This is a genomic window from Aneurinibacillus aneurinilyticus ATCC 12856, assembly GCF_000466385.1.
Classification (GTDB): domain Bacteria; phylum Bacillota; class Bacilli; order Aneurinibacillales; family Aneurinibacillaceae; genus Aneurinibacillus; species Aneurinibacillus aneurinilyticus.
In genome coordinates, this window is sequence record NZ_KE952679.1 from 7,922 (window position 1) to 49,588 (window position 41,667).

Genomic DNA, 41,667 nt, shown 5'->3' on the forward strand with positions numbered 1-41,667 from the left:
CAAAAGTTTGTCGATTTATCAAACCGGATGTATACAGGCGTACCTTTTCTTCGCAGAAGGTACGCTTTTTTCATTTGATGGAAATCCATGTATACGATAGAAAAAACAGAAAATACTATAGAAGGATAGCTGGAAAGTAATGAGAGGGAGGTACAAGAGAGTGAATCAACTTACGATTAGGGAACTGATGATGATGGAAGATGAGCTGCGTGCAGAGCAGATTACGGGGAAGACATTAAACTGGTGTGCGTCCCAATGTCAAGATGCGTTTACCCGCGAACTGCTTGAGCGGATGGCGGAGCAGCACCAGTTGCGGATCGCTGAACTCTCCCAGTATTTTAACCGTACGGATCACGTACAGTAATCTGAACCAGAAAGGAGAAGGACGATGCCTAACAATATTGATGGACGTGGGCTAACAAATCGCGAAATGATGCAGCTGTGCCTGGAGCTTGAAAAAGGACGATGCCGAAGCATCGCAAACACGATGCTTGAGACAAGTCATGATGAACTGCGAGCCATTTACCAGCGCTGTTTGGAAACAGCTGTATCAAACCAGCAGCGTATCTTTATAACTATGCAGGAGAGCGGTTATTATGTCGTACCGCAGGCTACAGCAGATCAAATTGCCGAGGTGCAAGGGTTGCTGCAAAATAACCTGAATCCTGGAAGTCCTGCATCCTAATATTGAAAATAAAGAAAGGACCGTATACCATTAAATTTTACGGTTCTTTTTAATTTTTTCCAAACAGGAAAATCTAAGTGGGAATGTAAAAAACTTGGCAGATAAGGTTAGAATGGAGACAATGGAGTGATTTTAGCAGAGGGCGGTGAACGATTTGTATCCAAAAGGGCCTTTACGCTTAATGTATCGTTTGTACCGGTATATTTTTCCTGCCGTTCGTATGGAAGTGGAACGCTGGCGTGAGCGGGCAGAACGAATTCCTGATGCGGAGCTACGCAAGCAGGCTTTAGATAGTATTCATAACAAGCTGTTTCATTGTGAAGGTGGAGCGGTGTATGCCTCCGCCCATATGGAACATAAAGATTCGCTTATTCGGCTTATTGTAGCCTACCAGACGATAAGCGATTATTTGGATAATCTGTGTGATCGCTCCACTTCACTTGGGGCGGAGAATTTCGAGCGACTGCACCAGGCGATGCTGGATGCGGTGTCTGGCACATTCTCTCAGACGGATTACTATGAATTCAATAAAGAAAAGAATGACGGAGGCTATTTAAAATCGCTTGTTTTTACCTGTCATGAGGAAATAAAAAAACTTCCCGGTTACTCGATTGTACGGAATGATGTCTATGAATTAGCTTCGCTGTATTGCAATCTGCAAGTACATAAGCATGTAATTAAAGAACAAAGGGAGAAACGACTGCTGGCATGGTGGAAGGAGCACAGACAGAAAGCGCCGGAGTTAGCCTGGAACGAATTTGCCGCTGCCGCTGGCTCCACTCTTGGGGTGTTCCATTTGTTTCAATTGGCATCATCTCCGAATGTTTCGCGAGAACGGATTCAACTTATGAGAAAAGCCTATTTTCCATGGATATGCTCCCTTCACATTTTGTTGGACTATTTAATCGATTTAGAAGAAGATGAGGTCGGCGGAGATTTGAATTTTATTGCCTACTATGATAGTGAGCAAGCAATTTACGAACGTATTCACTACATTGTGCAGGAAGCAAAGGAACATATCAGGTCGCTTCCAGACCGCAAGTTTCACAGCATGATTGTAGACGGGCTTCTCGGGCTGTATTTGTCTGACGGCAAGGTGCAGCGCCAGCCGATGGTTAAGCGTGTTGCTGGCTTGATTATCCGCTCTTCATCGTTTCCTACCCGGTTCTTCTTTTTCAATAGTCGTGGCTATCGCGGAAGCAAAGCGGTCCTGCAAGCGCCCCCAACTGGTGAATAAGCCGGTTTTCTTTACGGGAAAAATAAGGTATGATGAGATTTGTTACCAGATAAGATATAGACAAGGGAACGAGTGAGAAAGAAATATGATAGTGACTACACGGCACGAAGCACCGCCCGAGGTACAGGAACAAGCCCGAACATTTGCCTGTAAATTCGGCGTGCGGTTCGTAGAACGAAAAAAAATGTCTATTGCCCGGCTGCATGAGATGAGTGATTACATCCTCGTCGTGACTGATAATGGTCTTCGAGCATACAGCAAAGGTACGTCGGAGCCATTTTTCTTTCATCCGGGTATGGCGATGCTTCGTATAAAAAGGCTGCTGAACGGCGATACTGACGTAATGGTTCAGGCATGCGGATTGCGTAAAGGCGATTCATTTCTTGATTGTACGCTTGGTCTTGCGGCTGATTCCATAGTCGCATCTTTTGTTGTGGGTGCGGAAGGGCGTATCGTAGGGCTTGAATCGGAGCGTATTCCGGGCATTATTGTTGAAGAAGGGTTGAAGAGGTATGAAAGTCCTTTGCAGGAAGCACAGGAAGCGATGCGGCGCATTGAAGTAGTACCCATGCATCATTTGACTTTTTTGCGGCAATGTGAAAATAATAGTTTTGATATCGTCTATTTTGATCCGATGTTTTTTCAGGCGATTGTGACATCGGAGAGCATTGCTCCGCTTCGTCCGTTTGCCAATTATGAATCGCTCTCGCTTGCGGCTATAGAAGAAGCAAAGCGGGTGGCCCGCCGGCGTATCGTGATGAAAAATCATCGGGAGAGCCCGGATTTTGAGAACTTTGGATTCATGCGTTTCAAAAAGATGGAACGGGCCTTTACATATGGTATTATTGAGGTCGGAGGCGAAGCGGAATGAGTGGGCAAAAGGAAAAGGTACTTGCGATCGTCGGCCCGACCTCAGTAGGAAAGACCGCGCTTAGTCTGGAATTGGGACGGCGGTTTGCGGGAGAGATTATCTCCGGAGATTCCATGCAATTCTACCGTGGTATGGACATAGGTACAGCAAAAGCAACAGAGAGCGAACGATTGCTTGTTCCGCATCATTTGATCGATATACGTGATCCTGATGAAGAAATAACAGTCGCCGAGTTTCAGCAATTGTGCACTGAATGTATCGCTACTATTAATGGTCGCGGCAAGCTTCCCATGCTTGTGGGAGGGACCGGATTGTACGTGCAATCCGTGCTGTACGATTATAAATTCTCTACCGCGGGTGAAGATGAGGCGTATCGCGAAGAGTTGACTGTTTTTGCTGAGATACATGGAAGAGAAGCGCTGCATGCAAAGCTTTTGGACATTGATCCGGAAACAGCGGGGCGTCTGCATCCGAATGATGTAAAGCGGATTATCAGGGCGTTGGAAATTTATCATGTTACCGGGACACCAATGTCACAGTATCAGTCGCGGAGCGAAGAGTCACCATATGATTTGCTGCTTGTTGGGCTGAATATGGACCGAGCCCTTCTGTATGAGCGTATTAATCAGCGCGTGGATATCATGATCGCAGAAGGATTGATTGAAGAAGTAAAAAAGCTGATGGCACAAGGCTATGATGCATCGCTGCGTTCAATGCAGGCACTTGGTTATAAGGAAATAATCGCATACATTAATGGTGCTCTAGCATATGAGGAAGCTATTGAGCTTTTAAAGAAGCGAACCCGAAATTTTGCAAAGCGTCAGCTTACCTGGTTCCGCGCCATGAAAGACATCGTCTGGTTTGATGTAACCCCTGCGGCTGAAGGGGTACCTGTATCTACATATGAAGCAATTTATGAGACGGTGGCAGGAAAGTTCAGTTAAGCGACGAATATAATAAAAAAATTATAAAGATAAATATAGGAGGTATTACCATGGCAAATACCATTAACATTCAAGATACGTTTTTGAACCACCTGCGTAAGGAAAACGTACCTGTAACCATTTACCTTGTGAATGGATTCCAGTTGCGCGGACTTGTAAAAGCATTCGACAACTTCACTGTTGTGATTGATACGGAAGGAAAGCAGCAGCTGGTATACAAGCATGCCATTTCTACCTTCTTGCCACAACGACCGGTTTCTTTAATGCCTGACAGCGAGTGATCGCTTGAAATAAGGCAGCCTGCCGGACAGCATATTTGCTGTCCGGCTTTTTTGTTTTTTCTACACAAAAAAATTTTTATGAGCAGTTAATAATGTTGTTTTAGCCGCTATAATTAAGGGTGTATGGGGGAGTGATATATGCCTATTTAACGAGGTGAAGATGCTGTTTTTGTCGTAATGTAGTAGTAGGGGGAGATGCATATGCGGGTTAGGTTTTTGGATGAAGACGGGGATGAGTATGTAATTGAATTAGCCGACGTGGAGGAGTTCTTGTCCACGTTGCGTAACTCTCGCAGCATCGCATTTAAGCATAGTTGGTATCATGTCGGGGATATTATGCAGGTGGAACAAGAGATTATCGTATCACTTATCGATAAGGCAGTAATGGGGAGATAGAGAATATTTTTCTATGGTTAACCCGGCGGATTGCCGGGTATTTTTTATTTGACTTTACTTGCACAAATGCATTACATTATTTATTGTTGCGTTCAGCCACAGTATCCCTTCCTGTATATAGAGAGTTGGCCATAATGCATGTGTTTGATAGATAAGAGAGAATGGATTCTCCTCTTTTGTCTGCGCAAAAGAGGTTTTTTTGTATGAAGATAAGCACAATCGTTTGCAAGGAGGGAAAGCGTTGATCTCAGTCCGCAATCTGGAGAAAGTGTACGGCAGCGGAACGAATGCAGTGCACGCGATTAAAAACGCAAATTTTGAAATCGAAAAAGGCGAAATTTTCGGGGTCATCGGATTTAGCGGTGCCGGTAAAAGTTCACTGATTCGTTGCATCAATTTGCTTGAACGTCCATCATCGGGCGAAGTAGTCATAAACGGCACGGATTTGACCAAGCTCTCCTCAGGAGAGCTGCGCAAGGCCCGCCGCAAAATCGGCATGATTTTCCAACATTTTAACCTGCTTTCATCTGCCACGGTATTCGACAATGTGGCTGCGCCGCTTAAGCTGAATAAAGCGCCTAAAGAAGTTATTCAAAGGAAAGTGAATGAACTGCTTGAAGTGGTTGGTTTATCCAAGCGGGCGCAGGCTTACCCATCGCAATTATCCGGCGGTCAAAAGCAGCGGGTGGCGATTGCACGAGCCCTTGCGAATGATCCAGAGATTCTGCTATGCGATGAAGCGACATCCGCTCTTGATCCACAGACTACGGAGTCGATTCTTGATTTGCTGCTCGATATTAATCGAAAATACAATCTTACCATTATGCTTATTACCCATGAAATGCATGTGGTGAAAAAGATTTGTGATCGGGTAGCTGTAATGGAAGAAGGGAATATTGTCGAGATGGGATCTGTGCTAGAGATTTTTTCTAGCCCAAGAACAGCAACAACCAAAAACTTTATTCGTAATATTTTTGACGATCAATTGCCGCCGGGATTTCTTGAGCGTGTCCAACATGCACCAGGTAGTCGGATTGTGCGCCTTACATTTATTGGTGAAAGTACAGGGCATCCGGTATTGGCGGAGTTGACAGAGAAATTCCACCTGAGGCCGAATATTTTAATCGGTAATATTACACAAATAAAGGAAACGACATTCGGCTATCTTGTTATTTCGCTGAGTGGAGAGGCCACAGTGCTTGATGAAGCGTTGGAGCATGTGGCAGAGAGGGGAATACGTGCGGAGGTGATTCATCATGTTTAACGGTATGGATCCGCATTGGGATTTATATTTGCCTGCACTGCAGGAAACGTTGTATATGGTCGGATGGTCGATTTTCTTAGGCACCATTATTGGAATTCCGCTTGGTGTTCTACTCGTGATTACACGGCCGGGTCATATTTTTGAACAGCCGGTTTTTTACCAGATTACGAGTACAATTATTAATATTATCCGCTCAGTACCGTTTATCATTCTGCTGTTCGCCCTGATTCCGTTTACTAAACTGCTTATCGGCACCTTCATTGGTGTAGAGGGTGCTATCGTGCCGCTGGTTGTGTATGTAGCGCCTTATATCGCACGCTTAATGGAATCAGCTTTGCTGGAAGTAGACCCTGGACTTATTGAAGCGTTCCAGGCGATGGGCGCTACTCGCCGTCAGATTATTTTTAATGTGATGCTTAAAGAATCACGTCCTGCCCTTGTACTGTCGCTTACCATTGCGGTTATCGGCTTGATTGATGCTACTGCCATGGCCGGTATTATTGGTGCAGGCGGTCTGGGGAACCTGGCATACCGGTACGGTTTCCAGCGCTGGGAAACGCTCGTCATGATTATAACGGTTATTGTTTTAATCGTATTGGTACAGTTGCTGCAAACAGCGGGTAACCGGATTGCACGTTCGCTGCGTAAAGACTAGAAGCTTATTATGAAGAAATAGAGAGCCGAGAATAGGGGAGAGACAGCAGAATGAAAGCATTGAGATTTCAGCCTTCAGAGGCGATGAATCGCCTACCGGCCCAATTTTTTTCTGGACTGACAGAAAAAGTGCAAAAACAGGTAGAAGCGGGATACGATGTAATCAATCTGGGACAGGGGAATCCGGATAAACCTACCCCTTCCCATATTGTCACTGCACTTCAGCGGGAGGCGGAAAATCCGCTGAATCATAAATACCCGCCGTTCCAGGGACGTCAGGAGCTAAAGGAGGCCATCGCACATTGGTATGAACAGGAGCGCGGTGTACGGCTGAATCCAGACACAGAAGTTGCCATTTTGTTCGGTGGTAAAGCAGGCCTGGTTGAGCTAAGTAACATTTTTCTTAATCCAGGCGATGTTTGCCTTGTGCCAGACCCTGGCTATCCAGATTACTGGTCCGGTGTTGCTATGGCAGGCGGTGTAATGGAAATGATGCCGCTGCGTGAAGAAAACGATTTTCTTCCGGACTTTACGCAAATTGCCCCAGATGTGGCACGGCGGGCGAAAATGATGTTCCTTAACTATCCGAACAATCCAACAGGTGCAGTGGCTACGCATGCATTCATTGAAGAAGCGGTAAAATTTTGCCGTAACAATGAAATTTTGCTGATTCATGATTATGCCTACGGCGCGATTGGATTTGACGGCGTAATCCCCCCTAGTTTTCTGTCTCATCCGGATGCGAAAAATGTTGGTATTGAGGTCTATACACTGTCCAAGTCATACAATATGGCGGGATGGCGTGTTGGTTTTGTCCTTGGGAACACTGAGGTTGTACGGTTGGTTAATCTGTATCAGGATCATTATTTTGTAAGCTTGTTCGGTGCTGTTCAGATGGCCTCTGTTGAGGCATTGACCGCATCGCAGCAATGCGTTTATGATTTATGTGCGATGTATGAATCACGCCGTAATACGTTATATAATGCTTTGCATAGGATCGGATGGCAAGCGCAGCCGACTCCGGGTTCTTTTTTTGCCTGGCTTCCGATACCTGCCGGTTATACCTCCTCTTCATTTGCGGATGTTTTGCTGAATAAAGCGCAGGTAGCAGTGGCACCGGGCATCGGCTTTGGCGAACAAGGCGAGGGCTACGTACGCGTCGGCCTGCTTGTTGAGGAAGCGCGTCTTGAAGAGGCGGTAGAACGGATTCATCAATTACATTTTTTCGGATAAAGTAAAACCTCAATCAATGGACGGACTTACTGCACCTCAGATGTGGGATAAAAGAAAAGAGCCTCGGTATGGAGGCTCTTTTGTCATAATTAGTTAGTGTACATTTCCCGTGTCTTTTGTCTGCTGTTTCTGTATCTCTGCTGCCTCGTCTACCTTACAATCCCCACAAATCCAATGCTTGCCCACTTCCTGACCCTGATTTGTCTTTCCGCATGTTTCGCACGTAATCATTGTCATTCCTCCTGAGGGTGATTTTGAGGTACTTATATTTTACAATAGTTTGGTTAAAATTGAAACGCAGACTATTTTTCTGCGTATAAAATAATATGAAAAAAGCAGAAAGCCAAGGGGGATATCCTTATGAATGCGAAACCGGCTTGCATTATTATCCATGGGAGTACATTTTTTGCACCCATTCTTGTACCATTGCTGTTTTATTTTTTATCTGATCAGGCATATATAAAAGAAAAAGCGATGGAGGCGCTGTTATTCCATATTTTAATGGGGGTAGCGATTGCGATTTCCTCATTCTTGATGATTGTCCTGATTGGTTTTGTTCTGGTACCGATTTTTTCGATTATTGCCATCTACTATCCAATTAAAGGAATTATTCGGGCATTGCAGGAAAAACCGTTCCAATATCCGATTGTACACAGTTGGGTTCGGTAAGGTAAACAGTGAAAATGAATAAAAGACGCGGGCTTTGCTCTTACGCATCCCGCGTCTTTTATTTATTAAAAGAGACCAACATGAAATCTAACAAAAAGTTATGTTATAGCTCTAGGAGCACAAAATACTCCTGTGTTATTGTTATAGAAGTACATTTAAAAATCAATCCGCAATTTTACACGGAAGGATATCTTTTCTAATGGTAAGCGAATTTTTTATCAATTTGGTTATTATGCTCTTTTTCCTATTTATAGGGCAACAATGCGTTAAAAATGATGATATAAACGCTGCTTCACCCATTCGGAAACGAACGGTTCTTGGCGTGGTATATGGGGTGATAGGGACGGTATTGGTCGGTTTCTATGCGTGGAAGATCGGACCGTTTTACATTGATTTAAGACATATCCCTGTAATGCTGGCAGCCCTATATGGTGGCTGGATGCCTGCTTTGCTTGCAGCTTTCGTCATCGGAATAGTAGAACATCTATTTACCGGATTTGGCAGCGGAGAGTTTCTTGTTTTTTTACAGTTAATTGTAACTGCTCTGATTTGCGGACTCTTCTCGAAGCTGCGCCAGCCTGATAGGATAAAATATGGCATGATGATAGTGTATGTTTATATACAAAATGTAATCATATTTGCTATTCTGACTAATGAAACATCTATTTTAAAACAAATTATTTTAGTATACGGATTTATTTTTACGATTGGCTCCATTGTTGCATTCCAATTTGTGCAGTATTTGCTGCAATCGGACAGAAGGTTTCGGCTTCTCCAAGCATCAAGGCGGGAGCTACTGGATACGATACAGGAGCATCAGGGATATATCTTTAAGTTTAGAAAGAAAAACAAAAAGTATAATCATATTCTTTATGGAGGACAATTGCCTAATCGTATTGGAATTGCTCCAGAAGAGGTGATAAACCAAAACGCTGTAGCAGTTGTCAACGAAGGAGGCAGCCAGAAGACGATTGTCTGCTATGAGGAGGCATGGAAAGGAAATGAGGTTACGTACGAGCTGGCGTATCCAGATAGAGAAAAAACATGTCTGGTCATGTTGAGACCGATTCAAAAACAAGGAAGGGTAGTGGAAGTTGTGGGTTCGGTTGTTGATATTACGGACAAAAAAGCTGCTCAAAAGGAATTGAAAGCAAGTGAAGCAAAGTACAGGTTGATTATGGAAAATACATTGGACTTAATTGCGCTATGGGATAAGAATGGAAGAATAACCTATGTTTCTCCTTCACATAACGTTTGTCTCGGATACGATAGCGAATATTTGCAAGGGCAGCTAAAGACGGAGATTTTCCATCCGGACGATGTGAAAAGCATAGTGGAACAAGTAAAAAAACTTCTTATCACAAGGGAGCCTTTTACTCTGGAATACCGGGTCCGCCATGCGGAAGGATACTGGCTGACGCTTGAGGCGACGACGATGCCTGTGCTTAACGAAGAGAAGGAAGTGACCAATTTCGTTGTAATTGCTCGTGATGTGACAGAGCGTAAGCAAGCGGAAGAGCGCTTGCGCTCTACGGAGAAGCTCTTAGCGGTAGGAGAGCTGGCAGCTGGAGTCGCCCATGAAATTCGCAATCCATTAACCACATTGAAGGGATTTGTTCAGTTCATGCGGGAGGGGCACAGGGATGATACGTACTTTACCCTCATGGAATCTGAGCTGGAGCGGATTGAATTGATTACGAACGAGTTTTTGCTTCTGGCAAAGCCGCAGGCTTATGAATTAAAACCGTTAAAAGTGGATGTGTTAATGGAAAGTGTAGCCGCATTGCTGATAGCGCAGGCGAATTTGTTTGGCATTGAACTTAAAATGAAATTCGAACGAAACCTGCCTACTATCATGTGCGAAGAGAATCTTTTGAAACAAGTATTTGTGAATTTGATTAAAAATGCGATTGAAGCGATGCCGGATGGAGGAGAAATTGTAATTGAAGTAAAGCGTTCAGAAGATAAAGCTATCCGCATTCTCGTGCATGATCAGGGGTGTGGAATTGAAGCGGAGCGTATTTCAAGGCTTGGAGAGCCGTTCTATAGTCTAAAAGAAAAAGGAACCGGATTGGGGTTAATGGTATGCTTCAAAATCATTAAAGAGCATCACGGCTCCATTCGTTTTAGTAGTGAAGTAGGAAAAGGGACGACAGTCGAGATTGCTTTGCCAATTAGGGAACAATGAGGCAAATGATGAACTTATAAGAAAATCGGCAGGATTTTCTATTTTGTTGGTCGAAGTTTATACTATCATTGCAAAAATCGAGGTGCAAGGCAGTGCAATATGAGGAGATTCGAGCGTATTGTCTGGACAAACAAGGGGCGATGGAAACGTTTCCGTTTGGAGACGATGTGGCAGTAATGAAGATTGGGAACAAAATGTTTGCGTTGCTATCCCACCGAGATGGTATATCGCATATCAGCTTAAAATGTGAACCTGATGTAAGTGAAGTGCTGCGCGAACAATATGCTGCGATAAAGCCCGGCTATCATTTGAACAAGCGGCATTGGAATACGGTGGAGCTAGACGAAACCATACCGGCAGAAGAGATAATCGGCATGGTGGATCGTTCGTACAACCTTGTTTTTAAAAGCTTGAAAAAAGCGGAACGTGAGGCTATTTCCGCGTTCAAGTGTTACAGGTAAAAATTATGTAAAAAGCGGATTAATGGCGAAAATATAATGGATTTATAAGAGGAATTTTAACACGCCTCCATATTTTGAAAATGGGCTTCTATGACTTCTTTCTTGTGCATATACATATAAAGGTTTGAATGAAGAAGTGGAGGGATAGCCGATGTACCTGGGTGTGTTTGACATGAAAGAAAGGCTTGAACAGATGCGTAAGCTGCTAAAAGAGAAACGACGCCTTCAGGAGCTGCTGGAGTATGATATTCAGGATATTGAGCGTGATATTGAAATGCTCCAAAAACAGCTGGAGACTGCGGAACGCAGCCTTTCTGTGTAAGCGCATGAATGGACGTTTGTCCTCCTTCCTCCCTGTCCGGCTGCTGTGTACGATATAGGAGAAGCGCGCAGGCAAAGAGGGTGAAACGGTAACCAAAAAAGAATTGAAACGGTTTGCGAGGCAGAATCCGGAATTTATGACATGGGGAGCGTTTTCGGTAAAATCAGGGCTTTGCACGGATATGCGAAAAACCTCAAAAGATAATCCTTTTGAGGTTTTTTGTTGGATGCGCAATGTCCTAAAATTATTGTTTAATTTTTTTCGTAAATCGTTTAAAATGAACATGGATTCACGGAAAAATATACTGTTTTGTGCGCAAAATGAAACTATTTTTTATGATGTATCGTAGAATCTAAAGTGTTAGATCATGGCAAAGATACAGGAGAAGAAGGGGAGATATCAGGGTGAAAGTAGCTGAATGGTCGGTAAAAAAGCCGATCACCATTGTAATGCTGATCGTGGCAGTAGTCCTGTTCGGTATTATTTCTCTGCCGAAGTTGAAGGTAGATTTGTTGCCGGAGATGAACATACCCGTAGCGGTTGTCGCAACCAGTTATGAAGGAGCGGCACCAGAGGAGGTGGAGAACCTTATTACCAAACCGATGGAAGGAGTCATCGGAACAGTTAGCAATATCAAGAAGATTCGCTCGGTTTCCATTAACGGCGCGTCCCAGATTATCGCCGAATTTAACTGGGGTACTGATATGGATCAGGCGGCGCTGGACATGCGTGAAAAAGTGGACCTTGTACGTGGAGGGTTGCCTAAAAGTGCAGGTTCGCCGCGGGTAATAAAGATAGACCCGAACAGCACGCCGATTATATCGCTCGCGCTGTCAGGACCGATGGATGTCGTTGAACTGAATAAGGTCGCGAAAGATTTGATAAAGTCCCGCATTGAACGGGTGGATGGCGTTGCCTCTGTAGGGATTACCGGAGGGAAAACACGCGAGATTCAGTTAACGATTAATCCGAATGCGCTCAATACATACGGATTAACTGTTGAGCAGATTACGCAAAGCCTAAGCGCACGCAACCTGTCCGGTACGGCTGGAAGCGTAACAGAAGGCGATCGCAACGTTAGTATTAAAGTCACAGGAGAATTTGATAACCCACAGGATATTGGGACTACACCGATTGCGTTACCGCAGGGAGGAACCATTCAATTGGCGGATCTGCTAACGGTAACAGACGGTTATAAGAAAGTTACTCAGATAGCAACGGTAAATAACCAGCCAAGCCTGGGGATTAGTGTAACGAAAGCATCAGGTGCCAATACGGTTGAAGTAGCCAATAAGGTTATGAAGGAGCTGGAGGCACTTAAGCCGCAATTACCGCAGGGCATGAAGCTGGACACCATTATGGATACTTCCGTGTTCATTAAAGATTCCATCTCCACAGTTGCGGAGCACGCCCTTGTAGGTGGTCTATTCGCGGTAGTTATTTTATACTTGTTCCTACATAGCTTTCGTTCGATGCTCGTTGTGGCGATTGTTATTCCGATTTCTGTCGTCGCTACGTTCGCTCTTATGTATTTCGGCGGACAGACGATTAACCTGATTTCACTGGCTGGTCTGACGCTCGGACTTGGTTCACTGGTAGACTTTGCCGTCGTTGTGCTGGAGAGTATTTATCGAAAGCGACAGGCTGGACTTGATGTTACGCTTGCCTCGATTGTCGGGGCAAAAGAGGTAGGCACTGCCGTTATGGCGTCGGCACTGGCGCAAATTTGCGTATTCTTGCCGATCGTGTTCGTAGAAGGTTTAGCTGCGCAGTTGTTTGGACCGTTAGCATTGACTGTTGTGTTCTCGCATATTGCAGCGTTGCTTGCCTCGATTACGCTTGTGCCGATGATGGCTTCGAAGCTATTGAAGGAACCTCCGCGCGAGGAAGAGGATTATCTGCGCTCTGACAAAAAGACGCCGATGGTTTTGTTCCAAAAAGGCTTTTATCGCGTAAGTAAAGCATACGGACGCTTGATTAGCTGGGCTATTTCTCACCGTAAAACTGTCATACTCTCAACGATTATCGCAATGGTTGTCGCTATCGGTGTGTTTGCTTCCCCATTGATCGGTAAAGAATTTTTAAGCTCGTTCGATCAGGGAGACGTAACGGTGAGCGTCAAGCTTCCTCCAGGTTCTAAATTAGAAGAAACAGAAAAGATTGTGCATCAAGTAGAGAAGTTCGTTAATAAAATTCCGGAAAAAAGTATTGTTTATACAACAATCGGAAGCTCGGGCGGACCAGATGTTATCCAGACACAGACGACTCACATGGGGTCCATTCAGTTGAAGCTTGTACCGAAGGACGAACGCAAGCGTTCAACAGCTCAGGTTGTAGAAGAAATTCGTGCGAAAGTTAAAGACATTCCAGGGGCGGAGATTAAGGCGGAAGCGGCTGATTCGAGCGGGGTGTCCAGTGGAAAACCGATTGCTATTTCGATTCGCGGCGATGATTTAAGCGTACTTGCCGATATTAGCAATACGATTAAAAATATCGTCAAAGAAGTAGACGGCACACGTAATGTGGAGACATCGCTACAGAATGAAACCGAACAATTTACATTGAAGGTAGACAGTAATCTGGCAGCACAATATGGCGTTACGGCTAGCCAGATAATGAGTGCTGTACGCACCGCGTTTGATGGCCAGGTTGCTACACAGTACCGGACAGGGGACGATGAGATTGATATCCGCGTTAAGTTTCCGGAAAACTTTAAATCCGAGATGAATAATATCGAAGGACTGATGATGTCCACCCAGACCGGGGCTCAAGTTGCCGTTGGACAGGTGGCGAAAATTTCAAAAGAAGGCATTCCGCAGCAAATTAGCCGGACAAATCAGACGCGCGAAGTTAGCGTAAACGGCGATATTACAGGACGACCTCTGAATGTGGTTAATCAGGAGATTGACGCCAAGCTTGCCCAGTTAAAGCTGCCGGACGGCTACTTCATTGATAAAGGCGGTCAGGCGGAAGATATGGCCGAATCGTTCTCAAGCCTGGGTATAGCCCTTATTCTTGCCATTGCGCTCGTATATATGGTTATGGCAAGCCAATTTGAGTCACTGTTCTATCCGTTTGTCATTATGTTTTCCATTCCGCCAACGTTTATCGGGGTCGTTATCGGCTTGCTGGTGACCGGATATTCGCTGAACGTATCGGCGTTGATGGGTTGCATTTTGCTGGTTGGTATCGTTGTAAACAATGCGATCGTATTGATTGACTATATTAATACACTACGTGCGGAAGGTATGGAACGGGATGAAGCGGTTAAGAAGGCGGGACCGGTACGATTGCGTCCGATTCTGATGACGACACTTACTACGGTGCTTGCGATTTTACCTCTCGCCTTTGGTGGCGGAGAAGGATCAGAATCGCAGGCTCCAATGGCCATTGTTGTCGCATTCGGTCTGACGTTCTCTACTTTGGTTACCCTTGTGCTTGTACCTGTGGTGTATACTTTATTTGATGATAGGATTCAGAAACGGAGAAAGCGTCGGATGGAACGCCGCGAAAAGAGAAGACAGCGCAGAGAGAAGAAAACAGGAGGAGAATCGTTTAATGCGTAAGATAGTAATAGGAATGACTGTTGCCGGCCTTGTGGCAACGAGCGTCGTTGTAGCGGGATGTGGCGCGGGTGGAAGCCAGGAAGCATCGGCGCCTGTACAGGCTCAAACGGTACCTGTAGAAGTAGAGCCGGTTCTCAATGGAACGCTTGATAAAGGTCGAACACTTACAGGTACGACCCAGCCATCGCAAGTGGTCAATGTTGTGTCAAAAGTGAGCGCCAAAGTGACCTCGCTTCCGGTAAAGGTCGGACAAAAAGTGAATGCGGGCGACGTATTGTTTCGCCTTGACGATAAAGAGCTGCGCGATACGGTAGCTCAGTCACAGGAGAAAGTGGCGCTCGCTCGCGCTTCGCTGGCCCAGACGCAGGCTCAGACGAGAAGCGGAGTTAATTCTGCGGAGTCCGGAGTCAACCAGGCCAACAGTGCATTGGCACAGGCGAATAGCTCATATGAACAAGCGCAAAACAGCATTACGAATGCATACAATGATATGGGGCAGGCGAATGCACAGTTGGAAAAAGCCCAGCAGGGATATGAGGATGCAAAAACGAATGCCGAACGAATGGAAATGTTGTTCAAGCAAGGCGCAACAACAAAGAAAGAGCTTGAGCAAGCACAAACACTGCTGAAGAATGCTCAAATCGCCATTCAGGAAGCGCAAATCCAGCAGAAGAAAGCGGATGTGTCATTAAAGAATGCAGAAGCGTCGAAGCGCAGTGCAGAAGAATCTCGTAAGAACGCACAGTCCTCGCTTGCCACTGCCAAGAAACAGGTGCAAAACGCCGGTGGATCAGAAAGCATAGAAGTGGCACGTAAGCAGCTTGCGCAAGAGGAGTTGAACTTGCGAATCGCGCGCGATAATTTGAATAATGCAGTCGTTGTGGCACCCATCTCCGGAACGATAGGCACGATCAATGGGGAAATAGGTGACTTCTCGTCCCCGCAAAGTCCATTTATGGTACTGGCTAATCTTGATCCGATGAAAGTCATCATCAATGCGCCGGAAAATCTTATCGGTCTGTTTGCGATGAATCAGACGGTCGGAATCGAAATACCGTCCTTGAAACACAAAACAAATGGTAAAATTGTCAGCATCAGTCCGCTGAATCAGCAGTCGAAAGGGTATCCGGTAACCGTGGAGGTACCGAATCCTGAGGGGATCATCAAAGGCGGCATGGCGATCCAGGTGAATGTGGCTTCACCTACGGCCAAGCAGGGTCTTATCATTCCAACAAGCGCGATTCTAACAGAAGAAAATAAACCGTATGTTTATGTAGCGCAAGGAGACAAGCCGGTGCGTAAACCGATTACCATAGTTGAGCAGAATAGTGAGCGCACGATGGTGACCGGCTTGCAACAGGGAGAGAAAGTCATCTTTAAAGGCCAGTCGCTCATAGGAGAGGACGTAAAAATCGCCATAAAAAAATAAAAACCAGTAAATATTCGTTTAGAAACGAACACTCCTGTCCATCCTGTGAAAGAGAGTTCTACACAGGAGGGCAGGAGTTATGAAAAAAGCGTTTGGATATGTGCTGGTGTTGTTGATTGCAACGGGAATTTCCGGCTGCCAGGAACGAGCGTCAGATAAACTGCCGGATGAAGCTACGAAAAGTCAGGAAGTCATCGCCCAGTCACCGTCGCTTGCGGTGTCGCACTCCATTGAAGGCAATACAGTATTCTTAACGTTTTTGACACAAAACTTCATGTATGCACCGGAGGGTCAGTCTGAAATAGAGCCGGGTGAAGGATACGTGAACGTATGGGTAGACAACAAGCTGACCCGAGCGTACAATAATACGCTTGAAGTGCCGAATCTGACGCCTGGACCCCACTCGTTTGCGGTCGAGTTGGTACGCAACAACCATAAACCGTACCCTAACACGAAAATTTCATTTACGATTCAAATTAAATAGTTGCAGTCGAAGAGAAAACTACAGCCGTTCCGGTTGGGAAATGGCTCCATCATCAAGTCAACCTATTTTCAATATAAGATTTATAAAAGGCAACGAAGAATGTCATATCATCTTTCGTTGCCTTTTCATTACACTATTTTACAAGTAAAATAGTCAAAAAATATAAAATATATTGACTATTAGAATGTTGTTAAGGTATGATAAGAGAAACCAAAATGCTGCAAACGGAGTTGCCTATGAATCGGACAGGAAAATCGATAGGAGATTTGAAGCAAGCATTGAGTCGTGAGTACAATCAGGTAAATAAACACCTGTTTGATGCTGGTGTACGCAAGCAGCAGGTTGATTGTATTGGTAACAAAATCGTATTCACTACGCTGCATAAGCGCGTATATGCAATGAGGACAATCGATGGAAGGAATAGGGATCTGACCCGAACCCTGGATGTTATGCTTATCGATGAATTTAAACAGCATCTGCGTAAGCATTTCACCGCAACGTTCGGATTTTCTATCGTATCGATTTTCAAAGATTATGATCCGCATACGGAACTTGCAGTGACAGTCATTATTTTGGAAGAGGATGTAGAAGTATATCTATAGACGGGCCGAATGAACTCGAAGCCGAGAGCAGGACAGCCGTCAGTATTTCTGTGCACGAAGATCAACGTGCGGATTACTGACGGCTGTTTTTTATTTGCTAAACACAAGAAGGAGGAGAGCATATGGCGACAGTACGAGACGTTGTAAAAGCATTGGATGATATCACTGGGGGACGGGTGCAGTGCCGCCCTGAAGACGTCACGATGGACAAGCATCCGTTCGTAATAATGAAATCGTCCGGCATTCCCGGAAAAGAAGTCGTCGAGACACCGGGATTGGTGTATGGGGATCCGAGTTGGCAGGTACGCCGTCTGGCGGTGGCGATGACAATGTCAGAGCAGGATATTGAACTGGCACAGGCAATGGGAGTAGATGCGATTATTGCACATCATCCGCTGGCGGATGCAGCCAGCTCGGGTGGTGTAACGTTGAAGCATTATCTTGACTTATACGGCATTGCCGCGTTAGAGCTGCATGAAGCGTTTCATGGGCTTCATCCAGGTATTCCTACTCTGCACGGGCATAAGGTGCATCATGTAAATACGCATTTTGCCGACCTGGAGGGAAATGTGCTGTATGCGGGCACTGCATTGCCGGAAGTCAAGACGATGGGGGATATCTTACTGCGTTTGTCTAATTATATGGGCTATGAGCAGGAAGATCGACTGCTGGAAGGTGAACAGATAGTTTATGATTCTCCATTATTGAAAGAAAGTGGTCATGCTACCCGGGCGAAAATTGTGCTTGGAGATAGAAAAAGTTCCGTGCACCATATTCTGCATATTTTTCCGCATACAGGGTTTACTGCGGAGCATCTTCGTCAGGCTGTGCGCCTGTTTCCCGACACAGATACGATTATTGCTTCCATTAGCCGGATGCGTCCGGGCCATCCGTTAATTCGGACAGCAGGGGAGTTGGGATTAAATATGCTGTTTGGCAATTCGCATGCATTGGAGATTTTTGAAAATGGATTGCCGCTTGCCTATGCATTGGATAGCCTGCTTCCTGAGGTGGAGATCGTCGTATTCCGTGAACGGGTCGTAGCGATGCCGCTACATGCGGCAGGCTGTGCAGCTATTCGTACGTATGGTCAGCAGATGGCGTTCTCGCATCTGATCAAGAAGATACCTGTATAAATCACATACATTCCATGTGATGAATTAAAGGAGGAAATCGCATGTCCAAGCCAGCGGAACAATTGCGTGAGGTTGTCGATTTGTCAACAGGGGCCGAGAAAGCGGGGAAGCAGACGGGAAGAAGTAATCGCATTGGATTGCTGTCAGTTGCCTTACTGGGAATTATTTTTATTATTAGTCCCGAAATCATTGGCAATGCATTTACCAGCATGCTGGATAAAGTGAAGCCGATTGTTGTCGATATATTTTTGATGGGGAATGTAGGCGTATCGATTATACTTAGCGTTATGGTTGGACGTGCGTTGGAAAGAATGGGATTTACCGATGCGCTTATTCGTCTATTCATTCCGCTAGCGAACAGAATGAAAATCAATCCTGCGGTCGTCATTCCTGGTGTCTACAATATTCTTGGCGACATTAACGCCGCGGGGCGAATCGGAGGCCCAATTATGAAACAAGCAGGCGCAACGCGGGACGAGCAGTGCATTGCCATTGCGACAATGGTACAATCACAGCAGTCGTTTTCCTGTTTTATGCTTGGTCTCATCGCGCTATCGCTTGCAGGTATTAATGCCTTTCCTGTTGTGCTCTGTGCAGTGTTTGTCCCGCTCGTAATCGTACCATTCGTACTTAGTAGAACGGTATATCGGAATACAAGAGCGGTAGCATTGAAGGATCTGCCCAGCTTTACACCCCAAACACCGCCATTCCAGACCATTTTTCAGGGGGCGCGTGAAGGAGCTGAATTGCTGTTTCTGCTTGTTATTCCGGCGATTGCTGTTATTTACAGTTTAATCGGCTTGCTGGATTATGCAGGTGTATGGAAACCGTTTGAACAATCATTATCCGGATTTCTTAGTTTAGTCGGCGTTCATCCGAAAACGGGAATTACAGCAATTATGGCATCGCCCACGCTGGCGATGGGACAACTTCAGGAAATTGCCGCAAGCATTGACCCGCGATTGGTCGTTGGCGCATTCGTACTGGCAGCATCCGGTCTTCCTCTCTCCGATGTGCTTGACCAAATTCCGGCTATTTGGTCCACCAACTCGGATGTAACTGCTCGGGAAGCGTTAACAGCCGCCATCATCGGAATTATGATGCGTTTTATTACTGTGGCGATTATTGCTTTTGGACTCACTCCCTTGCTCGTATAGTCTGTCAGTCTAACGAAAAAACCAGGCTCGTACTGAGCCTGGTTTTTCCATACCTTAATCCTTATCCTTTGAACATTTGTACGAACATTTTGCCATATGGTCCGCCATCTACAATACCGATTCCTACTTCAGTAAAAGCGGAATTCAGAATATTTCTGCGGTGTCCGTCAGAATTCATGAGAGACGTATGGGCCCCCTGTACAGAGGAATTACCCGCAATGTTTTCACCTGCTGTACGGTATTGCACTCCGTAGCGCTTCATCATGTCAAATGGAGAGCCGTATGTCGGTGATTGATGACTGAAGTAGTTCTTATCAATCATATCTTTCGCCTTTAGGCGGGCTAGCTTTTGTAGCTCCATGTTAACCTTCAGCGGGGCGAGGCCCTGCTTTGCGCGTTCCTGATTGACAAGGTCAAACATCTGTTTCTCGTCTGCTGTTAAACCTTCCGTTGTCGGCTTGCTTGCTACAGGTGCTTGAGCTTGAGTAGGAGCTGGCTTTTGCGCTGGTTTTGTTGCTGGTTTTTGTTGTTCTACCACAGGCTTCTGTTCTTGTTGAAGATTAGGCTTAATTCCTGCTTGCTTGCATTGTTCTAGATACTGATTCACCAAGTTTTGCAGGTCAGCTTGTTTTATGTTGCCGTTTTGTGAAAAGAACGTAGCAACTTTCGGAGTAGGGCATTCATTTGCCGCATGTGTTACCGAGAAGCTGGCTCCTAGTAAAGATGTACATAGAACGGATGCTGCAATAATTTTCTTCATGTTGTCACTCCTGTTGTAAAAAATTCGACAAGTTGTCGTAACAGTTCACATAGTAACATATAATTCCGAGCAAAAAACATGGTAATGTTTTCAAACTGTTTACAGATAAACAAAATAACTCTGTATAAACAGAGTGTTTTGCATGTCAAATAAGATTCTGCAGGTTTCAAATAGACAAAATAAAATGACTGTTGACAAGGAAAGTGATTGCCTAGCTTTTCAGCGTGGTTTCAGATGTATTTTTACGTCTTCCCAGTTCTTTGACTCCTAATTTTCTCATTCGACACATACAGTAATAAAAATGAAAGAATGAAAGGCCTTTAGGAAGGAGAACGAAACGCTGAAGCGATTCGGGGTGAGAGAATGAAGACGACGGGTCAGACTACCACCGGCAATCAGATTAAGGTAGTGTTTCGAAACGAGGATCCCAGGCCGCAAAGCCGTGAGCAGATTATTAGTTCGCGTATGGAGAAATCACTTGAACGGGAGTCCGGCGCGTTAAAAGAATTGGAGAATCTGGTTGGACTTGATGAAGTCAAGAAGCTGGTGTATGAAATCTACGCGTTTTTAACGATCCGTAGACTTAGGGAAGAACAGGGTCTGCGTAATGCGCCGCATATGTTTCATATGGTGTTTCGCGGCAATCCGGGTACAGGCAAGACGACGGTGGCTCGCATTCTCGGCAAATTATTTAAAGATATGGGAGTGCTGGAGAAAGGGCATCTTGTGGAAGTGGAGCGTGCCGATTTGGTTGGTGAATATATCGGTCATACTGCATCCAAGACGAGGGATATTATCAAAAAGGCGATCGGTGGCGTTTTATTTATTGATGAGGCATACTCACTTATACGGGGAGGAGAGAAGGATTTCGGAAAGGAATGCATCGATACGCTAATTAAAAGTCTGGAAGATGATCGTAAGCAGTTGATTGTCATTCTGGCCGGTTATAACGAAGAAATGGACTCGTTTCTCGCATCTAACCCAGGTCTGCCGTCCAGATTTCCAATTAAACTCGATTTTCCCGACTATACGATTCAGCAATTGCTCGATATTGCGGATGCGATGTGTAAAGATCAGGTATACTATTTATCGCCCGAAGCTCGCCAACTGGTACGCAAGCAATTGACAAATGAGAGAGAGGACGGGATCGATCATTTTAGCAACGCACGTTTTGTAAGAAATATGATCGAGAAAGCGATTCGTCAGCAGGCGATCCGCATCGTAACCGACCATGCCGAGCATCAAGTAAACAGAGAGATGCTCATGGAGCTGAAGGCTGGAGATTTTGAGAAGGAATAAGCGTGAGCTACTCCCACTTAGCTCACGCTTCAAGTGGGAGCTGCGAGTTACTTTGTCCTAAGCATCATTTTATATGAATAAAGAAAACTTTATTGTATAATATATTCAGTGAAGTGATAACTGACTGAACATTCTATTATTTTCTTGTAGAGGAGGTACTGATGGGAGGCTATACTACAATTGCTTTTGATGTGAAGGACAATGTTGCAACGATTAAGCTTGACCGACAGGAAGCAGCCAACGCTGTGAATCTGGAGCTGGCTAAAGATTTGTTGCATGTCGCTTTACAGTGTGATGAATCATCTGAAGTACGAGCTGTGGTCATAACCGGTACCGGAAGTGTATTTAGTGTTGGAGGCGACTTGAAGAGTTTTGCTGAGCAAGGGAGCGATTTGCCTATTCATTTAAAGGAAGTAACTACATATCTACACGCGGCAATGTCCCGCTTTACTCGTATGGATGCTCCTGTAATTGCCGCAGTGAATGGTGTAGCTGCCGGGGCCGGAATGAGTATGGCTATTGCTGCTGACCTTGTGATTGCTGCTGAGTCATCCCGCTTTACGATGGCCTATACTAGAGTTGGTTTAACTCCTGATGGCTCTGCGAGCTACTTTTTGCCCCGCATTGTTGGATTAAAGCGTGCTCTTGAACTTACATTAACGAATCGGGTGCTTTCGGCTCAAGAGGCATATGAGTTAGGAATTGCAACCCACATTGTACCCGATACCGAAGTGCTTACTCAGGCACATATGATGGCAGCAAAGCTGGCGCATGGGCCAAGAACGGCTTTCGGTGCAGCTAAACGCCTGCTCCATAGTGGATGGAATCAAACATTGGAAACTCAAATGGAAAACGAGGCTCAAACCCTAGCAAAAATGGCTCAAACAAGAGAAGGCATTGAAGGAATTAAGGCTTTTCTGGAGAAAAGACCGCCTAATTTTAAAAGGTAATTGGAAGTTTTATCGCTTCATGTTTCAGCGAGCAGGCACTGTAGAGCCGGCTGTTCATTATACCGACAACAGCTCAAGTTACTGAAAATAGGGACAAGATCATAGCTGTTCAATCCAATTTTACGCAGCCAGGGATCAAGCCGCGGTCACTGACAGATAGGCTTAGCCCCTTTAATGGCATCGCCGGAACGGCCCATAAAAACGAATATAGCCAAAAAACATTCTCCTAAACGGTAATAAAGCGCCTATTCCCCTCTTTTTACATGAGCTTCACGTTGTAATCCAAACTTTTGGACGGAGCACCACCATACAGCGTAAGGCGTCCTGTCTCCATTGTCACCTGTATTCCCTATATTTTTCTCTTTTCTTCGTAAACTCTGGGGATGTAACTAATGGTTTTTCCTCGTATTCAAAGAAAGCTATAGGATGATTTAGCGTGCTGATCCATGTTCCAATCGGTAGAAGAGCTAAACGGAAAGGAAGGGAACGTCCAATGAACAAAGCAGAGCGCCTTAAGACGAATGTTGCAGGTGATTTTTATGTAAATTCAGCCTGCATTAACTGTGATACGTGTCGTCAGCTTGCGCCGAGTGTGTTTGCAGAAGTAGGCCGTTACTCGGCGGTGGCTCGTCAGCCAAAGAACAGGGAAGAGAAGCGACGGGCACTTTATGCTTTGCTGGCCTGTCCAACGGGTGCCATTGGAAGCGATGATAAAAGCGATATATCGGAAGCGATGGCAGCGTTTCCCCTTCAGTTGGCTGAGCAGGTATACTACTGTGGCTATACTTCACGTGAATCGTTTGGTGCAAGCAGCTATTTTCTTATGCATCCGGACGGTAATTGGCTAATCGATGCGCCGCGATACGTACCTTCGTTTGCGAAAAAGCTAGAGGAAATGGGAGGGGTACGCTATATTTTTTTAACTCATGAGGATGATGTTGCCGATGCGAAACGATATGCCCTTCATTTTGGTGCGGAACGGATTATTCATAAGCTGGAACAAGAAGCACAGCCGGATGCTGAACACATTATCGAAAGTACAGAAGCGCTAGAATGGAAGCCGGGCTTTCGTATTATTCCTGTTCCGGGCCATACGATAGGGCATATTGTGCTACTGTATGACAATACGTTTCTTTTTACCGGCGATCATCTGTCATGGGATCGGGATAAGGGAAAGCTGGACGGTCATAAGAACCATTGCTGGTACTCATGGAGAAGGCAGGGAGAGTCAATGGCCCGGCTAATTAAGGAAGAGTTCGAATGGGTGCTGCCGGGTCATGGAGACCGAGTGCATCTGCCACGGGAGCAGATGAAGGAAGCACTGCAGATGTTAGTTAAGGAAATGAAAGAAGAGAACCTATAATATTAAGGCGAAGCGGTTTGAACAGCCGTTCCGCCTTGTTGTTTGTATATTACCTGACTGTTTATTTGACCAGAGGAAGAGTATCAGCAGCCAGCGTGGCCAATTTTTGGTTAGCTTTTTTAGTCTGTTCTATTCCTTCCATTGCTTTAACTGCATCGGAGTTCTGCATACCGATAAGCTGTAGCCCCAATCCATTTCGGTATTCCATAAGAATCGCTTCATACGTTTGTTTTTGTTTATGCAGGAGTGGGTCATCGAACTGAAGTTCATTGTGCACGGTATTCCATACATACAGAATCTCCTGCCTGGCTGTTTCAATGCTTTCCTGTGCTTCAATAAACTCATCATTATGCTGCATTTCTGCAAGAATAAGCTGCAGTTCCTTCTCGATTGCTTGTGCTTTAATGATGGAGTCAGTGAGGGCTTTAAGATATGCTTCATCACGAGAGCCAGGCGGTGGAAGTGACGGCGTGGAAGAATACAGTAAATTTGATGTTCCAGCAGCTTGCTGTTGGCCTGTCTCTTCGATGGCATCTGTTTTTCGAAATTCGCATCCACTTATAATCAATAAGAGAGTGGCAAGGAGCATCAAGGCCAGTACAAATCTATATATTTTCAAGTGAATGTCCACCTCCTGTTTTCAATATATGAGCCCGTCCATTCAAATAGGATATAAACAATTTATTTAGTTAATCTCAAGGGTGTTGATTATCCAGTAAGTTTCAGAGTAAGCTGTCACCACACCGTGCCCCAAACGGGCGGCGGTTCGGCCCTGGCGCCACAAAGCGGCCGTGCCTCTTCCTTGTGAGAAAAAGACGAGGGAACACGCCGACGCGTGCATCTTTTCTTTCACCTTATGGATAATCAACAGGCGTGGTTAATCTTTTTAATTTTTGAAACTGCTATCCGCTAAATTTCGTATGTAAAGGTATAAAATTCCATGCTGGGAAAGGAGGAAGGGGGATGCTTGAGCTTTATTGGATTTGTCTTATCATTGGTGTTGTTTTTGCACTGGTTACGGTCTTGCTTGGCGAGCTTATCGATAGCGCACTGGATGGATTGCTTGACTTTTTGCACCTGGACTTCGGGCATGTACTGCGTCCGTTAGTCCTTATCGGAGGATTGGTTGGATTTGGCGGCGCTGGCGTCGTAATGACACAAGTACTGTTTCTGGCGCAAATCGTAGTGCTTGGTATCTCGCTTATCATCGGGTTCATTTTCGCGGTTCTTATGTATGTAGTTTTCATTAAACCGATGCAGAAAGCAGAGAACACGAGCGGATTTTCCATTCGGGATTTAATCGGATATCCTGGGGAGGTCATTACGCCTATTCCAGCCAATGGGTGTGGGGAGGTGCTACTTAAGATAGGGGCTGGCCATACCAATCAAATTGCCGAGAGCGTAACACAAAGTGAGATTCCGAACGGGGTGCGAATCGTAGTCGTTGATGTGGGAAAGGACGGCACGCTATATGTAACCCCGTTTGATGAAAGTTAGCAAAGGAGGAGTATACAATGTTGGGAGAATTAGGGATATTTGCAGTTCCTATTATTGTAGTCGTTGTTCTGTTAGTGCTCGGGCTCGCTTTTTGGGCACGTTATAAGACAGTGGGGCCAGATGAAGCCATGATTGTTACAGGTACATTTCTTGGCAGCAAGAGTGTCATAACGGATGAATCTGGCCGAAGTATTAAGATCGTACGCGGTGGGGGAGCATTCATTCTTCCTATTTTCCAGAGCGCTGAATTTATTTCGCTTTTATCACATAAGCTCGATATCTCTACACCAGAAGTATACACCGAACAAGGCGTACCCGTTATGGCGGATGGGGTAGCCATTATTAAAATTGGTAGCTCGATTGAAGATGTATCCACCGCAGCCGAACAGTTTATGGGCAAGCCGATCGAAGCACTCAAGAGCGAGGCACAGGAAGTGCTTGAAGGTCACTTGCGGGCTATTCTTGGTTCGATGACCGTAGAAGAAGTGTATCGTAATCGGGATCGTTTCGCACAGGAAGTACAAGGTGTAGCTGCAAAAGATTTGAAGAAGATGGGCTTGCAAATTGTTTCGTTTACTATTAAAGATGTACGTGATAAACACGGCTATCTTGATGCTTTGGGCCGTCCTCGCATCGCGGCGGTGAAGCGTGATGCCGATATTGCTGAAGCAGAGGCTGTACGTGATTCCCGTATTAAGAAAGCGTTGGCAGAAGAGGAAGGACAGAAAGCGGAGCTTCTGCGTGATACGAACATTGCGGAAGCGTCCAAGGAAAAAGAATTGAAGGTAGCATCGTTCAAAAAGGATCAGGATATGGCCAAAGCCGAAGCGGACCAAGCGTATTTCGTTCAGGAGGCTCGTTCCAAACAGTCAGTAGTAGAAGAACAAATGAGGGTCGAATTAGTGCGTAAAGAGCGGGAAATCGACCTGGAAGAGAAAGAGATTCTGCGTCGTGAGAAGCAATATGATGCAGAAGTGAAGAAGAAAGCGGACGCTGATCGCTATGCGGTCGAACAGGCGGCGGAGGCGGAGAAAGCGAAGCGGATGCGGGAAGCGGACGCTCATAAATACCGCATTGAAGCAGAAGCGAAAGCGATGGCCGAGCAGAAACGTTTGGACGGTCTGGCAATTGCCGAAGCGGAGCGTGCCAAAGGTTCAGCAGAAGCAGAGGTCGTGCGCCTAAGAGGTCTGGCCGAAGCGGAAGCAAAAGAGAAGCTTGCTGAAGCGTTCCAGAAGTTCGGTGAGGCAGCTGTGCTCGATATTATCGTGAAGATGCTACCGGAGCTGGCGAGCAAGATTGCTGAACCGATGGGCAATATCGAAAAATTAACGGTAGTCGATACTGGAAAAGGCGACGGCGCAGCCCGTGTAAGCAATTATGTAACATCGCTTATGGCGACCGCGCCGCAAATGGTTAAGGATGTGTCTGGCCTGGACATTGAACAGCTCGTTAAGAGCCTGGCAGGGAGGAAGGAGACATCGCCCATGACAACGATACAGCCAGCAGAAGGGTCTTCACAGATTCATGACGTTTTTACCGAGACAGATTTACCGGATGTGGAAGTAAAAGAGAAATCCGAATAGCAAATCATGCGGCTGCCGAAATGTTCGGCAGCTTTTTTTCGAGAAAAGACAAGGATTCCTGTGACAGCTGGCAATACACTCGTAATTATGCCGCCCTCGTTTGCTGTCGACCTTGTTACCCCATTATCCTTTAATAGCTATCATACTTGTCTGGTGAGGCTGGCTGAATCATGTCGGCTAAAGCAAGATACAGGTTTTCCGGGTACTCTGCCAGCCGATGGCACAGATACAAATACCATTCCTGTCCGTATGTCAAATATATTCTGGATGTATACCCATTATCTTTTGCATGCTTTAATAAATCAGGACGTATACCGTAGAGCATTTCTATTTCTACTTGTGGATAGGCAAGATAGTGACGCTGCTCGATTTGGCGAATCAACGGCTCATCATGAGTAGCTATGGATAGCGGATGATTTGCTTTCACCACTTGTTCTACAAGCTGAAGATAGCGATCGTTTAATTCCTTTGATCTGGGCATAGCTATATCGCAGGGCTCTTGATACGCACCTTTGACAATCCGAATTCTGCCTGGATAATCCATCAGTTCGTGAATATCCTCGAGCGAACGATATAAATGTGCCTGTACGGTTATACCTATGTTGGGATAATGCCTGGCAGCTTTCTTGTAGATGTTCAGAATATCATCGGTTTTTGAGGATTCCTCCATGCTAACCATTATCGTAATATTGTACGATTTTGCTTTCTCGGCCAGCTCTATGAGATAATCGTAAGCAATTTCGGTGTCTATTAGCAGTCCAATATGCGACAAGTCAAGCGAAACAGTCTGATGGATAGAGGCAGTTCCCATCTCTTCGATAAGCTGCAAAAACTCCTCCTTGGCTTCCCGACATTCTTTTTCGCCTTTTGTGTTTTCGCCTATGTATTCCAGTGAGATCGCATACCCTTTCCCTAGCATTTCCTTTGCTGCTACGAGTCCCTCCTGCTTGCTTTCTCCCGTTATAAAGCGTTTAGCTGCTTGCAAAATCAGGGGATACAGTTCTTCCGATTGTTGAAGATATGATTTGATGTGTTCGTTTCGTGCAATTGCTTTAAGCGCCTGTGCTGCTTGAATTTGTGGTGCTGACATCCCATTCACCCTTTCTTGTTGAACTGATTTAACTGTAGCATGGTAAAATGGTTTGAGTTAGTACCGCTTATTATAAAATTTGATGGTACCACTTCTATATAAATTACACTTGATATTTTGACAGGGCAGCGCGTCTTTTTCCGACCGCTCCTGCCACAAAAGTGTGTCGATTTATCAAGTCAGATGTATATAGTAAAGGGGAAGAGATGAAAATGTTTTGGATACCGATTGATCGTTCAATTGACGTACCATTAATTCGGCAAGTATATCAGCACATACGGGAGCGGATTTTGGATGGAGAATTACGTGCAGGGGATAAATTACCGTCCACACGGGAGTTGGCATCTGATTTAGATGTATCCAGAAACGTTATTTTAGAGGCATATGATCAATTGCTTGCGGAAGGATTCATCGAAACGCGAAAAGGATCAGGCACATTCATTGCCTCAGGAACGTATTTAGCGGGACATAAAAAAGTGCATGTGCCGCTGTTCGTGTATCGCTGTCAGGATGGAAATAAACACAATGATGTGATTAACTTCCGGTCTGGAATACCGGAGCTGGATTTATTTCCCCGTAGAACATGGACGAAATTGTCCCATAGCATATGGACTGAGACGTCCTCTTCTGCATTTGGATACGATCTTCCAGAAGGACGTCAGGAATTGAGGAACGTACTATCCCGTTATTTATTAAAAACAAGGGGGGTGTACTGCCACCCGGAACAGCTTGTGATTACATCCGGGGCGACACAGGCATTAACCCTTGTTGCAAGGCTGCTTTTATCAACAGGTGATGAAGTAATCATGGAAGATCCGATTACAAATGATATTCAGACCATTTTCGCATCGCAGGGGGCTTCCTTGTATCCGATACCGGTGGATGGGGATGGGATGAAGACATCCCTGTTACCTGAAAACAAAAAACCGAAATTCGTATTTGCTACACCTTCCCATCAGTTTCCTCTAGGGGGAACCTTGCCGATTCAGCGGCGGATTGAGCTAATAAACTATGCGAGAGAAACGGGGGGCTATATTATTGAAGATGACTATGACAGCGAGTTTCGATATGAAGGACCACCGGTGAGTTCCTTGCAGGGATTAGAGTCGGAGCATGTCATTTACATTGGTTCGTTCAGTAAAATTTTATCGCCTGCCCTTCGGATGGGATATGTTATCCTTCCTCCGCAACTTATTGAAAGCTGCCGTAGATTGAAGTGGTTTACAGATCTTCATACGCCCTCCCCGAATCAGTTGATTCTTGCCCGTTTTATTGGTGAAGGTTATCTCGAACGGCACACTTCCAGGATGAAGAAACTGTATAGAAACCGGAGGGATGTCTTGATCCGTTGTTTGAAGGCGGTATTTCCTGAACAAGTTAAGATTTTGGGAGAGTCAACGGGCTTGCATCTTGTCGTGGAGTTTCATGAACGCTCATTCTCGAAAGAAGAGCTTGAAAGGATGCTGCATTTCGGGGTTCGTGTATATCCGGTGGAAGATCATGCGATTGAGAAAGGAAAGCATCGCAATCGACTTATCCTCGGTTACGGGCATTTGAAGCCGGAAGAGATAGAAGAAGGAATAGCTAGGCTGCATCGGGCAGTGGCTGGCCGGCTGTAAAAGGTGGCGTATCCACCCTCTTCTTTTTTCCGAATCTCCTACTTCCAACCACCTGAACTTTTGTTACTGTGTCAAGTGATTTTTATATAGTCATCTTTTAAATGTAGAGGATACCTGATTCATTCCTTCTTTTGCATATACTACAGGACGCTGATTTTGTAGATAATCCAAAGCACCTCTTGCCTTGTGAATATCATCCAGATTAGTGGAGACGACGGGAAGCTCTTCGTCATTACTACATGTATATATTGCTTCTCCAGCGCAAAATCAGGTTTTTCTATTTATCGTAACAAGCCGGATTGTAGAATACAATTCATGCTTATATTATGATGGTAATGCAACTTTTCTTTATAGCGATTTGTATTATGTACTAACTTAATAGACACGGGTGATTGTATGTATCGAATTTTTATTATTGAGGATGACCTGAAGATTGCTTCGATTCTGCACGATTATCTTGTCAGATATGGCTATGAAGTGGTGCAGGCCCAAGACTACCGTCAGATAAAACAGGAATGCGTAAAAATGCAACCGGATTTGGTTTTGTTGGACATTAATCTTCCTTATTATGATGGGTTCTACTGGTGCCGGCAAATTCGTACTGCCTCTAATGTGCCCATTATTTTTATCTCGGCACGAACAGGAGAAATGGATCAAGTAATGGCCATTGAAAATGGGGGAGACGACTATATTACGAAGCCATTTCACCTCGAAATCGTCATATCCAAGGTTAAAAGTTTACTGCGTCGAACATATGGGGAGTATGCCGGGGGTGATTTTGCTACCCGTAATATTTATCATGTCGGTGGTTTATACCTTTATGGTGATCAAAATGTAGTAGAGTGGAAAGGAAAACGTATTGAACTTAGTAAAAAGGAATTCCGACTCCTCAACTGTCTTGTCCAAAAAGCGAACCAGATTGTCTCAAGAGAGGAATTATTAGAAGTGCTCTGGGACGATATAGAGTTTGTGGATGATAATACGTTGTCTGTCAATGTGACAAGGGTTCGTAGGCGGCTGGGTGAACTCGGCATTCGAAATGCTATCGAGACAAAGCGCAGCCAGGGCTATCGTCTGGTGCCGAACTGGGAGAGCGGACAATGAATATCAGAACCTTTTTGCTTGATCGGCTTGCCTATTTGTTGTTGTACGCCATCAATCTGTTTGTGATTCTACTCGTCATCCAGCTTAGTTTGTTCCATTCTCACCAACCGCTTTCGTCTTCGATTGTTTTCTATATTATTCTTTTATCATGTACAGGCCTTCTTTTTATACTTGTGTTTGATTACATACGGCAGCGTCCGTTTTACCATAAGTGCGATCAGCTTTATACAGGGGAGCCTTCTTTTGAAGACATGCATATACAAGGAGCCTGCACACGGGAACAGTGGATTTTCGAGAAATTGTTAGAACGGCAGCATGCGCACTATAAACAGGAGCTTTTTCGTTATCGGAAGCAACAGGAGCAGCACCGTCATTTTGTTCATCGTTGGGTTCACCAGATGAAAACCCCTGTTTCGGTCATCGATTTGCTGCTGCAGCAAGCGAATAATGGCTCACGGGATAATGACCCGTACCGGTGGTTAACGAGCCTTCAAGAAGAAAATGAAAAGCTTGCACATGGTCTCGATATGATGCTATATAACGCGCGCCTCGATTTGTTTGAAAAAGACTTTGTGCCTCGCAAAATATCCATCGTACATATGCTGCGATCGCTTATCCACGAGTACAAAAAGCTTTTTATCAGGACTTCCATTTTTCCAAAGCTAGAGGCGGATCAGGAAGAAGTTATTGTAGAGACGGACGAGAAATGGCTTCGCTTTGTTTTCCAACAATTGCTTACTAACAGTATTAAATATTCGTCTAGAACGGATAAGCGCTCGAAAATCGTGCGGATGGCTTTGTTTCACAATGATCAGGGCTGGCATGTACGCATCAGCGACGAAGGAGTCGGCATTCCCCCGCAGGATGTTTCGCGCGTATTTGATGCGTTCTTTACGGGAGAGAACGGGCGTGCTTTTGCCGAATCGACCGGGATGGGGCTTTATTTATCCAAGCAGATTTGCGATCGTCTCGGACATGGACTTGCCATTACATCCGAGCATGGCAAAGGAACAGAGGTTACCGTATCTTTTTATGAGCGCACGCATCTTTATCATGATGCAAACATGACAAAACTGTAAGATTTTATGTTTGTTTTGCAAGAAAGATCAATAGGACCTTCTGTTTTCTTGTTCTATACTTGCCGTAAGAAAGCGAAATGAGAGCAGGAGGAGGAGAAAGAATGGAGGTACTGCGTGCACACGCACTGACCCGAATATATGGAACAAAAAAAAGCATGCTGAGCTACAAAGCACTCAACGAGGTAAGTCTACAGGTAGAAGCCGGAGAGTTTGTCGGCGTGATGGGACCATCTGGCAGCGGAAAGACAACATTGCTCAATCTGCTGGCCACAATCGATCGACCAACATCTGGAACACTGGAGATTAACGGAGTAAATCCATATCAGCTTAAAAAAAGAGAGCTGGCTTTGTTTCGTCGACGTCAACTCGGCTTTATTTTTCAGGACTTCAACTTGCTTGATACGTTGTCTGTAAAAGAAAACATCATTCTTCCACTCGTGCTGGACGGAATAGGCGAGAAGGAAATTGAGCAGCGGGCAGTCGATATTGCACGCCTGTTAAACATTGAAAGTATTCTTAATAAGCGTACATACGAAATTTCAGGAGGACAACAGCAACGTGCCGCAGCTGCACGTGCGCTTATTCATAACCCGGCGATTCTGCTGGCCGATGAGCCGACAGGTAATCTTGATTCCAAAGCAGCAAACGATGTACTGGAATCGTTGCGAAACTTGAATGAAGAAAAAAATGCCACCATTCTTATGGTGACGCACGATCCGTTCGCTGCAAGCTTCTGTGAGCGTATCGTCTTCATTAAGGATGGTGAGTTGTTCACGGAAATCCGCCGTGGTACAAGTCGACAAGTGTTTTTTCAGCAGATACTTGATACATTGTCCATGCTAGGAGGAAGCGCTTATGACGTTTCGCCGGATCGCTCGTAGCAATATAAAGGGGAATTTGTACCGTTACCTGACGTACTACGCCAGTACCGTATGTATTGTGATGATCTTTTTTATGTATGCGGCATTTATTTTTCATCCGGACGTAGCTACAGCCCATTTCAGACCATCGGTTCGACGGGGAATGATTCTGGCGGAGTACATCATTATTATTTTTTCGTTCTTCTTCATGTTGTATTCAAGCTCTGCATTTTTGACGGCACGCAAAAAAGAATTCGGCTTGCTGAATCTGCTTGGCATGAGTCAGCCCCAGCTTAATCGGCTGCTTATGTATGAGAGCATCATCATCAGCGTTCTGTCTATCGGCACAGGTATAGGGCTTGGGCTCCTGTTTACCAAGCTATTTTTCATGGTGCTTGATGTACTTCTTGAAATGCCCGAGCCGCTGGCCTTCATCATTGCGCCCGAAGCGCTCGGTTTAACCTTTCTCAGCTTTTTTATTCTTTCGCAATTGTTATTTCTTGTTCCGCTCTGGCGGGTGGGCAGGACGCCGATTATCGAGCTTTTGCGTGTTGCCCGTCAGCCGAAGCAGATGCCTGTCTACTCGAAGTGGCTCATCTTGTTCTCGTTGTTCTGCCTGGGTGCCGGCTATGGCATGGCCTGGTGGGGGGGGAAGGATTACTTATTTATCCTGATGCTGCCTATTTTAGTTGCCACCATTATTGGTACGTATTTTCTATTTACACAGGGCAGTATCGCCATTTTATATCGTCTGCGCCACAATCGTCGTCTGTTTTACAACCGAACGAATCTGCTTATCGTCTCCCAGCTCATATTTAAGCTAAAAGACAATGCGCGTGTATTGTTCTCCGTTGCCATTTTAAGTGCGGTCGTCCTTACGGCTAGTGGCACGTTTTATACGATGTTTGCGGGCATGAAGCAGTGGGCGGAACTGAATGTGCCTGACACGTTTAGCTTTCTAGCAAAAAACGAAGGCGATGCCGCCAGATTTGAACAGGCTGTGTCCTCTGCTGCGTCTAAGGAGGGGATCGGTGTGAATACACCGGAACGAATAACCATGCTGACCGTGAAAGTCGCAACGAAGGTATCGGCAGATGCACCACCATTCCGTCAGCCGGAAGAAGCGCATGTGTTGTCTGTCCGTGATTTTAATCATCGTGCGGAACGTCTGGGAACACCGACCATCCAGCTTGAATCTGGAGAGATGCTGCTGCTTACGCCTTACAGGCAGCTTACTGATCCGGTTTATCCTGTTGGAACAGCTATCACGTTTCGTTCCGGTGCGATTTCAGAAACTGCAAGGCTTAAAGAACAGCGTGCAGGAACAAACCTGAATTTGTTCACGTATACGGTTGTGCTGCCTGATAGTGATTTTGCTGCCTTGCATGCACAGGTGCCACCTTCATCGCGTCACGTGTACAGTGCGCTGCATACGGAAAAATGGGAAAAGACGAAACAACTTATGACGCTTGTGCGGAGCGAGCTGCCGCCGTCCTGGCAAAAGGACATTGCTACGCGTATTGAACCGTATTTGGAGGAACGTGATAGTTATGCACTGACTTTATTCCTCGGTGTATTTGTCGCGATCCTGTTCTTTATCGCTGCCGGCAGCATGATTTATTTTCGGTTGTTTACGGAGCTACAGGAAGATCGTGCGCAGAATATGGCGCTCAGCCGCATCGGTATGACGGAGGAAGAATTAAAGCGAATCGCCACAGTCCAGATCGGGATTATTTTCTTCCTTCCGTTTCTCATCGGCAGTATCCATGCTGCATTTGCGCTGAAAACATTGGGCGATATTCTTGCCATCAGTGTGTGGAATTATGGTTTACTCGTGATTGTAGTGTACTTCGCCATGCAGTTTATTTATTTCCTGTTAAGTCGTCATATGTACTTCAGACAAATACATCGTGCAGGATATTGATACAGTGCATGCACCACGTTATTTGCCGGACGAATCGGAGAAGAAGTAGAGATGCCCGAACCGTCGGCCTTATATTTTGTTATGAATTGAGAAGAATGAGAGTACGTCCGTGCCCTGAAAAAGCATTCATGCCATATGGTAGTGAGTGCTTTTTTATTTTTGAATTTAAACTAATTTAAAATATATATATTACTTTTTTAAAGTTGGTGTGGTAAAATAAATAAAGACAAGATAAACATGGAAAAACGATTAATTGCAAAGTGAGGAGAAACCACATGAGTGATTTTATGTCTGTGATAAAAGAAAGACGTTCTGCTACAAAATTTGTTCAAGGCGTTGAAATTTCCCAGCAAGAACTAGCCGATCTATTTTCATTAACTAAATTTGCTCCATCGGCATTTAATTTACAGCATACACATTATGTTGCCGTCACCGACCCAGCTCGTAAAGAAGGCATATATGAGGCAGCTAATAAGCAGTACAAAGTAAAAACAGCTTCCGCCGTTATTTTGGTTTTAGGGGATACGAAGGCGTACCAGCAAGCCGGTCAGCTAAATGAAGGTCTTTTGAATCTTGGTGTGCTAAGTAAACAGGAGTACGATATGACTGTACAGTCTACTATGCAATTTTATGAAAAGCGAGGGGAGGCCTTTCAAAGGGAAGAAGCGATTCGTAATGCGAGCTTGTCGGCCATGCAGTTTATGTTAATTGCAAAAGCCAAAGGATGGGATACGTGCCCGATGATCGGCTTCGATCCGGGGGCGGTACGCAACTTGTTCAATATTCCTGAGCGCTACATTCCGGTACTTTTGATTACATTGGGCAAAGAAGATGTTTCGAATCAAAGGCCCCGGGGTTATCGTAAACCAATTAGCGAGTTTGTTACATATAACTCTTTCTGAGCACAGAATGGAATCCGTTCTTTTTGAGAAAAGGAACGGATTTTTTAAATAAAGTTAGAATATTGACTTCTTTTGTTGTAACGATGATAATTACAACGGGAGAGTGGGTCGTCACCACACCGTGCCCCAAACGGGCGTCGGTTCGTCTCCCGCCCCGAGAGGCCCAGATGTTTTGCCGGTCCGGCCCTGGCGCCAAAAAGCGGCTGTGTCTCTTCCTTGTGAGAAAAAGACGAGGGAACATGCCGACGCGTGCATCTTTTCTTTCACCTTATGGATAATCAACAGGCGTGTTATTGAACAGGAAACGAGAAAACGGAGCAGCAATCCTTCGACTAAAGGTTTGACATGCGATACGATATAAACAGCGAATCTTGCTGATGTACGGAGATGATGAAAGGGTTGAGATATACATATGAGTAGTCACACAAACAGTTTTGATGCTACACAGGCACCTACAAAATCACGGAGATTATGGATGGCGCTTATACTTGGGGCTTTAACGGCGTTTGGGCCGCTGTCCATTGATATGTATCTGCCTTCATTGCCAGCATTGACCGGTGATTTGAATACCAGCACATCCCTGGTTCAGATTAGCCTGACGGCTTGCCTGTTGGGCCTTGCGTTCGGCCAATTGCTCGTTGGTCCACTCAGTGATGCGCGAGGACGTCGTAAGCCGCTTATTGTCGCTCTTATCATCTATGCTATCTCATCGCTGCTATGTGCGATCAGTTCTTCTATATGGGTGTTGATTGCTTTGCGTGTTGTTCAAGGGGTGTCAGGTGCAGCAGGTATCGTGATTTCCCGTGCCATGGTGCGTGATATGTATTCCGGTTCAGAGCTGACGAAGTTTTTCTCGCTTTTGATGCTGGTTAATGGTGTGGCTCCGATACTTGCCCCGATTACAGGAGGATTGCTGCTGGAGGTAACCTCCTGGCGCGGCGTGTTCGTTGTACTCAGCATTTTGGGAGCCATTATGCTGCTGGGAGCTCTCTTCGGGTTACCTGAGACACTACCTATTCAACGTCGCTCAACGGGCGGCATTAAAGGTACTTTATCTACATTTCGTTCTCTTATTGGCGACCGGGTCTTTATGGGCTATGCATTGTCTCAAGGGTTGGTGCTTGCCGCTATGTTTGGCTACATATCAGGCTCCCCGTTCGTTCTACAGAATATATATGGAGTGTCGCCGCAGACGTTTAGTGTGCTTTTTGCGATTAATGGTCTTGGTATTATTATTGCCAGTCAAATCACCGGCCGCCTGGCCGGGAAGGTCAGCGAAACGAGGCTGCTTGTCACCGGCCTTGGTCTTGCCGCGCTTGGCGGTATCCTATTGCTCATCATGATTTTAATCGGTGCAAGGCTTTTGGCCGTTATGATTCCTTTATTCTTCGTAGTATCGAGTGTCGGGGTTGTAACAACAACCGGGTTTTCGCTCGCCATGCAAAATCAAGAGCGTTCCGCAGGTAGTGCTTCCGCGCTATTAGGGCTTCTGCCGTTTGTTTTTGGAGCGATTGCGGCACCGCTGGTCGGGCTTGGCGGCAGCCATACGGCTGTTCCGATGGGGATCGTCATCGCTGTCTCGGAAGTTGGGGCCATCGTATGTTACGCTCTTATGGTACGTCGCCGATAGGCTTGTTATTTGAATTGTGCTTCCGAAACGATGCTGTATACAGTGTTGTTTCAGAAGCCATTTTTTTATTGCTATATTTTAACTAAAAAGATTGACAAAAGTGTAAACCCAAAAATATAATTAGTTTGTTTAACAAATTAGTATAAAAACTATTTACATAACTAACTAATTTCAGGAAAGGAGAAAAATGAGTGTGAATCATACTTCAACCGCACAGAAGCTATTAAAATCCTTTATCCAGTTTAAGAAGGCTGAATGGCATAAGCGATCGATTATGGGGTATAAACCAAGCGAAATAAAGGTTTTGTTCTGTATAAGAAAAGAAAGAAAACCTGATTGTACAGAGATGAAAGTATCAGAAATTAGCAAGCTTCTTCATGTAACCTCTCCAACTGTTACTCAGTTAATTAAAAGTCTTGAGGCGGATGGATTGGTGGAGCGGAAACCCGATTTGACAGACCGACGCGTTGTTTGGATTGCGCTTACTGAGAAAGGGGAAGAAGTTACCCGAAAGGCGGAAGCTGCTCTTTTGGATTCTTTCAACGGATTGATTGAATATTTAGGGGAAGAGCAAAGCAACCAGCTTGCTGATCTTTTAACCAAGGTGTTTGTTTATTTTAACGAGAAGGACGTCAATACCCGTAGTATGAAATGGAACGAGGATGACAAAGTATGATAAAGCTTTTCAGGTTTTTGTATCCGTACCGCATTTCCATCACCATTGTTTTAGCGCTTATTTTTTTACAGGCCCTGTCCGATTTATATCTTCCGACCTTGATGGCGGACATTGTAGATACGGGGATCGTTAAGGGGGATATCCCGTATATTTTGAGAATTGGTGGATTTATGTTGCTGATTGCCGCCATAGGCATGATTTGCTCCATTTCAGCCAGTTTTTTATCCGCTAAGATTTCCGCAGGGTTTGGCAAACTGATTCGTAATCGGGTGTTCACGCATGTTGAAAATTTTTCCCTGCAAGAGTTTGATAGGCTTGGTACATCTTCTCTCATTACCCGAACAACTAATGATATTACACAAGTACAGCAAGTAGTAACGATGATGCTACGGATGATGATCAGTGCACCGATGATGTGTATTGGCGGCATTATTATGGCTGTATCTAAGGATGCCAAACTCTCATTGGTTCTTGTTATAGTGCTTCCGGTTATTGCCGCTGCAATTTTTGCCGTCGTCAGTAAGGGAATGCCGCTTTTTAAAGCGATGCAGGTTAAACTTGATAAATTAAATCTTGTTCTGCGTGAAGGTCTTATCGGCATTCGTGCCATTCGATCTTTTAACCGTATTGATCATGAAAAACGCCGTTTTGATGAAGCGAATGTTGATTTAACCAAAACAGCGGTTAAGGTCAATCGAATCATGGCGCTGCTGATGCCGGTTATGATGCTCGTTCTTAACTTCTCATCGATTGCGATTATTTGGTTTGGAAGTATTCGTATTGATAGCGGGGATATGCAAGTCGGTTCTTTGATGGCATTTCTTCAATACGCGATGCAGATTATGTTCTCACTGATTATGGTTTCGATGATGTTCGTTATGATTCCTCGCGCATCAGCTTCGGCGATTAGAATTAACGAAGTGTTGGATATGATTCCTGAGATTAAGGATCCAGTACAAATAAAGCATGCTGACAGTCAAAGAGGCTGCGTTGAATTTCGGAAGGTAACCTTTCGTTATCCCGGTGCAGAGAAATGTGCGCTGACGGATATTTCATTCAGTGCAAGCCCTGGAGAAGTCACGGCAATTATCGGTGGCACCGGATCGGGCAAATCAACGCTCATCAGCCTTATTCCACGATTTTATGATATTGATAGCGGCAGCATCCTTGTTGATGGTGTAGATATTCGTGATATGTCGCAGGAAAGCCTACGGGGGAAAATCGGTTTTGTTCCGCAAAAAGCCGTCCTGTTTTCGGGAACGGTTGCAGAGAACATTCGGTATGGCAAAGAGGAAGCGACAGACCAGGAAATACGGCATGCAGCTGAAGTTGCTCAAGCTACTGAATTTATCACAGGGTTAAAGGATGGCTTTGATTCTGTGATTGCACAAGGAGGAGCAAATGTGTCCGGTGGACAGAAGCAACGTCTCTCCATTGCGCGGGCTTTAGTGAGAAGAGCGGAAATATATATTTTTGACGACAGCTTTTCGGCACTTGATTTCAAGACGGATGCCAACTTGCGTATGGCACTCAAAGAAGAGATAACCGATTCTATCGTGTTCATTGTTGCTCAGCGGGTTAGTACAGTCATGGATGCTGATCGTATTATCGTACTAGATGAGGGACGAATTGCAGGAATCGGTAATCACCGGGAATTGATGGATACTTGCGAGGTATACCAGGAAATCGTATTCTCGCAGCTGTCAGAGGAGGAAATTGCATGAGTGAAGAACGCAGGCAGGTTTCCGGCGGAGGACGTGGCTTTGGTCGTGGAGCAGGCCCTGGAATGGGGATGCCGGTACAGAAAGCAAAAGATTTTAAAGGCACCCTGAACAGACTAATCGGCTACTTGAAGCCTCGTAAATATCAGTTGTTTGCCGTATTTATAACGGCAATACTCAGCACAGTTTTTAGCATTGTCAGCCCGAAAATTATGGGAAACGCGACAACTAAGTTATTTGAAGGCATGATGATGAAAATGAAGGGGGTACCAGGTGCCCATATTGATTTTGAGTATATTTTGCAAATCCTTCTTCTGCTGGGCGGTCTTTATATTTTCAGTGCGTTATTCAGCTATATTCAACAATACATCATGGCTGGTGTAGCACAAAAAACCGTATATGAATTGCGTAAGCAAGTAGACGATAAGCTTTCACGTTTGCCGCTCTCGTTTTTTGACTCCCGAGCACATGGGGAGATCTTGAGCCGGGTTGTTAATGATGTGGATAATATTAGCAGTACTTTGCAGCAGAGCCTTACGCAATTCATTACATCTATCGTTACTTTTATTGGTGTTATTGTGATGATGCTGACGATAAGCCCGGTAATGACGCTAGTAGTTATTTTAACTCTGCCCCTCAGTCTTATCGTAACCAAAGCGATTGCTTCACGCTCGCAAGCTTATTTTGTCGGACAGCAGAAGGCGCTTGGAGAATTGAATGGTCATGTGGAGGAGATGTATACGGGCCATAAAATCATTAAGGCGTTTGGACATGAGGATAAATCCGTCGCCGTTTTTAATGATATTAATGAGAGGCTATACAATTCAGGTTGGAGAGCGCAATTTATTTCCGGTATCATTATGCCGCTCATGAGCTTTATTAGCAATATTGGATATGTGCTTATTTGCGTTATCGGCGGCGTGCTTGTTACGAAAAATTCGATTGCAATCGGAGACATTCAGGCATTCATCCAGTATGCAAGGCAATTTTCACAGCCGATTACGCAGCTGGCCAACATTGCGAATATTATTCAGTCTACGGTTGCATCGGCTGAGCGTGTCTTTGAACTTCTCGATGAGCAAGAAGAAATACCAGAAGCCGTTGATGCTCGGGAGCTTCGGTCTCCGAAGGGGGAAGTTTGCTTCCAAAACGTTACATTCGGTTATAAAGAAGACGCTATACTTATTAATGATATGAATATTCATGTCAAACAGGGACAGATGATAGCGATCGTAGGCCCAACTGGTGCAGGTAAAACCACATTAATTAACCTGCTGATGCGGTTTTATGAAATAAATGATGGCAAAATAACAATTGATGGTGTCGACATTACGCGTCTAAAGCGCGGAAATTTGCACAGTTTGTTCGGTATGGTACTTCAGGATACATGGCTATTTAATGGAACGATACGGGATAATATCGCATATGGCCGTGAGAATGCAACTGAGGAAGAAATTGTTCAAGCGGCAAAAGCAGCGCATGCGGATCATTTTATTCGAACCCTTCCAGATGGCTATGAGACAATATTAAATGAAGAAGCATCCAATATTTCTCAAGGTCAAAAGCAGCTTCTAACAATCGCCAGGGCCATTCTTGCCGATCCGGCCATCCTTATTCTTGACGAAGCAACAAGCAGCGTTGATACGAGAACAGAAGCATACATTCAAAAGGCAATGAATGAGCTGATGAAAGGAAGAACAAGCTTTGTTATTGCCCATAGGCTTTCTACCATTCGGGATGCAGACATCATTCTTGTAATGAATAATGGTAATGTGGTAGAGCAGGGGAGTCATGAGGAGCTTATGGCAGAGGGAGGATTCTATGCGGATCTTTATAACAGCCAGTTTATGATGAAGACACCTAAGCGTGTTGTATGATAAGAGACCAAGGGTGTTGATTATCCAGTATGCTCCAGAGTGGATCATCACCACACCGTGCCCCAAACGGGCGTCGGTTCGTCTCCTGCACGGAAGCATAGAGGGCCGCTTTTTGCCCTGGCCAGGCGGGACCGCAAAACATCTAGGTAGACGC

The 41,667-nt window shown here is 45.1% G+C and carries 39 protein-coding genes; 35 read left to right on the forward strand and 4 right to left on the reverse strand.

The window, feature by feature from the left end; genetic code table 11:
• Positions 1–160 precede the first annotated feature (160 nt).
• The 10 genes from HMPREF0083_RS02480 (at position 161) to HMPREF0083_RS02525 (ending at position 7,565) form a co-directional block, all read left to right on the forward strand.
• On the forward strand, positions 161–364 hold the full coding sequence (locus tag HMPREF0083_RS02480; RefSeq protein WP_040301234.1) for a hypothetical protein: 204 nt from the start codon (positions 161–163) through the stop codon (positions 362–364).
• A 24-nt stretch (positions 365–388) separates the two neighbouring features.
• On the forward strand, positions 389–685 hold the full coding sequence (locus HMPREF0083_RS02485) for a spore coat protein (RefSeq protein WP_021619398.1): 297 nt from the start codon (positions 389–391) through the stop codon (positions 683–685).
• A gap of 145 nt (positions 686–830) precedes the next feature.
• Positions 831–1,922 (forward strand): tetraprenyl-beta-curcumene synthase family protein, encoded by a 1,092-nt coding sequence (locus HMPREF0083_RS02490; protein WP_327848972.1) that lies wholly within the window; start codon positions 831–833, stop codon positions 1,920–1,922.
• 85 nt (positions 1,923–2,007) lie between these two features.
• The gene (locus HMPREF0083_RS02495) at positions 2,008–2,793 is read left to right on the forward strand and encodes a class I SAM-dependent methyltransferase (RefSeq protein ID WP_021619400.1); all 786 of its coding nucleotides are present in this window, start codon (positions 2,008–2,010) and stop codon (positions 2,791–2,793) included.
• A complete protein-coding gene (miaA, locus tag HMPREF0083_RS02500) occupies positions 2,790–3,737 on the forward strand; it encodes a tRNA (adenosine(37)-N6)-dimethylallyltransferase MiaA (RefSeq protein ID WP_021619401.1) in 948 nt (315 codons plus the stop codon). Before HMPREF0083_RS02495 ends, miaA begins: the two co-directional genes overlap by 4 nt.
• A gap of 50 nt (positions 3,738–3,787) precedes the next feature.
• Entirely contained in the window at positions 3,788–4,018 is a 231-nt protein-coding gene (gene hfq, locus HMPREF0083_RS02505; RefSeq protein ID WP_021619402.1) for an RNA chaperone Hfq, read from the forward strand.
• Between the two features lie 201 nt (positions 4,019–4,219).
• Positions 4,220–4,414, forward strand: a complete 195-nt coding sequence (locus HMPREF0083_RS02510) for a hypothetical protein (RefSeq protein ID WP_040301236.1) — start codon at positions 4,220–4,222, stop codon at positions 4,412–4,414.
• 241 nt (positions 4,415–4,655) lie between these two features.
• Positions 4,656–5,678 (forward strand): methionine ABC transporter ATP-binding protein, encoded by a 1,023-nt coding sequence (locus HMPREF0083_RS02515; protein ID WP_040301246.1) that lies wholly within the window; start codon positions 4,656–4,658, stop codon positions 5,676–5,678.
• Entirely contained in the window at positions 5,671–6,333 is a 663-nt protein-coding gene (locus HMPREF0083_RS02520; protein ID WP_021619406.1) for a methionine ABC transporter permease, read from the forward strand. The genes HMPREF0083_RS02515 and HMPREF0083_RS02520 overlap by 8 nt, the downstream gene beginning before the upstream one ends.
• A gap of 59 nt (positions 6,334–6,392) precedes the next feature.
• Positions 6,393–7,565 carry a pyridoxal phosphate-dependent aminotransferase gene (locus HMPREF0083_RS02525; protein ID WP_040301247.1) on the forward strand — a complete coding sequence of 391 codons (1,173 nt, stop codon included), beginning with the start codon at positions 6,393–6,395 and terminating at the stop codon, positions 7,563–7,565.
• A gap of 93 nt (positions 7,566–7,658) precedes the next feature.
• On the opposite strand, the gene HMPREF0083_RS27785 is transcribed toward HMPREF0083_RS02525, so the two are convergent.
• Entirely contained in the window at positions 7,659–7,796 is a 138-nt protein-coding gene (locus tag HMPREF0083_RS27785) for a hypothetical protein (RefSeq protein ID WP_155847222.1), read from the reverse strand.
• 129 nt (positions 7,797–7,925) lie between these two features.
• Here HMPREF0083_RS27785 and HMPREF0083_RS02530 point away from each other — a divergent pair, with 129 nt between their 5' ends.
• The 10 genes from HMPREF0083_RS02530 to HMPREF0083_RS02575 all read left to right on the forward strand — a co-directional run bounded on the left by HMPREF0083_RS02530 (position 7,926) and on the right by HMPREF0083_RS02575 (position 19,579).
• Entirely contained in the window at positions 7,926–8,234 is a 309-nt protein-coding gene (locus HMPREF0083_RS02530; protein ID WP_021619409.1) for a DUF4870 domain-containing protein, read from the forward strand.
• Positions 8,235–8,433: 199 nt separating this feature from the next.
• The gene (locus HMPREF0083_RS26075; protein WP_021619411.1) at positions 8,434–10,422 is read left to right on the forward strand and encodes a PAS domain S-box protein; all 1,989 of its coding nucleotides are present in this window, start codon (positions 8,434–8,436) and stop codon (positions 10,420–10,422) included.
• Positions 10,423–10,514: 92 nt separating this feature from the next.
• Entirely contained in the window at positions 10,515–10,883 is a 369-nt protein-coding gene (locus tag HMPREF0083_RS02540) for an MmcQ/YjbR family DNA-binding protein (RefSeq protein ID WP_021619413.1), read from the forward strand.
• A gap of 151 nt (positions 10,884–11,034) precedes the next feature.
• Complete coding sequence (locus tag HMPREF0083_RS28620) at positions 11,035–11,205, forward strand: hypothetical protein (protein WP_021619414.1); 171 nt, start codon at positions 11,035–11,037, stop codon at positions 11,203–11,205.
• A 404-nt stretch (positions 11,206–11,609) separates the two neighbouring features.
• Entirely contained in the window at positions 11,610–14,771 is a 3,162-nt protein-coding gene (locus HMPREF0083_RS02550) for an efflux RND transporter permease subunit (RefSeq protein WP_021619416.1), read from the forward strand.
• Positions 14,764–16,200 carry an efflux RND transporter periplasmic adaptor subunit gene (locus HMPREF0083_RS02555; protein WP_021619417.1) on the forward strand — a complete coding sequence of 479 codons (1,437 nt, stop codon included), beginning with the start codon at positions 14,764–14,766 and terminating at the stop codon, positions 16,198–16,200. The genes HMPREF0083_RS02550 and HMPREF0083_RS02555 overlap by 8 nt, the downstream gene beginning before the upstream one ends.
• A gap of 79 nt (positions 16,201–16,279) precedes the next feature.
• Positions 16,280–16,684 carry a DUF6130 family protein gene (locus HMPREF0083_RS02560; RefSeq protein ID WP_021619418.1) on the forward strand — a complete coding sequence of 135 codons (405 nt, stop codon included), beginning with the start codon at positions 16,280–16,282 and terminating at the stop codon, positions 16,682–16,684.
• 215 nt (positions 16,685–16,899) lie between these two features.
• A complete protein-coding gene (locus HMPREF0083_RS02565; protein ID WP_167331534.1) occupies positions 16,900–17,286 on the forward strand; it encodes a Na-translocating system protein MpsC family protein in 387 nt (128 codons plus the stop codon).
• Positions 17,287–17,408: 122 nt separating this feature from the next.
• Positions 17,409–18,422, forward strand: coding sequence for a Nif3-like dinuclear metal center hexameric protein (locus HMPREF0083_RS02570; protein WP_021619421.1), 1,014 nt, complete (start codon positions 17,409–17,411; stop codon positions 18,420–18,422).
• A 41-nt stretch (positions 18,423–18,463) separates the two neighbouring features.
• Positions 18,464–19,579, forward strand: coding sequence for a hypothetical protein (locus tag HMPREF0083_RS02575; protein WP_021619422.1), 1,116 nt, complete (start codon positions 18,464–18,466; stop codon positions 19,577–19,579).
• A 61-nt stretch (positions 19,580–19,640) separates the two neighbouring features.
• On the opposite strand, the gene HMPREF0083_RS26920 is transcribed toward HMPREF0083_RS02575, so the two are convergent.
• A complete protein-coding gene (locus HMPREF0083_RS26920; RefSeq protein ID WP_021619423.1) occupies positions 19,641–20,339 on the reverse strand; it encodes a CAP domain-containing protein in 699 nt (232 codons plus the stop codon).
• 363 nt (positions 20,340–20,702) lie between these two features.
• Here HMPREF0083_RS26920 and HMPREF0083_RS02585 point away from each other — a divergent pair, with 363 nt between their 5' ends.
• The 3 genes from HMPREF0083_RS02585 to HMPREF0083_RS02595 all read left to right on the forward strand — a co-directional run bounded on the left by HMPREF0083_RS02585 (position 20,703) and on the right by HMPREF0083_RS02595 (position 23,951).
• Complete coding sequence (locus HMPREF0083_RS02585) at positions 20,703–21,638, forward strand: AAA family ATPase (protein WP_021619424.1); 936 nt, start codon at positions 20,703–20,705, stop codon at positions 21,636–21,638.
• 161 nt (positions 21,639–21,799) lie between these two features.
• A complete protein-coding gene (locus HMPREF0083_RS02590; protein WP_021619425.1) occupies positions 21,800–22,588 on the forward strand; it encodes an enoyl-CoA hydratase/isomerase family protein in 789 nt (262 codons plus the stop codon).
• A gap of 436 nt (positions 22,589–23,024) precedes the next feature.
• A complete protein-coding gene (locus HMPREF0083_RS02595) occupies positions 23,025–23,951 on the forward strand; it encodes an MBL fold metallo-hydrolase (protein ID WP_021619426.1) in 927 nt (308 codons plus the stop codon).
• Positions 23,952–24,012: 61 nt separating this feature from the next.
• Here the strand turns inward: HMPREF0083_RS02595 and HMPREF0083_RS02600 are convergent, their stop codons facing one another.
• Positions 24,013–24,570, reverse strand: coding sequence for a hypothetical protein (locus HMPREF0083_RS02600; RefSeq protein WP_040301239.1), 558 nt, complete (start codon positions 24,568–24,570; stop codon positions 24,013–24,015).
• Positions 24,571–24,914: 344 nt separating this feature from the next.
• On the opposite strand from HMPREF0083_RS02600, the gene HMPREF0083_RS02605 reads away from it, so the two are divergent.
• A complete protein-coding gene (locus HMPREF0083_RS02605; protein ID WP_021619429.1) occupies positions 24,915–25,448 on the forward strand; it encodes an NfeD family membrane protein in 534 nt (177 codons plus the stop codon).
• 17 nt (positions 25,449–25,465) lie between these two features.
• Positions 25,466–27,031 (forward strand): flotillin family protein, encoded by a 1,566-nt coding sequence (locus HMPREF0083_RS02610; protein WP_021619430.1) that lies wholly within the window; start codon positions 25,466–25,468, stop codon positions 27,029–27,031.
• Positions 27,032–27,161: 130 nt separating this feature from the next.
• Here HMPREF0083_RS02610 and HMPREF0083_RS02615 read toward each other — a convergent pair whose 3' ends face one another.
• Positions 27,162–28,121, reverse strand: coding sequence for a proline dehydrogenase family protein (locus HMPREF0083_RS02615; protein WP_021619431.1), 960 nt, complete (start codon positions 28,119–28,121; stop codon positions 27,162–27,164).
• Between the two features lie 212 nt (positions 28,122–28,333).
• On the opposite strand from HMPREF0083_RS02615, the gene pdxR reads away from it, so the two are divergent.
• The 10 genes from pdxR (at position 28,334) to HMPREF0083_RS02665 (ending at position 41,513) form a co-directional block, all read left to right on the forward strand.
• Positions 28,334–29,740 (forward strand): MocR-like pyridoxine biosynthesis transcription factor PdxR, encoded by a 1,407-nt coding sequence (gene pdxR, locus HMPREF0083_RS02620; protein ID WP_040301240.1) that lies wholly within the window; start codon positions 28,334–28,336, stop codon positions 29,738–29,740.
• Positions 29,741–30,136: 396 nt separating this feature from the next.
• Positions 30,137–30,844, forward strand: coding sequence for a response regulator transcription factor (locus tag HMPREF0083_RS02625; protein ID WP_021619434.1), 708 nt, complete (start codon positions 30,137–30,139; stop codon positions 30,842–30,844).
• A complete protein-coding gene (locus tag HMPREF0083_RS02630; protein ID WP_021619435.1) occupies positions 30,841–31,923 on the forward strand; it encodes a sensor histidine kinase in 1,083 nt (360 codons plus the stop codon). The genes HMPREF0083_RS02625 and HMPREF0083_RS02630 overlap by 4 nt, the downstream gene beginning before the upstream one ends.
• A 101-nt stretch (positions 31,924–32,024) precedes the next feature.
• Positions 32,025–32,804 carry an ABC transporter ATP-binding protein gene (locus HMPREF0083_RS02635; protein ID WP_040301241.1) on the forward strand — a complete coding sequence of 260 codons (780 nt, stop codon included), beginning with the start codon at positions 32,025–32,027 and terminating at the stop codon, positions 32,802–32,804.
• Positions 32,779–34,707, forward strand: coding sequence for an ABC transporter permease (locus tag HMPREF0083_RS02640; protein WP_040301242.1), 1,929 nt, complete (start codon positions 32,779–32,781; stop codon positions 34,705–34,707). The genes HMPREF0083_RS02635 and HMPREF0083_RS02640 overlap by 26 nt, the downstream gene beginning before the upstream one ends.
• Before the next feature lie 275 nt (positions 34,708–34,982).
• Entirely contained in the window at positions 34,983–35,609 is a 627-nt protein-coding gene (locus HMPREF0083_RS02645; protein WP_021619438.1) for a nitroreductase family protein, read from the forward strand.
• A gap of 412 nt (positions 35,610–36,021) precedes the next feature.
• Complete coding sequence (locus HMPREF0083_RS02650) at positions 36,022–37,239, forward strand: multidrug effflux MFS transporter (RefSeq protein WP_040301243.1); 1,218 nt, start codon at positions 36,022–36,024, stop codon at positions 37,237–37,239.
• A gap of 187 nt (positions 37,240–37,426) precedes the next feature.
• Positions 37,427–37,915, forward strand: coding sequence for a MarR family winged helix-turn-helix transcriptional regulator (locus HMPREF0083_RS02655; protein WP_021619442.1), 489 nt, complete (start codon positions 37,427–37,429; stop codon positions 37,913–37,915).
• On the forward strand, positions 37,912–39,639 hold the full coding sequence (locus HMPREF0083_RS02660) for an ABC transporter ATP-binding protein (protein WP_021619443.1): 1,728 nt from the start codon (positions 37,912–37,914) through the stop codon (positions 39,637–39,639). Before HMPREF0083_RS02655 ends, HMPREF0083_RS02660 begins: the two co-directional genes overlap by 4 nt.
• Entirely contained in the window at positions 39,636–41,513 is a 1,878-nt protein-coding gene (locus HMPREF0083_RS02665; protein WP_021619444.1) for an ABC transporter ATP-binding protein, read from the forward strand. Before HMPREF0083_RS02660 ends, HMPREF0083_RS02665 begins: the two co-directional genes overlap by 4 nt.
• Positions 41,514–41,667 lie beyond the last annotated feature (154 nt).

What these genes read in the sequence shown, in the direction of transcription:
- HMPREF0083_RS02485 (WP_021619398.1), top strand. Translation starts at nt 389, where the DNA reads ATGCCTAACAATATTGATGGACGTGGGCTAACAAATCGCGAAATGATG.
- HMPREF0083_RS02495 (WP_021619400.1), top strand. Translation starts at nt 2,008, where the DNA reads ATGATAGTGACTACACGGCACGAAGCACCGCCCGAGGTACAGGAACAA.
- miaA (WP_021619401.1), top strand. Translation starts at nt 2,790, where the DNA reads ATGAGTGGGCAAAAGGAAAAGGTACTTGCGATCGTCGGCCCGACCTCA.
- hfq (WP_021619402.1), top strand. Translation starts at nt 3,788, where the DNA reads ATGGCAAATACCATTAACATTCAAGATACGTTTTTGAACCACCTGCGT.
- HMPREF0083_RS02510 (WP_040301236.1), top strand. Translation starts at nt 4,220, where the DNA reads ATGCGGGTTAGGTTTTTGGATGAAGACGGGGATGAGTATGTAATTGAA.
- HMPREF0083_RS02520 (WP_021619406.1), top strand. Translation starts at nt 5,671, where the DNA reads ATGTTTAACGGTATGGATCCGCATTGGGATTTATATTTGCCTGCACTG.
- HMPREF0083_RS27785 (WP_155847222.1), bottom strand. Translation starts at nt 7,796, where the DNA reads ATGATTACGTGCGAAACATGCGGAAAGACAAATCAGGGTCAGGAAGTG.
- HMPREF0083_RS02530 (WP_021619409.1), top strand. Translation starts at nt 7,926, where the DNA reads ATGAATGCGAAACCGGCTTGCATTATTATCCATGGGAGTACATTTTTT.
- HMPREF0083_RS26075 (WP_021619411.1), top strand. Translation starts at nt 8,434, where the DNA reads ATGGTAAGCGAATTTTTTATCAATTTGGTTATTATGCTCTTTTTCCTA.
- HMPREF0083_RS28620 (WP_021619414.1), top strand. Translation starts at nt 11,035, where the DNA reads ATGTACCTGGGTGTGTTTGACATGAAAGAAAGGCTTGAACAGATGCGT.
- HMPREF0083_RS02555 (WP_021619417.1), top strand. Translation starts at nt 14,764, where the DNA reads ATGCGTAAGATAGTAATAGGAATGACTGTTGCCGGCCTTGTGGCAACG.
- HMPREF0083_RS02560 (WP_021619418.1), top strand. Translation starts at nt 16,280, where the DNA reads ATGAAAAAAGCGTTTGGATATGTGCTGGTGTTGTTGATTGCAACGGGA.
- HMPREF0083_RS02565 (WP_167331534.1), top strand. Translation starts at nt 16,900, where the DNA reads ATGCTGCAAACGGAGTTGCCTATGAATCGGACAGGAAAATCGATAGGA.
- HMPREF0083_RS02570 (WP_021619421.1), top strand. Translation starts at nt 17,409, where the DNA reads ATGGCGACAGTACGAGACGTTGTAAAAGCATTGGATGATATCACTGGG.
- HMPREF0083_RS02575 (WP_021619422.1), top strand. Translation starts at nt 18,464, where the DNA reads ATGTCCAAGCCAGCGGAACAATTGCGTGAGGTTGTCGATTTGTCAACA.
- HMPREF0083_RS26920 (WP_021619423.1), bottom strand. Translation starts at nt 20,339, where the DNA reads ATGAAGAAAATTATTGCAGCATCCGTTCTATGTACATCTTTACTAGGA.
- HMPREF0083_RS02585 (WP_021619424.1), top strand. Translation starts at nt 20,703, where the DNA reads ATGAAGACGACGGGTCAGACTACCACCGGCAATCAGATTAAGGTAGTG.
- HMPREF0083_RS02590 (WP_021619425.1), top strand. Translation starts at nt 21,800, where the DNA reads ATGGGAGGCTATACTACAATTGCTTTTGATGTGAAGGACAATGTTGCA.
- HMPREF0083_RS02605 (WP_021619429.1), top strand. Translation starts at nt 24,915, where the DNA reads ATGCTTGAGCTTTATTGGATTTGTCTTATCATTGGTGTTGTTTTTGCA.
- HMPREF0083_RS02610 (WP_021619430.1), top strand. Translation starts at nt 25,466, where the DNA reads ATGTTGGGAGAATTAGGGATATTTGCAGTTCCTATTATTGTAGTCGTT.
- HMPREF0083_RS02615 (WP_021619431.1), bottom strand. Translation starts at nt 28,121, where the DNA reads ATGTCAGCACCACAAATTCAAGCAGCACAGGCGCTTAAAGCAATTGCA.
- pdxR (WP_040301240.1), top strand. Translation starts at nt 28,334, where the DNA reads ATGTTTTGGATACCGATTGATCGTTCAATTGACGTACCATTAATTCGG.
- HMPREF0083_RS02625 (WP_021619434.1), top strand. Translation starts at nt 30,137, where the DNA reads ATGTATCGAATTTTTATTATTGAGGATGACCTGAAGATTGCTTCGATT.
- HMPREF0083_RS02630 (WP_021619435.1), top strand. Translation starts at nt 30,841, where the DNA reads ATGAATATCAGAACCTTTTTGCTTGATCGGCTTGCCTATTTGTTGTTG.
- HMPREF0083_RS02635 (WP_040301241.1), top strand. Translation starts at nt 32,025, where the DNA reads ATGGAGGTACTGCGTGCACACGCACTGACCCGAATATATGGAACAAAA.
- HMPREF0083_RS02640 (WP_040301242.1), top strand. Translation starts at nt 32,779, where the DNA reads ATGACGTTTCGCCGGATCGCTCGTAGCAATATAAAGGGGAATTTGTAC.
- HMPREF0083_RS02645 (WP_021619438.1), top strand. Translation starts at nt 34,983, where the DNA reads ATGAGTGATTTTATGTCTGTGATAAAAGAAAGACGTTCTGCTACAAAA.
- HMPREF0083_RS02650 (WP_040301243.1), top strand. Translation starts at nt 36,022, where the DNA reads ATGAGTAGTCACACAAACAGTTTTGATGCTACACAGGCACCTACAAAA.
- HMPREF0083_RS02655 (WP_021619442.1), top strand. Translation starts at nt 37,427, where the DNA reads ATGAGTGTGAATCATACTTCAACCGCACAGAAGCTATTAAAATCCTTT.
- HMPREF0083_RS02660 (WP_021619443.1), top strand. Translation starts at nt 37,912, where the DNA reads ATGATAAAGCTTTTCAGGTTTTTGTATCCGTACCGCATTTCCATCACC.
- HMPREF0083_RS02665 (WP_021619444.1), top strand. Translation starts at nt 39,636, where the DNA reads ATGAGTGAAGAACGCAGGCAGGTTTCCGGCGGAGGACGTGGCTTTGGT.